The organism is Photobacterium sp. CCB-ST2H9, assembly GCF_023151555.2.
GTDB lineage: Bacteria > Pseudomonadota > Gammaproteobacteria > Enterobacterales > Vibrionaceae > Photobacterium.
In genome coordinates, this window is the sequence record NZ_CP100425.1 from 2,131,314 (window position 1) to 2,188,984 (window position 57,671).

The 57,671-nt window shown below is 50.9% G+C and carries 49 protein-coding genes (2 of these 49 cut by a window edge); 16 read left to right on the forward strand and 33 right to left on the reverse strand.

Features of this window, described 5'->3' with window-relative positions; all coding sequences use genetic code 11:
* Together L4174_RS09995 and L4174_RS10000 are read right to left on the reverse strand one after the other, a co-directional pair.
* Positions 1-922, reverse strand: partial view of a hypothetical protein gene (locus L4174_RS09995; RefSeq protein ID WP_248140620.1) — the 5' portion only. Its footprint begins 131 nt before the window's first position; the window shows 922 of its 1,053 coding nt (coding positions 1-922); it begins with the start codon at positions 920-922; the stop codon falls past the left edge of the window.
* A gap of 299 nt (positions 923-1,221) precedes the next feature.
* Complete coding sequence (locus tag L4174_RS10000) at positions 1,222-2,562, reverse strand: PLP-dependent aminotransferase family protein (RefSeq protein WP_248140621.1); 1,341 nt, start codon at positions 2,560-2,562, stop codon at positions 1,222-1,224.
* 265 nt (positions 2,563-2,827) lie between these two features.
* Between L4174_RS10000 and L4174_RS10005 the strand changes: the two genes are divergently transcribed.
* On the forward strand, positions 2,828-3,727 hold the full coding sequence (locus L4174_RS10005; protein WP_248140622.1) for an NAD(P)-dependent oxidoreductase: 900 nt from the start codon (positions 2,828-2,830) through the stop codon (positions 3,725-3,727).
* Positions 3,728-3,730: 3 nt separating this feature from the next.
* A complete protein-coding gene (locus L4174_RS10010) occupies positions 3,731-4,513 on the forward strand; it encodes a TSUP family transporter (protein WP_248140623.1) in 783 nt (260 codons plus the stop codon).
* Positions 4,514-4,624: 111 nt separating this feature from the next.
* Here L4174_RS10010 and mukB read toward each other — a convergent pair whose 3' ends face one another.
* From mukB to cmoM, 4 genes are read right to left on the reverse strand one after another with little or no spacing between them, the layout of a single operon-like run.
* On the reverse strand, positions 4,625-9,088 hold the full coding sequence (gene mukB, locus L4174_RS10015) for a chromosome partition protein MukB (RefSeq protein ID WP_248140624.1): 4,464 nt from the start codon (positions 9,086-9,088) through the stop codon (positions 4,625-4,627).
* Positions 9,088-9,816, reverse strand: a complete 729-nt coding sequence (gene mukE, locus L4174_RS10020) for a chromosome partition protein MukE (protein ID WP_248140625.1) — start codon at positions 9,814-9,816, stop codon at positions 9,088-9,090. Before mukE ends, mukB begins: the two co-directional genes overlap by 1 nt.
* Positions 9,797-11,125: a chromosome partition protein MukF gene (gene mukF, locus L4174_RS10025; protein WP_248140626.1), complete on the reverse strand. Its 1,329-nt coding sequence runs from the start codon at positions 11,123-11,125 to the stop codon at positions 9,797-9,799. Before mukF ends, mukE begins: the two co-directional genes overlap by 20 nt.
* Positions 11,126-11,180: 55 nt before the next feature.
* A complete protein-coding gene (gene cmoM, locus L4174_RS10030) occupies positions 11,181-11,975 on the reverse strand; it encodes a tRNA uridine 5-oxyacetic acid(34) methyltransferase CmoM (protein ID WP_248140627.1) in 795 nt (264 codons plus the stop codon).
* Between the two features lie 117 nt (positions 11,976-12,092).
* Between cmoM and elyC the strand changes: the two genes are divergently transcribed.
* Both elyC and L4174_RS10040 read left to right on the forward strand, forming a co-directional pair.
* The gene (elyC, locus tag L4174_RS10035; protein WP_248140628.1) at positions 12,093-12,905 is read left to right on the forward strand and encodes an envelope biogenesis factor ElyC; all 813 of its coding nucleotides are present in this window, start codon (positions 12,093-12,095) and stop codon (positions 12,903-12,905) included.
* Positions 12,906-13,166: 261 nt separating this feature from the next.
* Positions 13,167-14,555, forward strand: coding sequence for an L-cystine transporter (locus tag L4174_RS10040; protein ID WP_248140629.1), 1,389 nt, complete (start codon positions 13,167-13,169; stop codon positions 14,553-14,555).
* 96 nt (positions 14,556-14,651) lie between these two features.
* Here L4174_RS10040 and L4174_RS10045 read toward each other — a convergent pair whose 3' ends face one another.
* On the reverse strand, positions 14,652-16,439 hold the full coding sequence (locus L4174_RS10045) for a sigma-54-dependent Fis family transcriptional regulator (protein WP_248140630.1): 1,788 nt from the start codon (positions 16,437-16,439) through the stop codon (positions 14,652-14,654).
* A 268-nt stretch (positions 16,440-16,707) separates the two neighbouring features.
* Here L4174_RS10045 and L4174_RS10050 point away from each other — a divergent pair, with 268 nt between their 5' ends.
* Positions 16,708-18,228, forward strand: coding sequence for an aldehyde dehydrogenase family protein (locus tag L4174_RS10050; RefSeq protein WP_248140631.1), 1,521 nt, complete (start codon positions 16,708-16,710; stop codon positions 18,226-18,228).
* Positions 18,229-18,309: 81 nt separating this feature from the next.
* Here L4174_RS10050 and L4174_RS10055 read toward each other — a convergent pair whose 3' ends face one another.
* From L4174_RS10055 to L4174_RS10080, 6 genes are all read right to left on the reverse strand, one after another.
* The gene (locus tag L4174_RS10055; RefSeq protein WP_248140632.1) at positions 18,310-19,617 is read right to left on the reverse strand and encodes a serine hydrolase; all 1,308 of its coding nucleotides are present in this window, start codon (positions 19,615-19,617) and stop codon (positions 18,310-18,312) included.
* Between the two features lie 226 nt (positions 19,618-19,843).
* Positions 19,844-20,590: a 3-deoxy-manno-octulosonate cytidylyltransferase gene (kdsB, locus tag L4174_RS10060; protein ID WP_248140633.1), complete on the reverse strand. Its 747-nt coding sequence runs from the start codon at positions 20,588-20,590 to the stop codon at positions 19,844-19,846.
* On the reverse strand, positions 20,590-20,769 hold the full coding sequence (locus L4174_RS10065; protein WP_248140634.1) for a Trm112 family protein: 180 nt from the start codon (positions 20,767-20,769) through the stop codon (positions 20,590-20,592). Before L4174_RS10065 ends, kdsB begins: the two co-directional genes overlap by 1 nt.
* Complete coding sequence (gene lpxK, locus L4174_RS10070) at positions 20,750-21,763, reverse strand: tetraacyldisaccharide 4'-kinase (protein WP_248140635.1); 1,014 nt, start codon at positions 21,761-21,763, stop codon at positions 20,750-20,752. Before lpxK ends, L4174_RS10065 begins: the two co-directional genes overlap by 20 nt.
* 11 nt (positions 21,764-21,774) lie before the next feature.
* Positions 21,775-23,532: a lipid A ABC transporter ATP-binding protein/permease MsbA gene (msbA, locus tag L4174_RS10075; protein WP_248140636.1), complete on the reverse strand. Its 1,758-nt coding sequence runs from the start codon at positions 23,530-23,532 to the stop codon at positions 21,775-21,777.
* Positions 23,533-23,662: 130 nt separating this feature from the next.
* Entirely contained in the window at positions 23,663-25,969 is a 2,307-nt protein-coding gene (locus tag L4174_RS10080) for a DNA internalization-related competence protein ComEC/Rec2 (RefSeq protein WP_371929405.1), read from the reverse strand.
* 41 nt (positions 25,970-26,010) lie between these two features.
* Between L4174_RS10080 and L4174_RS10085 the strand changes: the two genes are divergently transcribed.
* Positions 26,011-26,520 (forward strand): DUF2062 domain-containing protein, encoded by a 510-nt coding sequence (locus tag L4174_RS10085; RefSeq protein WP_248140637.1) that lies wholly within the window; start codon positions 26,011-26,013, stop codon positions 26,518-26,520.
* A gap of 153 nt (positions 26,521-26,673) precedes the next feature.
* Here the strand turns inward: L4174_RS10085 and lolE are convergent, their stop codons facing one another.
* From lolE to lolC, 3 genes are read right to left on the reverse strand one after another with little or no spacing between them, the layout of a single operon-like run.
* Complete coding sequence (lolE, locus tag L4174_RS10090; RefSeq protein ID WP_248141675.1) at positions 26,674-27,918, reverse strand: lipoprotein-releasing ABC transporter permease subunit LolE; 1,245 nt, start codon at positions 27,916-27,918, stop codon at positions 26,674-26,676.
* Positions 27,915-28,604: a lipoprotein-releasing ABC transporter ATP-binding protein LolD gene (lolD, locus tag L4174_RS10095; protein ID WP_248140638.1), complete on the reverse strand. Its 690-nt coding sequence runs from the start codon at positions 28,602-28,604 to the stop codon at positions 27,915-27,917. The genes lolE and lolD overlap by 4 nt, the downstream gene beginning before the upstream one ends.
* On the reverse strand, positions 28,597-29,805 hold the full coding sequence (lolC, locus tag L4174_RS10100; protein ID WP_248141676.1) for a lipoprotein-releasing ABC transporter permease subunit LolC: 1,209 nt from the start codon (positions 29,803-29,805) through the stop codon (positions 28,597-28,599). The genes lolD and lolC overlap by 8 nt, the downstream gene beginning before the upstream one ends.
* 188 nt (positions 29,806-29,993) lie before the next feature.
* On the opposite strand from lolC, the gene L4174_RS10105 reads away from it, so the two are divergent.
* The 5 genes from L4174_RS10105 to L4174_RS10125 are packed head-to-tail and all read left to right on the forward strand — an operon-like array spanning position 29,994 to position 36,001.
* Positions 29,994-30,569, forward strand: a complete 576-nt coding sequence (locus L4174_RS10105) for a PilZ domain-containing protein (protein ID WP_248140639.1) — start codon at positions 29,994-29,996, stop codon at positions 30,567-30,569.
* A 6-nt stretch (positions 30,570-30,575) separates the two neighbouring features.
* Complete coding sequence (gene mfd, locus L4174_RS10110; protein ID WP_248140640.1) at positions 30,576-34,031, forward strand: transcription-repair coupling factor; 3,456 nt, start codon at positions 30,576-30,578, stop codon at positions 34,029-34,031.
* 28 nt (positions 34,032-34,059) lie between these two features.
* Positions 34,060-34,869, forward strand: coding sequence for a peptidoglycan binding protein CsiV (locus tag L4174_RS10115; RefSeq protein ID WP_248140641.1), 810 nt, complete (start codon positions 34,060-34,062; stop codon positions 34,867-34,869).
* A gap of 55 nt (positions 34,870-34,924) precedes the next feature.
* Positions 34,925-35,488, forward strand: a complete 564-nt coding sequence (locus L4174_RS10120; protein ID WP_248140642.1) for a GNAT family N-acetyltransferase — start codon at positions 34,925-34,927, stop codon at positions 35,486-35,488.
* 39 nt (positions 35,489-35,527) lie between these two features.
* The gene (locus L4174_RS10125; RefSeq protein WP_248140643.1) at positions 35,528-36,001 is read left to right on the forward strand and encodes an FKBP-type peptidyl-prolyl cis-trans isomerase; all 474 of its coding nucleotides are present in this window, start codon (positions 35,528-35,530) and stop codon (positions 35,999-36,001) included.
* 97 nt (positions 36,002-36,098) lie between these two features.
* On the opposite strand, the gene L4174_RS10130 is transcribed toward L4174_RS10125, so the two are convergent.
* The 8 genes from L4174_RS10130 to hinT form a co-directional block, all read right to left on the reverse strand.
* On the reverse strand, positions 36,099-37,388 hold the full coding sequence (locus L4174_RS10130; RefSeq protein WP_248140644.1) for an NAD(P)/FAD-dependent oxidoreductase: 1,290 nt from the start codon (positions 37,386-37,388) through the stop codon (positions 36,099-36,101).
* Positions 37,389-37,521: 133 nt separating this feature from the next.
* Complete coding sequence (gene ycfP / locus L4174_RS10135; RefSeq protein WP_248140645.1) at positions 37,522-38,064, reverse strand: alpha/beta hydrolase YcfP; 543 nt, start codon at positions 38,062-38,064, stop codon at positions 37,522-37,524.
* Between the two features lie 108 nt (positions 38,065-38,172).
* Complete coding sequence (locus tag L4174_RS10140; protein ID WP_248140646.1) at positions 38,173-39,027, reverse strand: DUF6279 family lipoprotein; 855 nt, start codon at positions 39,025-39,027, stop codon at positions 38,173-38,175.
* Between the two features lie 53 nt (positions 39,028-39,080).
* Entirely contained in the window at positions 39,081-39,932 is an 852-nt protein-coding gene (locus L4174_RS10145) for a phosphotransferase (RefSeq protein ID WP_248140647.1), read from the reverse strand.
* A complete protein-coding gene (gene lpoB, locus L4174_RS10150) occupies positions 39,933-40,523 on the reverse strand; it encodes a penicillin-binding protein activator LpoB (RefSeq protein ID WP_248140648.1) in 591 nt (196 codons plus the stop codon).
* Positions 40,524-40,597: 74 nt separating this feature from the next.
* On the reverse strand, positions 40,598-40,993 hold the full coding sequence (locus L4174_RS10155; protein ID WP_248140649.1) for a YcfL family protein: 396 nt from the start codon (positions 40,991-40,993) through the stop codon (positions 40,598-40,600).
* On the reverse strand, positions 40,993-42,390 hold the full coding sequence (locus L4174_RS10160) for a COG3014 family protein (protein ID WP_248140650.1): 1,398 nt from the start codon (positions 42,388-42,390) through the stop codon (positions 40,993-40,995). The genes L4174_RS10155 and L4174_RS10160 overlap by 1 nt, the downstream gene beginning before the upstream one ends.
* 71 nt (positions 42,391-42,461) lie before the next feature.
* The gene (hinT, locus tag L4174_RS10165) at positions 42,462-42,812 is read right to left on the reverse strand and encodes a purine nucleoside phosphoramidase (protein ID WP_248140651.1); all 351 of its coding nucleotides are present in this window, start codon (positions 42,810-42,812) and stop codon (positions 42,462-42,464) included.
* A gap of 417 nt (positions 42,813-43,229) precedes the next feature.
* Between hinT and L4174_RS10170 the strand changes: the two genes are divergently transcribed.
* Positions 43,230-45,227 (forward strand): methyl-accepting chemotaxis protein, encoded by a 1,998-nt coding sequence (locus L4174_RS10170; protein ID WP_248140652.1) that lies wholly within the window; start codon positions 43,230-43,232, stop codon positions 45,225-45,227.
* Positions 45,228-45,343: 116 nt separating this feature from the next.
* On the opposite strand, the gene L4174_RS10175 is transcribed toward L4174_RS10170, so the two are convergent.
* The 7 genes from L4174_RS10175 to L4174_RS10205 all read right to left on the reverse strand — a co-directional run bounded on the left by L4174_RS10175 (position 45,344) and on the right by L4174_RS10205 (position 51,089).
* On the reverse strand, positions 45,344-45,766 hold the full coding sequence (locus tag L4174_RS10175) for a hypothetical protein (protein WP_248140653.1): 423 nt from the start codon (positions 45,764-45,766) through the stop codon (positions 45,344-45,346).
* 116 nt (positions 45,767-45,882) lie between these two features.
* Positions 45,883-46,479, reverse strand: a complete 597-nt coding sequence (locus tag L4174_RS10180; RefSeq protein WP_248140654.1) for an NADAR family protein — start codon at positions 46,477-46,479, stop codon at positions 45,883-45,885.
* Positions 46,480-46,541: 62 nt separating this feature from the next.
* Complete coding sequence (locus L4174_RS10185) at positions 46,542-47,153, reverse strand: CHAP domain-containing protein (protein ID WP_248140655.1); 612 nt, start codon at positions 47,151-47,153, stop codon at positions 46,542-46,544.
* 603 nt (positions 47,154-47,756) lie between these two features.
* Positions 47,757-48,452: an alpha/beta fold hydrolase gene (locus L4174_RS10190; protein WP_248140656.1), complete on the reverse strand. Its 696-nt coding sequence runs from the start codon at positions 48,450-48,452 to the stop codon at positions 47,757-47,759.
* A gap of 81 nt (positions 48,453-48,533) precedes the next feature.
* Positions 48,534-49,019, reverse strand: coding sequence for a GNAT family N-acetyltransferase (locus L4174_RS10195; RefSeq protein WP_248140657.1), 486 nt, complete (start codon positions 49,017-49,019; stop codon positions 48,534-48,536).
* Positions 49,020-49,089: 70 nt separating this feature from the next.
* Positions 49,090-49,536 (reverse strand): N-acetyltransferase, encoded by a 447-nt coding sequence (locus L4174_RS10200; protein WP_248140658.1) that lies wholly within the window; start codon positions 49,534-49,536, stop codon positions 49,090-49,092.
* A gap of 356 nt (positions 49,537-49,892) precedes the next feature.
* A complete protein-coding gene (locus tag L4174_RS10205; RefSeq protein WP_248140659.1) occupies positions 49,893-51,089 on the reverse strand; it encodes an MFS transporter in 1,197 nt (398 codons plus the stop codon).
* A gap of 95 nt (positions 51,090-51,184) precedes the next feature.
* On the opposite strand from L4174_RS10205, the gene L4174_RS10210 reads away from it, so the two are divergent.
* A complete protein-coding gene (locus L4174_RS10210) occupies positions 51,185-52,111 on the forward strand; it encodes a LysR family transcriptional regulator (RefSeq protein ID WP_248140660.1) in 927 nt (308 codons plus the stop codon).
* Here L4174_RS10210 and L4174_RS10215 read toward each other — a convergent pair.
* Complete coding sequence (locus L4174_RS10215) at positions 52,075-53,058, reverse strand: RimK family alpha-L-glutamate ligase (RefSeq protein WP_248140661.1); 984 nt, start codon at positions 53,056-53,058, stop codon at positions 52,075-52,077. The genes L4174_RS10210 and L4174_RS10215 overlap by 37 nt on opposite strands.
* A 444-nt stretch (positions 53,059-53,502) precedes the next feature.
* The gene (locus tag L4174_RS10220; protein WP_248140662.1) at positions 53,503-54,255 is read right to left on the reverse strand and encodes an AAA family ATPase; all 753 of its coding nucleotides are present in this window, start codon (positions 54,253-54,255) and stop codon (positions 53,503-53,505) included.
* A gap of 147 nt (positions 54,256-54,402) precedes the next feature.
* On the opposite strand from L4174_RS10220, the gene L4174_RS10225 reads away from it, so the two are divergent.
* From L4174_RS10225 to creD, 3 genes are all read left to right on the forward strand, one after another.
* Complete coding sequence (locus tag L4174_RS10225; protein WP_248140663.1) at positions 54,403-55,119, forward strand: response regulator; 717 nt, start codon at positions 54,403-54,405, stop codon at positions 55,117-55,119.
* A complete protein-coding gene (gene creC, locus L4174_RS10230) occupies positions 55,116-56,558 on the forward strand; it encodes a two-component system sensor histidine kinase CreC (protein ID WP_248140664.1) in 1,443 nt (480 codons plus the stop codon). The genes L4174_RS10225 and creC overlap by 4 nt, the downstream gene beginning before the upstream one ends.
* Before the next feature lie 71 nt (positions 56,559-56,629).
* On the forward strand, positions 56,630-57,671 hold the 5' portion of the coding sequence (gene creD, locus L4174_RS10235; protein WP_248141677.1) for a cell envelope integrity protein CreD. The gene runs 314 nt beyond the window's last position; 1,042 of the gene's 1,356 nt are visible here — the first part of the coding sequence; the start codon lies at positions 56,630-56,632; its stop codon lies off the right edge, out of view.

Below are 57,671 nucleotides of genomic sequence, written 5' to 3' on the forward strand. Positions count from 1 at the left end.
CTTTCGGAATACTAGACATGCCGTAAGAGTATGTACCGTCGCCGTCATCATTGGCCATGGTAATGTAGTCTGGATCACCACCTGAACTTGGTCCTTCAGAATCTGACTTGAACAGATAAATCAGCTTCATTGCATCTTCGACACAAGCCGAGTCCAGCACGTCCCCCACAATATCGACCGCATCGAGCTTATTGACCAGCCACATCCCCTTGCCGGTCAGGCCATACGCGCCGTTGTCTTTCATTTCCAGTGCGCTGTACGGGTCAATCATCATGGAATAGGTTTGCGGATAACCATATTTGTCTTTCAGGTTAAAGCCGGCAAATTCCAGCTTACCGCCCAAATCGACCGCTTTGTAATCGCCGTCATATTCCTGCACATAGGAATAAGGACTGCCTGAGCTGATGTCCACATCACCGTCAAAGTCGATGTCGAAACCACCATAGGTGCCCTGATCATTAATTTTCAGCGTCACGCTGACATAATCATCGACCGGTAAACCGACGCCTTTCAGCAAGTACACCAGATCATTACTCATGTGCAGCAGATCGACCAGTACCATGCCCTCGGGCAATGCATCTTTCACAATATCGGATGGCGGCACGCAATCCGGATCAGATTCCAGAGCCTGCTGAATGACCTCATTGGTGTATTCAATAATATTGCCGCTGCTTCCTTTCAGCTCCAGACCCGTAATCGCCAGACAGACTTTACGGGGGCCATCATAACCGTTGCCCGGATTGCTCGGGTCAGAAGGATCGCCTGGATCCGTATCCGGGTTCTCCGGAACCTCGATGGTGACAGGTACTTCCTGCTGACCATCAGAGTCCAATGGTGTATTCGCAGCATTGTCCGCACTGCCTGAATCACTACAGCCCGCCACTGCCATCATAGCGAGCATTAAAAGAATTATATTTTTCATGTCATTACCCCTACGACAAAACTGAATGAATCGTTTTTCTACACTCAATCACGGCCGCCAGGCTTCGCTTTAGTATTGAGTGATTAGTCAGATGGCCGACTCCAACACTAAAATTCTAGGCACTCAGTCACAGCGAAAAGCGCTATCGTCAGCGACACTAACGATTGAGAAAGGGGTCTTAGGAACAAGACAAAATTGGGAACAAAAAAAGTCAACGGCTGTGGATAAACAATGAGAATTCAGATGAAGTGAGCAACGGCCCTCAATACTGAGGGCCGGTACAGGATGGAGAATAAACGCTAGAAATGAAACAGGGTATTGATTTCAGACTGCAGTAACTGGTCGAGTTTACTTAAACCCTCTTCCAGCTTCTGATCAGAAGAAACTGACATCAGAGATAACCGGATGTGATCAGATTCTTTTGAGTCCGGACAAAAATAACTGCCGCTGCTGACAATCAGATCCCGGCTTTTCGCTTCCATCACAAAGCGCTCGGCCCGCCAGCCATCCGGTAAAGGCAGCCAGATATGATATCCGTGAGATGTTGTATAAGGCACACTCAGGACCGACTGCGCAATCTGCTGCCGCTGTCTGGCAATTTGCTGCTGCAGCCCGGCCACATGGAAGGCGCTGCCATTTGTGATCATCTCCGCAGCAGCAATATAGTTGATAGGTGAAGACAACCAGATATTGGCCCGGATATGAGCATTCATGGCGGCCACCTGACTGTCCGGAACTTTGATAAATCCGCAGCGTAATGCAGGACTGATCGCTTTCGACAAACTGGTGATATGGAAAGATTGCTCGGGGATCCAGTTACAAATCGCCGGTATCGTCTCACTGTTCAAGAAAGCATAAACGTCATCTTCCACCAGCCACACATCTGATGCTGTAATGACGTCTGCTATCTGCTTCCGGCGTGCTTCAGGCATCGTCACTCCTGTCGGATTCTGATGTGAAGGGATCGTGACCACCAGCTTCGGTTTATCATGCCTGATGACAGCTTTGAGATGTTCCGGCAGCATGCCTTCATCATCCATGTCGACGCCGACGACCCGCCGTCCCAGCAAACTGGCAATCGCCAGAATCCCGGGGTAAGTCAGCCTTTCAACCGCAATCGTGTCGCCGGGCTTTGTCAGCGCAATAATCAGCAGTGACAGCGCATTCTGCGCCCCATCCACCAGCAGCGTATTTTCTGGGGTTCCTTTTTCCAGCCCGTAGCGGGCCGCCCACTGGACACCTGCAGCACGGTGCGCCTGATGGCCGGAAAATTCTGTATAACCGATCAAATCGGTACTCAGTTTGTTTGAAGCCTGTGTGAACGCCGCCTGTAGCCAGGGCAGACTCTGTGCCAGACAGGGCTGAAGAATGGAAAAGTTATAGACGGTTTCAAGGTCTGGTGCCTGAATCACCTGATCCAATTCAGTGTTCCCTTTTACAAAGGTGCCCCGCCCTACGAAAGATTCCACGTAGTTTTTTTCGACCAGCAGTTTATAGGCTTTCGCCACTGTTGCGGGGGTTGTTTCCAGTTCTTCAGCCAAATCACGATGCGTTGGCAGTCTTGAATTCGGCGGGTACTGACCACTGTCAATTCTCGACTCTATTGCACTGGCAATCTGCCTGAACTTGTTTTCACTCACGCCCAAACTCCATGAGGTGACCATCTGATTTCAAAGCTCCTTAGTTTAATCACGATTAAAATAATTTGATACCCACATATTGACATATGTCAATTGAATTCATTAAAGTCACCCCGTTGCGCAAATTACATCATGTCATGATCCAACAACGCCACATGCCGCTTTCATACAGTCGGGAACAGCTGAGGCTGTTGTCAGTGCGCTTGGGTTTGACATATATCATTTAAACCATATTGACCCAGAATCTGGGGGACGGGAGAGAATCATGGAAGGAAACAAAGTCGCATTTATCGGTTTAGGCGTGATGGGCTACCCAATGGCCGGGCATTTGTCCCGCGCCGGTCATCAGGTCACTGTGTATAACCGCACAGGCGAAAAAGCTGAGCACTGGACCCGGACATACGCCGGACAATCGGCTCAGACACCGAAGGAAGCAGCTCACAACAGCGATATGGTGTTTGTCTGTGTGGGGAATGATGACGATGTCCGGAGCGTTATCTATGGCGAGACCGGTGTACTCTCTTCAATGAAACCGGGCAGTATTTTAGTCGACCACACCACAACATCGGCTCATTTAGCCACTGAACTCGCCCGGGCCAGTAAAGAAAAAGGCGTCCATTTCATCGATGCACCGGTTTCCGGAGGTCAGGCGGGGGCTGAAAACGGCGCGCTCACGGTGATGTGCGGCGGTGAAGCCACGGTTTATGACCGGGTCGCTGAAGTGATCCGTGCCTACGCAAAACATGCTGTGCTGCTGGGCGGTCACGGACAGGGTCAGCGGTGCAAGATGGTGAACCAAATCTGTATTGCCGGTGTGCTGCAAGGTCTGAGCGAAGCCCTGCTGCTGGCAGAAAAGTCCGATCTGGATATCACGCAGGTCACCAGTGCACTGACGCAGGGGGCTGCAGGCTCCTGGCAAATGGCAAACCGTGCCGTCACCATGGCAGCGGATTCCTTCGACTTTGGCTTTGCCATTGACTGGATGCGCAAAGATCTGCTGATTTGTCTGGAAGAAGCTGAGCGCAACGGCCTGGCGCTGCCGATGACACAGGATGTGAATCAACGCTACCAGCAGCTGATCCAGCAGGGTCTGGGCCGCATGGATACCTCCGTCCTGATTCAGTCGTACAAAACCTCATCCGCCTCGGTTCATGAAGAAGGGTAACCAATGGATCTATTCCTGAACGACTTCTCTTTGTGGATCATTGGTGCTTTAATGCTCGCCGCACTGGCCGCCGGATTTATCGACAGTGTTGCTGGCGGCGGCGGGTTGCTCCTTGTGCCTTCATTCATTCTTGCGGGTTTACCCCCGCAAGTCGCACTGGGCCAGGAGAAAATTGTCAGCACCTTAGGCACCATTGCAGCCATTCGTAACTTTGTGCAGAACCGGAAAGTCATCTGGACTGCAGTGGCAACCGGTATCCCAGCCGGACTCATCGGCGCTTATGTCGGCGCACAGGCCATTTTGTACTTTGACCCGGATACCATCGGCAAAATTATTCTCGCCATGTTGCCGGTTGGGGTTCTGCTGTCCTTTCTCCCAAAAAAAGAGACCGTCGATGCTTCACAGCCGGTTAACGCAACCGTATTGCTGCTCGGTGTTCCGATCGTCGTCTTTATCATTGGTTTTTATGATGGTTTCTTCGGACCCGGAACAGGCAGTTTTTTGATTCTGGCGCTGCATTACATGCTCAGATTTGATTTGGTCTCTGCCTCAGCGACCTCGAAGCTGTTTAACTTTTCATCCAATATCGGCGCACTAATCGCCTTCATGATTTCAGGCAATGTGCTGTACCTGCTGGCTGTCCCCTTAGTGCTGATGAACCTGCTGGGTAATCATTTAGGCAGTGCATCCGCCATGAAATATGGTCCCGGGATGGTTCGCAAAACCTTGTCCCTGTCGCTCACGCTTTTGATGTGTTCTCTGGGATATAAGTTTCTGATGGCCTGATCCGCTGTCGGCACTGTCCCTCAAAATCATCTGTTCTGACCCCTGCTCTTTCAGGCATAAAAAAACCAGCATGTTTCCATGCTGGTTTTCTCACTTGCCGATGAAACCTGATCAGGCCGGATCCAGTTCCAGTTGCCGTCCGGTTTCCGCCTCAATGGTTTTCGGTTCCTGACCAAAACCACGCAGGCCGACGACATGGACGTGTTCACGATCTTTAAAGATCTTCCGCACCAGCTTGTAGGTCGTCCCCTTCTCCGGACTGATGTTTTCCGGTGCTGCAATTAGCAACTGCATGTCCAGACGTTCACACAGCTCGAACAGGGTGGCAATTGACTTGGCATCCAGACGCGCTGCCTCATCCAGGAACAGCAGACGGCACGGGATGATATCTTTCCCGCGCAGACGGCGGGCTTCTTCTTCCCAGCTCTGCACAACCATCAGCAGAATCGCCTGGCCTGTACCAATCGCTTCACCGGTCGACAGTGCACCCGACTCGGCCTGCAGCCAGCCATCCGTACCCCGGTTAACCTCGATGCTCAGCTCAAGATAATTCCGGTAATCCAGCAGCTCTTCACCCAAGGTCTGCGGCGAACGCTGACCCATATCAATATGCGGGTTCAGACGCTGGAACAGCTTGGCAATTGCTTCAGAGAACGTGAGTCGGTTATTTCCGAACAGATCCTGATGCTGCTCCTGCTGCTCAGACAAACCCGCCAGCAATGCTTCGTGAGTTTCGCGGACATTGACGTTCAGACGCACGCCTTTCACCTGACCAAAGCTGATATTCTGCAGGCCCTGGTTCAGCATCTTGATCCGGTTCTGCTCACGCATGATGGTCTTGCGGATAATGTTCGCCACGCTGTCTGAACTGATCGCCAGACGTTTTTCACGGGCAGTCAGCTCTTCCGTCAGACGCGCCAGTTCCACTTCCATCTCTTCGATGGCTTCCACCGGATCATCGGTACGGATAATGTCGTGACGGATCCGCTCACGCAGGTGCTGATACACGGCAATATAGAAGAGGACCTTACGCTCCGGACGGGAAACATCTTCCGACTGACGCAGCGCATCGCGCAGGGTCTCATTATCCGAAACGGCCAGACGCAGTGCACCCAATGCTTTATCCGACAGCGAACGCAGCTCATCAGCACTCATGTACGCCATTTCACGGCGGTGCAGACGACGTTCGACATCGCTTTCACGTGCCAGACGCAGGACCGCACACCAGCCTGCTTTAGTGTTCACCACCAGCGTACGCAGGTCGGCATAGTCTTTCTCAACCTTCCGCAGACGCTTCACCAGCCCGCGCATTTCCAGTTCCAGCGAAGTGGTCGCTTTTTCCAGTTCACTGCGACGGTTGCGTGAACTGTGCAGGCGCTCATGCAGTTCGTCACGGCGCAGACGGGCGCGTTCTTCCGCTTCCACATCCGCACGGACACCCAGTTCCTGCAGTTCTCGTTCAAATTCCTGAACCGTCTCCAGCTTCGCCTGATGCGAACTCTTCAGCGAGGCCAGCAACTGGTTGTACTGGTTATTCTGCGTCTGCGACTGCTTCAGGTTTTCACGCTGACGCGTCCGTTCACGTTCTGCCGCTTCAAGTTTCGATTTGAGCTGTTCGTTCAGCTCAGAGCTCTTGCTCAGCAGCTCAACCGCGTCGGCATAGCCAAAGTGGTGACGGCGCTCGACCAGATCCGACAGGGCAAAGATCTGACTCTTCAGCGTTTGCAGCGCCTGATCGGCTTCCTGGTATTCGCTCTGCATCGCATCGAAACGCTCCGGGTCAGCATCCAGTGCAGACACCAGACCTTCCAGTTCATCCAACGCTTTACCGTGACGCTCCAGATAATGACGTGCTTCGTCGATTTGAGACAGTTGCTGCTCAACCTCTTCCAGTCGTGCTGCCAGTGTGTCATCTTCCAGCATGCCCACGACAGGCTGCAATTTCGCCAGCAGAGACAGACCTTCACGCGCTGCCGTCAGTTGACTGCGCTGCTGTTGTTCGGTCGCTTCGGTATCACCCAGCTGACGCTGAATCTGATTCCGTTGCTCGCGGGCCACGCGAATAGCTTCTTCCGGATCCGCATCAAAAGCGACGGCCAGATGACTGGCAACAAAGGCATTAAAGCTCTGATACAAACGCTGCAGTTTCTGTGCATCAAAGGATGCCTTGGCGTGATCTTCAACAACCTGATCCCGTTCTTCACGCAGTATTTCCAGACGCTGTTCACGTGCCGCGCGGCCAAACAACGGGACTTTCGGGAAACGTGAATAACGTAACTGTTGTTCGTTCAGCTGAACACAAACGGCGCCTTCCAGCTCATCAACCACAAAGCTGCTGTCGTCAAACGAATCGGCATCCCCTTCGATGATATAAAGATCATCCGGGCAGTCATCCAGCTCCGCCAGTTTTTCACGCACCGCCTGCAGATCCTGAACAACGATCGCATGACGGGCCGGACCATACATGGCACTGAAATACGGCGCATCATCAATGGTAATGTCATCATAAATTTCAGACAGCAGAGTGCCGCCAAGCACTTCCGCAATCACACGCAGACGTGAGTCATCACTCCCGCCCGGCAGCGCCAGACGCTCAATTTCATGCTCAACGTCCTGCTTGCGGATCGCCAGTTTGTCACGGGTATGAATCGCTTCACGCTCGGCTTCCAGCGTCTGATGCATGGCTGTCATCACCGCCTGACTGTCATACAGATCCTGACCGGACTGCTCCGCCAGTTTTTCCAGCGCATCACTGGCTGCAATCCAGGCTGGCGCCTTGCCTTCCAGCTCTGTCATTTGCTGGGACAGCTGCTGCTCCTGACGGCGCAGTTCACTGCGTTTTTCCACCAGTTCAGACTGGTTTTGTTCCAGACTTTCCAGCGTGGCTTCGTGGCGGGCCTGTTCTTCTGCCAGTGCAAGTTCACTATCCAGTTCAACCGCAAAGCGTTTGGTATAGGTATCAGCCAGCTCCTGCGCCTGACGCTGGTGTCGCATATTGCGTTCCAGATCGCGGTATTGCGCACTCAGCTGCTCGCTGCGCTGGGCAATCATGCGCATCTCACGGCCGGTAGCCAGCAATTCACGGGCTTTCTGACCGGCTGAAGCGCGATCCACGGCACCGGCAATGGTGATCACCAGTTGCAGACCTTTCTCAAACTGCTGTGCCGCAGCCGCTGACATATCCAGTTTGTGTTTCAGCGCCAGCAGAGCGGTCGTTTTCCCCTCTTGCTGCTGCTTTAAATGGCTCAGCAGTTCATTGGCATTGTCTTTATCCAGCTCAGTATCGCCGGTAATCGCGCGGGCTTTCTCCAGTGCCTGAACCGCCTGCTGATATTGAAGTGCACGGGTTTGCTGCGTGTCCAGCGCCTGCTGGTAATCGGCCAGCTGAGACTTCAGGCTGTCCACTTCTTCTTCACTCAGCATGGCCTGTTCTTCGACCATCGCCAGCTGCTCTGCCGCTTCCTCGACAATCATCACCTGCTCTTCCAGGCGTTCTGTCAGCTCGAGCAGATCGTCACGATAGCGCTCAATTTTTTCCTGCTGACGAACCGCCGTCTGAACCAGTTGCAGGTGGTCAGAAGCGGCCTGATGATCCTGCTCTAGTGCACTTTCGTTGTCTTTCAGCTCGTCCAGTTCCTGCGACATATTGCTGAACACCTGCTGCTGATCAATCAGCGTATTGCGAGAACCCAGCAGTTCGCCACGCAGGTTCAGCGTCTGCTCCAGTTTGGAGCGGCGCTCATTGGCATGACGCATATAGTCCGCAGCAACATAGTTGGTTGCTTCGGTGATTAGGTGCTTGAACAGATCGCGGTCATTCTGAGTGACTTTGATCGCTTCCAGTGTCATGCGGTTTTCACGCAGCGCCGCTTCCATATCCTGGAATGCTTTTTTCACGCCGGAGTTATGCGGCAGCAGGTAGTCGCGCAGAGAACGGGTAATTGCACTGGAAATACCGCCGTACAGAGAGGCTTCAATCAGACGGTAGAATTTTGAGCGATCCGTGCTGTTGCGCAGTTTCTTCGGCAGCACACCAAACTCAAACATCTGAGTGTGATAGTCCGTAACTGAGCTGAAGGTTTTAAACTGCACGCCTTCATACTGAGAAACCGCGTCTTTCACTTCATTGAGCTGACGGATCCGCGCCTGATTCTCAGACAGGGTTTCCATCAGCACATCCGTTGGTTTCACCGCTGCCGGCAGCCCCTGAATCAGGAAAGGTTTGATATCGACTTTCTTATCCCGGCCCGCGACCTGTTGCAGCTTCACTGCAAAAATCACGCGCTGGTTTTTCGAGTTCACCACATCCAGTGCTGAATAACAGGCGCCCGGCTTCAGCTTACCGTGCAGACCTTTGTCACGGGAGGCAGACGAACTGCCCGCTTCTGTGGTATTCCGGAAATGCAGCAGGCTCTGATCCGGGATCAGAGACGTGATAAAAGCGGCCATGGTGGTGGACTTACCCGCACCGTTACCGCCGGAAAGTGTGGTCACCAGTTGGTCAATATCAAAGGTACGGGCAAAGAAGCCGTTCCAGTTGACCATGGTCAGAGACTGATACTTACCGCGCTCCATCAGGCTTGCTCCTCCTGCTCCGTTTGTTCTTCGCTTTCTGAATCCTCGCCCTGCATTTCATCAATCAGGCTGGATTGTGTTGGTGGCTGCTGATGCACCACGGCTTCACCGTCGCGGATCAGGCGCAGCTGGGCTTCACGAATGTCTTCGCTGGTCCGCACATCCGCACCAAAGCGGAATACGGCTTCGCTAATCCGGAATTTACCGGAATCACCCAGCATAATGACCATCCCCAGACGACGCATACGGCGCAGAGAGGTTTTGACTTTGTCGAACAGCTTTTCGCGATCCAGGTCTGAACCCGTAGCACGGTTGGTCACCAGCTTCATCAGCTTCTTTTCGTCTGCCAGTGACAGAAGTTCATCAAAGAGTTCCTGATTGGTGAAGATGCCTTCATGCGCCAGTCGTTCCGGGCTCAGGTACAGGAAACACAGGACTTTGCCCACCAGCATATCCAGTTCAGACAAAACCGATCGGCTGATCAGAGATGTTGAGCGCGGACGCAGGTAAAAGAAACCTTCCGGTGCGCGCACCAGTTCCGCGTTATAGCGCTTGTAGAACAGCATCAGGTCCTGCTCGAATTCCAGCAGGAACGCATGGTTATCCAGATCTTCGCTGGAAACATGACGACCAGAGCGCAGGGCGTTATCCAGTGCCGGAAACAATGGGTTGGCGATGGCCTTTGCCAGATTCTCTGGCATAAATTCTTCAATATTTGTCAATGACATTGGCTTGTACCTTGGCTCCGTAGTCGTTGATCAGTTCCCAGTCAGGCTGGATGGCGGTGAAGTCAGACTCTGAATAGCCTAATCTCACGGCCTGATCGACAATAATACGAGCTAAATCAAAATGTTGAGCATGCGGATGCTGGGCCAGATACTCCCGGATCACAGAACCCAGATTGATCGCAGTTCCCTGTGATTTATGGATATCCAGCATGGCGGCAATTTTTTCGGAGAGCTGATCATTGACCTGACTCAGTTCTTCAAATTCCACCGAATCAGGGACGATCCCGGTCACTTCGTCATCACGCAGGACCAGTTCCTCATCACGCATATCCAGCAGACGCTCGGCGTCCGCATAAGTCAGCTGCCAGGGCGCATCAAAAAATTCTGCGACAGACTGGCGCAGGCGCTGACTGAAGGCCCTGTTTTTATCCATATCGATAGCGGTACGGATGAACTTATGCACATGACGGTCATATCCGATCCACAGGTCTATCGCCTGCTGCCCCCAATTAATAATGCGGTCCAGCTTGGCTTGCAGGGAATACACCATGCCGTCGATATACGCCAGATCCAGCTCAGGTTCGGAAACGACCGCATCCTGAATGGCCAGAAGCTGAGTTTGCAGTTGGTCTCCCGCCGCCTGAAGGGTATCCTGAAGTTCACGCAGGGTGCTGGAGGTTTCATTCAGCAGGCTTTCACAGTTCGTAATCGCCGCGCGCCAGTCCTGGTTCAGCAGCTCAGCAATGTCTTGTTTGACCTGCTGCTGTTGCTCGTCCATGGTGCGCTGGTTGAGATCAATCCGATCGAAAATCTCAGCGACTGAATATTTCAGCACCGCATAAACGTTCAATTTCCAGTGCTTGTCATCGCCGCCTTCATGGGCCGCGACCGCTGCCTTGTTCAATTCATCGGCCACCATGGCAAGCTGAATCGACAGCTTCATCGATGAAAACTCACGATGGCGTGAGTAATAATCGGCAATCCCCAGCGCCAGCGGACTGAGCCGGTAAATATTTGCACCTTCGGTCATTTCGCTGGTAAAACGGGAAATCAAACGCTGACGTACCAGCTCATTGATTGCATTGTTGGCACGAAACACCAGGGTGTCTTTCGACTGGTCAAACAGATCGCTCACAATTTTGAACGCATCAACCAGTTCACCTTCCCCCAGCTCTTCATCCAGGCGCTCGCCGCTCAATACAGCAACCGCCAGTAAAAATGCCAGCCTTTCCGTGGACAGGTTCAGGGCGAATTCATGCTGTTTCACCCACGTCACCAGCTCAGGAACGGTCTGGGATTGGTCACTCATCCGTTGTCCTTATTTGTTAGATTTATTGCATGCAACAGACAAAGAAGTCATTTGCTTACTGCAACGGCTTTTGGGCGTAAACGTGAATATAGCGCCCCAACGATAAATACGGTTCCTGACGGCAGATTTTCTGCTCCATCGCCAGCAATTGTTCCAGACTGAATTCACCGACACGGCTGGTCCGCATATAGTCGTGAAAAGTCCGCACACCGGTTTTGCCTAAAATGTTAAAACCGCCTTCCGTGAGCCAGGCATACACCTCTTCAGGCTTCTGTGCCGATTGCGGCTGAAGCTTAAATCGTTTTCGGTGAGGCATGCCCTGTTCAACATGGGTCAGGTTGCCGCAAATCAGGTTCTTAAACATCAGGCCGTTATAGTTGTAAAACATCACGGAGATGATCCCGCCCGGTTTGACCTGATTCATCAGCGTTTCCAGCGCTGCGCGCGGGTCTGTCAGCCATTCCATCACGGCATGGAACAGAATCAAATCAACAGGCTCATCCAGATATTCATCGATCTGCTGTACCGGACAGTGAACCAGTCGATATTGCTCAAGCAAGCCATTTTTAGCAATTTCCTCGCGGGCCAGTTTCAGCATTTCTCCAGAAAGATCACATAAAGTAATCCGGTGACCCAGTTTCGCAATCAACTGCGAGAGCTGCCCCATGCCACCACCGGCATCCAGGACGTGCAATGATGCGCCCTGACTGGCCGAAGCCACGTCAAGGGTATGTAAAATCTGCTCCAAATCTTGCCATACGACAGTCTGACGGATCAGCCCTTTTGCTGTACCGTAGATGTTTTCTGAGAACTTTTGGGCTAAATCATCAAAATTTCGGTCTCTGATCACGTCAGTTTTCGTTATGATAGCGTTCTTGTCAGACGCTTATTGTGTCACAAGCTTTAGAGGAATAAAGGCTTGGAGCACGTTTTCAAGCTCAATTGCTGAAATTTCGGACGACCTGATATGTTTGAACTGAAAAAAATCTTGTCGGCTTTTCTGATGCCTCTGCCACTGCTGCTGATTATCGGTGTTACCGGTCTGATGGTACTTTGGTTTACACGCCGACAGAAACTGGCCTCCTGGCTGCTGAGCATCTCCCTGCTAGGTATTTTCCTGGTGGCATTCCAGCCTATCTCGACCCATCTGCTCAGACCGCTGGAGCGAGAATACAAAGGCTATATTCCATCCGGACAACCGGTTGATTACATCATGGTGCTGGGCAACAGTCATGTGGTCGACAAAGAGTTACCAATGACCTCGGAACTGTCCCGCGCTTCTCTGATGCGTCTGGCAGAAGCAATCCGCATTCACAACCTCTCTCCGGGCTCTAAAATTATCCTCTCCGGGTATGACGGCGGAACGGAGATCAGCCAGGCACGGATGATGGCGAAAGTCGCAACGGCCCTGGGCGTGAACAAACTGGACGTCCTGCTGCTTGAAACGGCCAAAGATACCTGGGAAGAAGCCTTCCAGGCCGCTTCGGTGGTCGGGAAACGAAGCCTGGTTCTGGTGACCTCTGCCAGTCACATGCCGCGCGCTATCACAGAATTTAAACTGGCAGGCCTGGACCCGATTCCGGCCCCGACCAATTTTCTGGCCAGCAATAAAATTCACCAGCCATGGCTGAAGTACGCGCCGAAAGCACAGTACCTCGAGCAGACCGAACGCTTCTGGCATGAAACCCTCGGCCAGTGGTGGCAAAAACTGCGTGACATGGCCGACAGCGCCGGTCCCGTGAATGTGGTTCAGCCTGTCTCTGAAGACACGACCGCCTGATCCCTTCAGCCCGACCAACTCACAGCCAGGTACTTCCTGGCTGCTCCTCCCCAAAAAAGCGCTTTTTTACTTCAACTTGAACATGAATGCATCCATATTCTGTTTGGTTTTAACATGTTCCATTTTTGAATAGTCAAAGTAATGAGCAGCCATTTCTTCTGCGTCGCTTAATCCCTATGATGCAGGAAAATTTTATACAGTTCTGCGCACTGCCCTGTGCGACTTTCCATACAGACTGAACCCCTTTAAGTAGAGAGAAATATGTATCTGGTCATCAATCTGGCGATTTTTGCACTGCTGATCGCCTTGCTGGTTCAACAGCAGAAACGTGAGCAAACACTGTCCAAACGTGTGTTCACTGGCCTTGGGCTGGGTGTTGTGTTTGGTGCTGCACTGCAGTTTTTCTATGGTGAAGGGAATGACACCATCGCCACAACGCTGAAATATGTCGGCATTGTTGGTTCTGGTTATGTCAGCCTGCTGAAAATGATTGTGATGCCGCTGATCATGGTTTCCATTATTGCAGCCATTGTGAAAGTGAAAAACGCAGGCTCACTGGGCAAAATTGCCGGTCTGAGCATTGGTATCCTGCTGGCAACGACAGCGGCCTCTGCGCTGATTGGTATTCTGGTCAGCAACCTGTTTGGCCTGAGTGCCGAAGGCATTGTTCAGGGTGCCCGTGAAATTGCGCGTGGCGAAGCATTGCAAACGCGCCTGACCTCGGTTGAAACGCTGTCCCTGGCGGACATGATTATTTCTTTCTTCCCGGCCAATCCGTTTGCTGATCTGGCGGGCAGCCGCCCGACGTCTACCATCGCAGTCGTAATTTTCTCGGCTTTTGTTGGTGTTGCCAGCCTGACGGTTATCCGCACGCAGCCGGAACTGGGCAAGAGCCTGGAAACATTCGTCAATGTGGCACAGGAAGTGGTCCGGACGCTGGTACGTATGGTACTGGCGCTCACCCCGTATGGCGTGCTGGCCCTGATGACCAAAGTGGTTGCCGGTTCTAACTACAGCGACATCCTGAACCTGCTGAACTTTGTCGTTGCCTCCTACGTTGGTCTGGGACTGATCCTGGTGATGCACCTGCTGCTGGTGTCCGGCATTGGTGTCAACCCGATCCGCTTCCTGAAAAAGATTCTGCCAGTCCTGACATTCGCGTTCACTTCCCGTTCCAGTGCAGGCACCCTGCCCCTGAACATTGAAACGCAGGTCAAAAAACTGGGGAATGGCGAAGCTGTTTCAAACTTCTCGGCTTCATTCGGTGCCACCATGGGCCAGAACGGCTGTGCCGGTCTCTATCCTGCCATGCTGGCTGTGATGATTGCGCCAACCATCGGCATCAACCCAATGGATCCTGGCTTCATGCTGACGCTGATCGCAATTGTCACCATCAGCTCATTCGGTATTGCCGGTGTAGGCGGCGGCGCGACTTTTGCTGCACTGATTGTTCTGTCTGCGCTGGATATGCCGGTTGCACTGGCTGGCCTGCTGATTTCAATCGAACCCCTGATTGATATGGGCCGTACCGCCGTAAACGTGAGCGGTTCGATGACTGCCGGAACCATCACCTCCCGGGTACTGGGTCAGGCTGACCACAGCGTTTTCGAGCAGGATGAAGAAATCAGCGGTGAGCGCGTCAACGCTTAACGCTCAGAGCATGCTCTGAAACCTCTCCTAGAGAACAAAACAGCCCGGTCTTTTGGCCGGGCTATTTCTTGTCTGGCGTTTCTTTTTTGTCACTGACTACACCTGAATACCCAGCTTACGCAGACGGCGATACAGGGTATTGCGGCTGATACCCAATATCTTTGCAGTCCGGGAAATATTACCGTGATTGGCCTGATAGGTTTCCAGCAGCGTCCCGGAAATGGTCGCTTCCAGTTTTTTCACACCTTTGCTGATCTGACCCGCACTAGTTGCAGCCGGTAACTGAGCCGCGAAATGCTGCGGCAAATGTGCCAGCGTCAGTATAGAGTCGCCTTCTGCCAGTGCTGCGGCCACTTTCAGCATATTGTCCAGTTCTCGAATATTCCCGGGCCAGTGATATCCGGCCAGCCGGTCTGATAACTCAGAGCAAATCTGCAAGGTCGCATCACTGTATTGCAGCAAAATCGCCTCGATCAGTTCGGCTTTGTCCTGCCGCTCCCGCAATGGCGGTAAACAGAGAATCAAGCCATTGAGCCGGTAATACAAATCTTCCCGAAACTGCCCTTCTGAAACCGCTTGGGCCAGGTCTTTATGGGTCGCGGCAATAATCCGGATGTCCACTTTCACAGACTGGGTTGCCCCCACTGGCATCACTTCTTTTTCCTGCAAAACATGCAGCAGGCGGGTTTGGGCGGATAATGGCAATTCAGCAATTTCATCCAGAAACAAAATCCCCTGATCCGCCTGTCGGATCCGTCCTTGCTGCCCCTGTCGGCTGGCACCGGTAAAAGCGCCTGGCACATACCCAAACAACTCAGACTCAATCAGATTTTGCGGCAGCGCGCCACAGTTCACGGAAACTAGAGGGGCATGCCGTCTGGCACTGTGCTGATGGAGCTGTTTGACGAACTCCCCTTTCCCGACACCGGTTTCACCCAGCACCAACAAGTTAACGTCTTTATCAATCAGTTTACAGGCTTGCTGCCAGGCCAGTTCAACCCGGTCATCACCATGATGCAACGGGCAGGCCGGTGACCATAACTGACGAGATGAGATGCTGTTTTTTTTCTGTGCCGGTTTCATCATTTTCCGCTGAAAAACCAGTGGCAGGGCATGCCGGGTACTCCGCCGGGACGCCACCAGCGCATCAATATCACGGCCCAGCACAGGACGTTGACCCAGCAAGCGCTCGGCAACACTGTTATAAGCCAGAATCTTCCCTTGTTCATTGGCCACCAGAATGCCCTGCCAGCCGGTGTGCAACAAAGTCTGATCGCACGCCAGATCAATGCGTATGCTGGCTTCCGGCAACTGACACAACAACATATTTTCCACTTGTTGCACCATATGCTGAACAAACAGCCGGGTCTGGTCGGAGTGCACCTGCTGTTCGCTGGTAATATCCAGCACCCCAATCAGCTCACCAGACGGACTGAAAACCGGCCCTGCCGAGCAACTGATAAAACGGTGCTGGCGAATGAAATGCTGATCACCGACCACAGTAATGAACTGTTTTTCGGTGAGTGCATTGCCGATGGCATTCGTCCCTTTCAACCGCTCTTGCCAGCACACACCGGACTCAAGCGCAATGCCGGTTAATCGCTGCTCGAATCGGGACTGTCCCCAGGACTTGATAATCACCCCTTCGGTGTCGCCCAGCAGCAACCGGCTGTTGGTTCCGGCAAAAACCTGATTGAACAATGGCACCGCCTTATGTTCGACGGCTGCAATCAAATCAGCAGCATCTGAGCGACGCTCATCCAGCTGGGTGTGTTCCAGACGGATATTTTCAGGCAGCTGGCTCTCTCTCAGCCCGGCAATCTGGCATCGGTGCCATGATTCGGACAGCCAGTCGGCGGGATCCCGGCTTGCAAGTGTCGGCATGATCAAGTGTTCCATTTTGGGACAGTGTTCCATCCCTCTCTGAGAAAGAATGGAACACTGGCAGCGGACAACAGTTCAGCGCCCGAAGCGGCACCGTTTTTAATAATATTTGATTCATCATAGCTTTACATTTATTTAACAACAAGCCCGCCGCGTTGGCCCGCAACTTGCGTTGTGAATCGGGAAAGTAAACATCACCCTTTTGTCTATCGCATTGAAAAGACGGGTGATTCGTCAAGGTTTGAAACCACAGGAAAAGGATATTGCTATGATCTACGCTCAACCGGGTTCCGCTGACGCGCTCATCCAATTCAAATCCCATTACGACAATTACATTGGCGGTGCATGGGTCAAACCTGTCTCCGGCCAATACTTCGACAATGTGTCACCGGTCAATGGCAAGGCCTATTGTCAGGTTGCCCGTTCCGGTGCGGCCGATGTTGAACTGGCACTGGATGCGGCCCATGAAGCGCGAGCCAAATGGGCCACAACCAGTGTGACCGAGCGTTCCAATATTCTGCTGAAAATTGCCGACCGAATTGAAGCCAACCTCGAAATGCTGGCCATTGCAGAGTGCTGGGAAAACGGCAAACCCGTTCGGGAAACACTGGCTGCAGACCTGCCACTGGTGGTCGATCATTTCAGATACTTTGCCGGGTGTATCCGGGCGCAGGAAGGCACCGCCGCTGAATTAGATGCCAACACCGCCAGCTATCATTTCCCTGAGCCGGTCGGCGTGGTGGGTCAGATCATTCCTTGGAACTTCCCGATGCTGATGGCCGCGTGGAAACTGGCACCAGCCATTGCCGCCGGGTGCTGTGTGGTTCTAAAGCCCGCCGAACAGACCCCAACCTCCATTCTGGTGTTGCTGGAAACCATCGGTGATTTGATTCCGGCGGGTGTCGTGAACGTCATCAACGGCTTCGGCAGCGAAGCCGGTCAGGCACTGGCAACCAGCAAACGCATTGCCAAACTGGCCTTTACCGGTTCGACGGATGTGGGTCATCACATTCTGAAATGCGCTGCAGAAAACCTGATCCCGTCTACCGTTGAGCTGGGCGGGAAATCACCGAATGTTTACTTTGAAGACATTTTCGATCACGAAGATGCCTATCTGGATAAATGTGTCGAAGGTTTGCTGCTGGCCTTCTTCAATCAGGGTGAAGTCTGCACCTGTCCGAGCCGGGTTCTGGTGCAGGAATCAGTCTACGACAAGTTCATCGCCAAAGTTGTTGAACGAGCCAGTACCATCAAACAAGGCAATCCGCTGGATACCGACACTCAGGTCGGCGCGCAGGCATCTCAGGAGCAGTTCGACAAAATCCTGAGCTATCTCGAAATCGGCCGTCAGGAAGGTGCTGAAGTCTTACTGGGCGGTGATGTGGCAGTGCAGTCCGGCGAGATTGCTTCCGGCTATTACATCGCACCGACCATGCTCAAAGGTCACAACAAAATGCGGGTGTTTCAGGAAGAAATTTTCGGCCCTGTGATTGCGATTACCACCTTCAAGGACGAAGCCGAAGCACTGGCAATTGCCAATGACACCGAATACGGCTTAGGGGCCGGGGTGTGGACACGGGACGCCAACCGCGTTTATCGCATGGGCCGGCAAATCGAAGCTGGCCGGATCTGGGTCAACTGCTACCACGCCTACCCCGCTCATGCAGCCTTTGGCGGCTATAAGAAATCCGGGATTGGCCGTGAAACCCACAAGATGATGCTGGATCACTATCAGAACACCAAAAACCTGCTGGTGAGCTACGATGTGAATCCGCTGGGTTTCTTCTGATACCGGAAGATTCATATCAACCCAAACGCGACCGGAGGCAATACGCCTCCGGGATTGAATGAAATTCAGGACAATTTCCGGCTAGAACTTCTTCAGCATTTTCACCAGCTGATCGAGCAACGCGGCACGCTTTCTGAAATCTATAAAGAAGTTATTCAGCAACAAAACCAGCCCATCACCAGAATAAGGATCAATCATGACCCGGGATAAAATTCCCGGTCCGCCGCCGTCATGTCCCCAAAAAACTTCATTCCTGCCCCATGGGAATCGAAACCATCCCAGGCCAATAGCACTCCCGGTGAGTGGATCCAGACGCTGCATTTGCCATAATTGCTGCATGGTCTCCACTTTGAGTAAAGGCTGTGCCGCATGATTAGAAGGCAGAAAAGCACACAGAAAAGAGACCAGTGATACTGTTGAACTCCCGAGCAAGCCCGCAGCATTAAATGGCGAATCATATTCACATTGGGTAAAGGCATAATAGGCTTCGTCACGATTCATCTGTACTTCGACAGAACTCAGGTAACCTTTCTCTCTCATGGTATTGGTATAGACCGCCATGACAGGTGGCCGCGGGCTACGCTTCGCTTCGTAAGGTGTTATCAGCCGTTGTTGATCCAAGGTACTCGTAGTCCACGCCATGTCTGTGGCCGAGATGGGTTCAAAAATAAAACGACGAGTATAGAATTCAAAAGACATCTGGCTGACCTGCTCAATGAGGTATGCCGCCACCATCGCATTCAGATTTGAGTAGCCGGAAATCACACCCAGTGGATCTGCAGTCAACTGTGGGAAATCACCGGGCCGATAGGGATCAAACACTTTTTTCAGATCGGTTTTCAAACCGTCCGGGGCAATGTTTGTGTCGACCCAATCCTTTAATGTCCCTCCTTCTGCCGAGCAGAAAAAATCGGCCATACTGTCCGGCGCTGACGTCATCCTTCGAGTCGACAAAGAAGAACTGTGCGTGAGCAGATGATAAGGCGTAATCGGTGTTTCCGGATAATCAGGATTTCTCAACGGAAAGCCCAAATAACCACTGACATCACCATGCAGATCAACCTTGCCGTTTTCCACCAGTTGCATCAAGGCTGTCCAGGTGATCAATTTAGAGACTGAACCCAGTGACGGCCAGATACTATCCAGCGTTGCAGGCACGCCGCTATCCAAGTTTTGATAACCAAAACCTTTTCCCCAAACCATCTGGCCATTTTTGATCAAAGCGGCGCTAATTGATGCGGCAGGCAGATCCGTTAAAGCATCATTGAACATGTTGTCCAAAGCCTCCTTCGGCGTTTGCCCGGCATTGAGCCACCACGCGCCTGTGGCACCCGCAACACCGGCAATCACAGCACCTTTCAGTAAACCTCTCCGAGAAATCTTTTCCATCGTTAACCTGCATTTGTCGCCATATGAAGCGTCAGATTTGGGTAAAGCATCGGAGCAATCACAAGTCCAACACCGCCACCTGATAAGCAACTTATTTTATAACGAATAAAAAGGAGAAATCTGCACCATGAGTCACTGATGTGAAATCAGTTGCTAAGAATGGTTGTATATGAATGGTCAAGACGTGCAAAAAGCCGGTCTGATGACCGGCTGTTGAATGTCGTGTTTACTGAATCAGCAAACGGACTTTTTCCAGATCTTCCGGTGTGTCTACACCAGCTGGCGGCGGCTCAATCGCGACATCGACATGGATTTTCTCACCATGCCAGAGCACACGCAGTTGCTCCAGCGACTCGATCTTCTCGAGTGTGCTGGGCTCCCAATGGATGTAAGTGTTGATGAAACCCGCCCGGTAGGCATAAATCCCAATGTGACGCAGCAGGTTCTGATGAATCTCCTGCGGGCGTTTTGCGAAGTTATCGCGATCCCATGGAATCGATGCACGGCTGAAATAAAGCGCGTAACCATTTTTGTCCGTGACAACTTTCACCGCATTCGGGTTAAAGACTTCATCAGCATGGTCAATTTCAACGGCCAGTGTCGCCATCGGCGCGATACTGTGTGCAAGGTTATCCGCTACCTGACGAATAATGCTCGGCGGAATTAAAGGCTCATCCCCCTGCACATTCACGACAATTTCATCTGCAGCGAGCTGATACTTTTCGACCACCTCGGCCAGACGCTCAGTCCCTGAATCATGATCAGCCCGCGTCATGCAGACCTCGCCACCAAAGCCTTTCACAGTATCCGCAATACGCTGATCATCTGTTGCAACAATCACCTGTTTTGCGCCTGCTTTGCTGGCCTGCTCGTAGACCCATTGGATCATCGGCTTTCCGGCAATATCAGCCAACGGTTTACCCGGCAGACGTGACGATTGATAGCGAGCCGGAATAATGACCGTAAATGACATTACATCACCTCTTCCGCACTCAGAGTCCGTGCTTCTGGCTCCAGAAGAACCGGGATGCCGTCTTTGATCGGATAAGCCAGACGATCAAATTTGCAGATCAGCTCATGATTGTCTTTATCAAAGTGCAGTTTGCCTTTACATACCGGGCAAGCAACGATTTCAAGCAGACGATGATCCATATTCTTCCTTCACTTTTTTAATTTGATTCAACAATTCTGTCGACTCCGGTTCAGACAACCGGGCTCTGACAGGCAGATACCACCAGTTTGGCTGAGCGAAATCCTGACATTTCACCGCATCTTTTTCCGTCATAACCAGATGCTGGCCCAACTTCTCCAGCTCGCTCAATGCTTCAACTGTATACGGTTGATGATCCGGAAAAGACTGGCAATGGACAGGGGTCAGTCCTAATGCGTTCAGTGTAGCGAAAAAACGGGGCGGATGACCGATACCCGCCATTGCAACAACATCCTGCAAACGTTCTGCGGGGCGATGTTCCCCTGTCACGAGATTCACCATCATTTCGGGCTCCAGCTGCATACTGATTTCACCCGGCTTGGCATCTCCGCCGTTACAGATCAGGAAATCAACGTCCTTCAGTCTGTCACACGTTTCACGGAGCGGCCCCATTGGAATAAGCATGGCATTGCCAAAGCGGCGCTTGCCGTCAATTACGACAATTTCGATGTCCCTGCTGAGAGCATAATGCTGAAGACCGTCATCCGTGATAATCACATCGACCTCATTTTCCAGCATTTTGACTGCTTCAGATCGTTGAGGCGCCACCACGACCGGAGCGCCGGTACGACGCGCGATCAGCACAGGCTCATCACCGGCTTCAGCCGTGGTTGTCTGTGCGGTCAGCCGCAACGGATAATGTGCAGATTTACCGCCATAGCCACGGGAGACCACGCCGACTTTCATGCCCTGAGCCTGAAGCTGCTCGACCAGCCAAATCACCACCGGAGTCTTGCCATTACCTCCGGCGGTAATATTACCCACAACCACCACAGGTACACAGGCGCGGTAAGCCTGCTTCTTTCCGTTCTGATAAGCCTGCCGGCGGGACCGGCTCAGCCAGCCAAAGAGCTTGCTCAATGGCCAGAACACGGGTGCAAGCGCCCACCCGGCCGGGTGGCGCTCAAACCAGATTTTTTCGATCAGGTTCGCCATGAGGTGCCTGCTCAGTCGCCAAACTGAATGCGATGCAGCTGTGCATAGGCGCCGTCTTTTTCCAGCAACTGCGCATGCACACCGCGCTCAATAATTTCACCTTCATCCACCACCAGAATTTCATCAGCATTCTCGATCGTCGACAGACGGTGTGCAATCACCAGAACCGTTTTGTCTTTCTGCAGCTCATCCAGTGCCGCCTGAATCGCACGCTCAGATTCGGTATCCAGTGCCGAAGTTGCCTCATCCAGAATCAGAATAGGCGCATCACGCAGCAGTGCACGGGCAATGGCGATACGCTGACGCTGACCACCGGACAAGCTGACACCGTTTTCACCGATAACCGTATCCAGCCCCTGTTCCATGCCTTGAATGAAGTCCATGGCATAAGCCAGTTCAGCCGCTTTTTCAATATCTGCGCGGCTGTAACGATCGCCGCTGGCATATGCGATATTGTTGGCAATCGAGTCGTTAAACAGGTGGACATTCTGGGAGACAATCGCGACCTGATCACGCAGATTGGCCAGCTTGTATTCGTGAATATCACGGCCATCGATGGTAATAACACCGGAATCGATGTCATAGAAACGTGTCAGCAGGTTCGCAATAGTACTTTTTCCTGAACCGGAGCGGCCGACCAGTGCCAGCGTTTTACCGGCAGGGAGATCAAAGCTGACCTGACGAAGTGCGGGGGTGTCTTTAGTCGGATAAGTGAAGGTCACGTCTTTGAAAGTGACATCCCCTTTTACACGTTCAGCAACGTATGTACCGTGATCTTTTTCAGTTTCCATTTCAATCAGGCCAAACAGGGTCTGACAGGCGGCCATACCACGCTGGAACTGAGACGTTACATTGGTCAGCGCTTTTAACGGACGCATCATGCCGAACATCGCACCAAATACCAGCGCAAAAGTTCCCGGTGTCAGTTCGCTGCGCAGGCTTTCTGTATTAGCCAGCAGCAGCACAGCAACCAGAGCCATCGACGCAATAATCTGAATAACCGGGTTGGCGATCGCCTGCGCAGAAACCAGCTTCATGGTTTGCTGACGCATACTGTTACTGACTTTCTCAAAGCGGGATTGCTCAACATGCTGACCACCGTAGCTCAGCACAACTTTGTGTCCTTTCAGCATCTGTTCGGCAGATGAAGTGACCGACCCCATGGTGTCCTGCATGTTTTTGGAAATGCGGCGAAAACGCTTGGAGACGATCCGGATACTGACGGCGACCACAGGCGCAATCACCAGTAAGATGGCGGAGAGTTGCCAGCTGTTCCAGAACATCATGGTCATTAAGGCAATGATGGTTGCCCCTTCTCGGACCAGGCTGACCAGCGCGCCACTGGTTGCTGAAGCAACCTGCTCGCTGTCATAGGTAATGCGGGAAAGCAGCGCACCGGACGATTCCTTATCAAAAAAGCTGACCGGCATTTTCATGAAATGGTTAAACACCTGGCGACGCATATTCATCACCACGTTGCCCGACACCCAGGACAGACAGTAAGTTGAAACAAAGCCGCTCAATCCGCGAACCAACATCAACCCAAGAAGATAAAAAGGCATCATTGCCAGGAAATTGGATTCCACGCTGTTCAGACCGCCAAAACTTTCGTCCATCAACGGTTTGATCATCGACAGCATCAGTGCGTCACTGGCAGCATTGACAACCAGAGCGATAACGGCGGCAATCAGCCCCGTCTTATATAAACTGATAGAAGGCCAGAGTCGTTTAAACGTATCCCAAGTGGATTGATCGTTAACTTGTGTCATGTAAAACCGATTGTTATCTGTTAGTGGCGGCTATTCTACTCGTTAACTTGAAATGCACCAAGTCAGTTGCCAACGCCTGCAGGCGCCTCACGCCTGTTTTTACAGCAAATTGCAGATCATTCAGTCAATATCACGGTCTGAACAATGCCTGATACCAGTCCGTTCTGTGATCCTGCCGGTAACGTGTCACCGTGATCTCTCCCTTATGGATACGAAGACTGATTTGCCCGCTTTCCGACGTGTCCAGCCAGGTGATGCCATGCGAGCGATAACGCTCCCGGATCCGCACTGATGGTAAGGGCCAGGGGCTGTATTTCCCCGTTGAAACCAACGCGTAACGGGCTTGCAGCGATTGCAGCCAGGTCTGTGTAGACGAGGTATTACTGCCATGGTGTGGCACCAGTAAAATGTCTGCTTTCAGTTCAGGTTCGAGCCGGGCCAGCAAGAGTTCAGAAATGGCATCAATATCACCGGTTAACAGCAGGCTTGTCTGAGATTCAGGATTCAGCCGGGCATCACTGACCTGGATCACGCAGGAATGCGGGTTTGCTGCTCGCCCGACCCGCTTTGGCGGCCACAACACCTGAAAACTCAAATCCAGCCAGCGCCAGGCTTGCCCGCGGACACAGGGGGCAAAACCTTCACGCCTGTCGCTGCTTCGTTGCCAGTCAGGAGAAAGTCTTTCCAGCACATCTGCCGTGCCACCCGCATGGTCAGCATCCGCGTGACTGAGCATGAAACCATCGAGCCCGGTAATGCCCCACCGGTGCAATACTGGCTCTACCACGGAAAGCACCATGCTGCCTCCCGGCCAGTGGTTTCCGGTGTCATAAAGAACAGCCCGGCCATGTCGCTGAATGATGACGGCAAGACCATGTCCGACATCCAGCATATCGATTTGCCAGTCTTGTGGCGGGACGCGATAACTTTTATATCCGGTATAACTTCCCCACAGCACAATCGCCACACTCAGATGTAAGCCTGCGAACTGACGCCAGGGCAGAAACCATCCCATCGTCAGCAGGACGATCAGAATCAGCAAGCACCAGAACAATCCATCAGAAAGCGGCAGCCAGGTCCCCGAAGTCAGAGTCGCGACGGTCATCACCGGGTGAAGTGACCCGTCTGCCATTTGCCAGAACATCCCTGAGATTGACGGAAAAGCCAGCGTGACAACAGCCAGCAGGACCAAAGGCACAGTGATCAGGCTGACCCAGGGTACAGCCATCAGATTGACGAGCGGCGCGACCGGCGAAATCCCACCAAACCATACCCATTGTAATGGCAGCATCAGCCCCAGTAACACCAGTTGCAGCAACATGTATACCCGGCAGTTTTCTCGCCAGGCAGCGACTCCAGAAACCGAGATCCCTTTTCTGCGCCGGATCCCCCCGACATTCGCCAGATAAAGCACCAGCACTGCGCCGAAAGACAGCCACAGACCAGCCGAATATGTTGCGAGCGGATTGAGGAAGAGACAAACCGTGAACACCAGCAGCCACACTCGCATGCCACTCCAGACCACTTCCAGCCGGATGAGCAATAAGCAGAGGGCGGACATCAGCAGCGCTCTTTGGGTCGGTATACTGAATCCGGCCAGCCAGGCATACCCCAAGGCGAGTAAGAGCGCCAGCCATAACGGCAACCAGTATGTCCCCTGACGTTCCGGCAATGCGCCACGCACGCGGTTCCCGGCCCACCAGCCCCAGGCGACGACCAGTCCGATATGCAGCCCGGAAATTGCCATCAGATGTGCCAGCCCGCTGTCACGGAGAATTGTCCAGTCCTGTTGATCCAGCCCTTGCCGTTCTCCAAAACTCAGTGCCAGTAAATAGGCCTGATAAGGCAATGTTTCTGTCTGCTTTATCGCCTGTTCGAACCAGGTCTGGCGAAGACTGGTCTCAGATACCCCGGACAACAGCTGACCGGACAACACGGTACCAATTCCGTGAATTCCGGTTCCGACGGCGTATCGTTCGGCATTAAATCCCGCCGCATTGACACGTCCGTTCGGACGGCGCACACGAATATTGAACTTCCAGCGCTGCCCTTGTCTGAATACAGGTGCGTTGGGCCATTCGAGTTGTAACTGTATCTTTTCTTTGCGCTGAAGATCGCGGTCAGACACAGTTTCAGTTAAGAAAATGAATTTCTTATCAAGAATATTATGATTTATTAGGCTACGAACTTCGCCAGTTATGATAATATTTCCGCGCTCCAGCGGAAGACGGTTCACGGTCTGACTATAATCAGCTGCAATCAACCAAGCCCAGAGCCCACCCATCGCGAACGTCAAAATTATGACGGATCGCAAACACAGGTATATCGCTCCACCGATAATCATGGCTGTAATAAAGCAGATGTAATCTGGCAAGGATGGCCAGAAGTGAAGTGACAAAATCCCGAGAGATAAACCGGCAGTCATCTGGTACATCATGACAACCCGATGAATACAGCCAAAAGAAAAAACGACATACGATGCCAAAACAACTCATAAAACGCTTCATGCCCAGCCCGGAAATGATTAAAAGCCATAAAGCTTTGAAAGTGTTTGGTACTGTGCTGCATAACCCTAACCTGTGGTGTCTGAACCGCCGCTCTGCCTCAGGCGCATTTGCGGTTGGTCTGTTTATGGCTTATGTGCCTTTACCGAGCCAGATGATCATGGCTGCCGGTCTGGCCATACTATTTGGTGTCAACCTGCCGCTTTCCGTCTCCCTCGTTTGGATCACGAACCCCATTACCATGCCCGTCATGTTTTATGCGGCCTATAAACTCGGGGCGTGGTTAATGAATGTGCCTTATCAGTCGTTCCACTTCGAACTGTCCTGGGCCTTCCTGCAGGAGCAGATGAGTCAGATTGGCCCGCCATTTCTGCTAGGCTGTTTTGTTTGTGGCACGATCTGTGCGCTGGTTGGCTACTTTGGTATCCGGGGATTCTGGCGCTATTCTGTCGTACGCAGCTGGAACAAACGCCGTTTCCGTTAACCGCATTCTGCACCGATACAAAAAAACCTCGCAATGCGAGGTTTTTTATTGGAAATCGAACTGGAAGACACAGCACCATGCTTCCGGAGACATCAGACAATCTGTCTGCATCCGCTCCGGGGCATGTCACACATTTTGCACGTAACCCTACGGTTATTTCGCACTCAATACCTGTGCCGGTTGTAATGCACTGGCACGTCTGGCCGGATACCAGGTCGCCAGCAGGCTCAGCAAAGTGGCCGTCGCCATGACCAGCACAACATCCTGCCATTCCAGCTGGGTCGGCAGAAAATTCACAAAGTAAATATCCCCGGACAGGAACTTGTGTCCGATCAGTCGTTCGACAAACTGTGCGATTGACGTCAGATTCAGCGCCACGGAAGCACCGAGCGCAGCGCCCAGCAGACTCCCCAGCAGGCCTGCTAGCAATCCGTGCCAGACAAAAATCATCCGCACCAGCCGATCGCCCGCGCCCATCGTGCGCAGAATCGCAATATCTGCCGCCCGGTCTTTCACGGCCATCATCAGAGTCGAGATGATATTGAAACAAGCGACACCGATCACCAGAACCATCACCAGATACATAATGGTACGGACCAGTTGAATATCCCGGTACAAATAACCGTATTTCTGGGTCCAGCTCTTCAGGTAGACATAAACAGGCAGGGTCATGCCGACCTCTTTGACAATGGCCGTAGCATCCAGCACCTGGTCGACATTAATCGCAATCCCCGAGATTCCCTCACCCATGGTCAGATAGTCCTGCGCATCTTTCAGCGGAACCAAAGCAAAGTTATGATCGATTTGCCCCCCCAGCGCCAGAACACCGGCCACCTGAAGCCGAATCCGCTTAGGCGCTTTAAGCTGCTGACCACCATCCCGGTTCGGCAACATGGCTGAAATCCAGTCTCCGACACCAATGCCCAGTAAATCTGCAACGCCCTGTCCCAGAATAATCTGCTTCTGACCTGCTTTCAGATTCTGCCAGGCATTGTCCTTCACATAATTTGGCAGCGCACTGACCCGGGTTTCCAGCAGCGGATCAACGCCCCGGACTTCGACCGCTTTCAGCTGAGTCCCTTTCTCCAGCAACGCAGTAAACTGGACATAAGGCGCAGCCGCCTTCACCCGCTGATTCTGCTCAACCGTTTCCAGTACCGGTTTCCATTCGGTGAAAGGCGGGCGAACAGCTTCCAGTTCTCCGTGCGGAATCACAGCCAGCACCCGGTTTTGCAATTCCCGCTCAAAGCCATTCATGGCTGACAGGCCGATAATAATGACCGCCACGCCCACCGCGATCCCCAAAATGGAGGAAATGGAGATAAATGACACCATCCGGTTGCGTTTTCTGGCCCGGCTGAAGCGACTGCCGATAAATAATGACAATGGACGCATCAGGCCACCTCAACCGCCGCCAGCTGACCATCCTGCATGTGGAGACAGCGATCCAGCTTTGATGCCAGTTCATTATCATGGGTCACCACCAGAAAAGCCGTTCCGGACTCCCGGTTCAACTTGCGCATCAGGTCATAAATCTCCAGTGCTGTTTTATGATCCAGATTTCCGGTCGGTTCATCGGCCAGTACCAGCGCGGGTTTATTCACCAGAGCACGGGCTATCGCCACACGCTGACGTTCACCGCCACTCAGTTCAGAAGGACGATGACTGTATCTGTGACTCAGGCCGACCTGACCCAGGATGCTTCTGGCCTGCTCGATTGCCTTCACAGCCGAAACACCGCCAATCATCAATGGCATCGCGACGTTCTCTTCTGCCGTAAAGTCCGCAAGCAGATGATGGAACTGGTAAACAAAGCCAATATCCTGATTGCGGATTTTCGCCTGTTTATTCGCACTCATACTGTTGAGTTTCTGGCCTTTGAAAAACACATCCCCTTTCGTTGGCGCATCCAGCGCACCCAGCACATGCAACAAGGTACTTTTACCGGAACCGGACGAACCGACAATCGCCACCAGTTCCCCGGCATTGATTTCCAGGCTGATATCATTCAGTACCTGGGTTTCCAGTTGGGCTTCCCGGTACACCTTGAAGAGGTTTCGGCATACCAACAATGAATTACTCATAACGCAAGGCCTCTGCAGGACGGACGGAAGCCGCCCGGTAAGAAGGAAATAAGGTTGCTAATAAACTCAGGCTGATTGCGCCAAAAATGACTGTTGCGACCTGTAACGGCTTCACCTCAACCGGCAAAGCGCCGCCCAGATTGACCAGGTTGATCCCCAGCAGCGACATCAGGGGGTTAATATTCAAAGCGAGGATGGTCCCGAGAATGCCGCCGGCTAATGCCCCAATCACCCCACTGCTGGCGCCCTGAACCATAAAAGTCAGCAGAATCTGACGGCTGGTCATGCCCTGAGTTTTCAGAATTGCCACTTCAGCCTGTTTTTCCATCACAACCATGATCAGGGCGGAAATGATATTAAACGCGGCCACACCAACCACCAGTCCCAGCATCAGGCCCATCATGTTCTTTTCCATTTTGACCGCCTGAAACAGCTCGCCTCGCTGCTCCCGCCAGTCAGACCACTGCCAGTTGTCCGGCAACGGCATTTGAGAAAGCTGCGTGACACTGAATGGATCCTCAAGGAACAGACGCCAGCCTGAAAACTCGCCGGGTTTATAACGCAGCAACCGGCCGGCATCTTCAATATTGGTCAGCACCAGTGACTTATCAACATCCGATCCGGTGAAGTAAATCCCGGCAACGATGAAATTACGCTGGCTGGGAATGCGGCCGAGCGGCGTGTAAACACTGACACTCGTGACCATCAGACGAACTTTGTCGCCAACTCTGACGCCCAGTTGCTGTGCCATTCCATTCCCCAGAATCACCCGGTAGCTGCCTGGCGTCAGGTCACTGACAGCGCCCTGCACCATATGCGCAGCCAGTGGCTCAAAACCACCCGGCGTGACACCCAGCATAGAGCCCGCCGCAAGGGCATTCGGGCTTTGCAGCACCGCTTCCGCACGGGTCAATGGTGCAACCTGATTCACCTGAGGGATTGCAGAAAGTGCTGCCGGTGGCTGCTCGGGTTGTGTAAAGCGGCCATCGGGATGTGAGATCAGCGCCTGAGGCAACACACCTAAGATCCGATCTTTGAGCTGCTGCTCAAATCCGTTCATGACAGAGATCACAATCACCAGCGCCAGCACACCAATGGTAATGCCTGCGGTAGACATGCCGGAAACAAAGCGGCTGAACCGATCGCCGGAACGGCCTTTCAGATATCGAAGCCCAATAAATACGGGCAATGGATGAAACATCATTCGGTCTGGAACCATCCTGTTAACAGTGTTCAAAAGGATACCTTCTGACAGACGGGATTACCACGAAGTGGTGTAAAAGAAATGAAAAAAGAGTGGCTAAAAATCAAGCTCTTGATGCCTCCGGCTTGCCCGCCAGCCTGTGCTAAGTGATAATCGAAGCATCTGCATGAAAACACGAGTAACACATGAATCAGGACGAGTACTTTTCAGTCCATGCCGGGCTTACCATTAATGTTGAACCTTTGCCGGAACAATTTGAGCTGCCCGACGATCTGACGTTTATCCGCGAAATCCCGCCGCTATTTCGTGTTGCGAGTGAATGCAGCGAACTGGAGCACAATGCTGAAAAGGTTCTGCAGCAGGAAAGTAAAAACATGAACCGTACCCTGCTGGATTATCTGGCAGCCCAGAATCATAAAATCAACCTGCTCCTGTCGTTTGTGCTTGCTCAGCAGGATGATCCGGCATTTCGCCAGATCACACAAACTTTTGGCGCCAGTCAGCTGACCTATATTTCCGGGCAGCCACTGAACGCCGGCAGCCCGGTCCGTTTGAAACTCTTTCTTGAAAATCCGCCTGCTGCCGTGTATTGCTATGCCAGTGTACAAAACTGCCAGCCAGTCGGGGATGATCACTTTGAAGTTACCCTGCATTACACCCGACTGCAGGAAGAAGACAGGGATCTGCTTATCCGTGCGGCGTTACACATTCAGCAGAAACTGCTGAGGCAACGCGCGATGCAACGAAACGATAACCAATAATTTGTCATGACAATACAGACTTTATTTTCGCTTCCGGTACCAACCAAAGCCGGCGATAAACGATTCGTCGGTCAGGTTTCCGGAGCTGCGCTGGCGATTGCCATTGCCGAGCTGGCCAAGAGTCATCAGGGGCCGGTTCTGGCGGTCGTGCCGGACACTCAGACCGCGCTTCGCCTGCAGCCGGAAGTGAGCCAATTTACCCAAGTCGAGGTCAATGTGTTTCCGGACTGGGAAACCCTGCCCTACGACAGTTTTTCACCGCATCAGGACATCATCTCCGACCGGCTGGCGCGCCTGTATCAGTTGCCTACCCTGAATGAAGGTATCCTGCTGGTTCCCGTCAGTACCCTGCTGCAACGGCTCACACCGCGCACTTTTCTGCATCAGCATGCCCTGCTGGTCAGCAAGGGCGATCGCCTGTCACTGGAGAAACTGCGCCTTCAGCTGGAAGCCGCCGGTTATCGCCATGTCGATCAGGTGATGGAACATGGTGAATATGCCAGCCGTGGTTCACTGCTCGATTTATTCCCGATGGGGAATAACGAGCCGTACCGGATTGATTTCTTTGATGATGAAGTGGATTCCATCCGCCAGTTCGATCCGGAGTCCCAGCGTTCGACCGGCGAAATCGACAACATTCATCTGCTGCCTGCCCATGAATTTCCAACCGATGAAGTGGCGGTAGAAAACTTCCGGATGCGCTGGCGCGAGCGCTTTGAAGCACGCCGGGAACCGGAGTCAATTTATCAGCAGGTCAGTAAACGGACCTGGCCTGCCGGGATCGAATACTGGCAACCTCTGTTTTTTGAGCAAACAGACACCCTGTTTGACTACCTGCCGGCAGACACCCTGCTGCTCACCATTGGCGAACTGGAACAGGCCGCCGAACATTTTCTGAGTGATGCAGATTACCGCTATCAGGAACGCCGCGTCGATCCGTTGCGCCCGTTACTTGAACCGAAAGAGCTCTGGCTGTCGGCAAGCGACATGTTCTCTGGTTTCAAAACGCTCCCGCAGGTCAGACTGAGCAAAGCGCCGGAAGAAGAAAAAGCCGGTCGATTCAACCCGGCAATCACACCCGTGCCGCCTCTGACGATCAACCATCAGCTCAAAGAACCGATGTCTGCCCTGCGCAAGTTTCAGGAAAGCTTCACCGGCAAAATCATATTCTCGGTTGCCAGTGAAGGGCGCCGCGAAGCCCTGCTGGATCTGCTGGCACGGATCAAATTACGGCCAATGGTTTGCCAGAGTCTGGAAGAAGCGATGGCTGCTGCCAGTCCCTGCACCCTGGTGATCGGAGCTGCGGAACAAGGATTCATTCTTGAAGATCCGCAACTGGCCTTTATCTGTGAAAGCGATTTGCTGGGTGAACGGGTCATTCAGCGTCGCCGACGTGAAGAAAAACGGACCGTCAGTTCCGATACCATTATTCGCAATCTGGCGGAACTGAAAATCGGCCAGCCTGTCGTCCATCTGGATCACGGCATTGGCCGCTATCAGGGACTGCAGACCCTGGAAGCCGGCGGCCTGACGACTGAATACGTCACGCTTGAATATCAGGGAGGCGCCAAACTCTATGTACCGGTTGCCTCACTGCACCTGATCAGCCGCTATTCAGGCGGCGCCGAAGAAGCTGCCCCGATTCATAAACTGGGCGGGGAAGCCTGGCAGAAAGCCCGAAAGAGAGCCGCTGAAAAAGTCCGGGATGTGGCCGCCGAGCTGCTGGATGTCTACGCGAAACGTGAGCTTAAACCGGGTTTCAAATTCAAACTCGATCGAGAAGCTTACGCAGATTTCTGCACCGGTTTCCCGTTTGAGGAGACCCATGATCAGGCACTGGCGATTAACGCCGTGCTGTCTGATATGTGCCAGGCGAAAGCGATGGATCGGCTGGTGTGCGGTGACGTGGGCTTTGGTAAAACCGAAGTCGCCATGCGTGCCGCTTTTGCTGCCGTCGATAACAGCAAGCAGGTGACTGTGCTGGTCCCGACAACTCTGCTCGCTCAGCAGCACTTCGAGAACTTCCGTGATCGTTTTGCCAACACTCCGGTCCGGGTTGAAGTCCTGTCCCGTTTCAAAACGGCCAAAGAGCAAAAGGCCATTCTGGAAGACGTCAAAGAAGGCAAGGTCGATATTCTGATTGGCACCCACAAGCTGCTCAATGCCGAGGTCAAATATCATGATCTTGGCCTGCTGATTGTCGATGAAGAACACCGATTTGGGGTTCGCCAGAAAGAGAAACTGAAATCACTGCGCGCAGATGTCGATATCCTGACTCTGACCGCAACCCCGATTCCGCGAACCCTGAATATGGCGATGAGCGGGATGCGGGATCTGTCGATCATTGCCACTCCGCCGGCACGCCGACTGGCGATCAAGACCTTCGTCCGTGAGCGGGAAGATCTGATTATCCGGGAAGCGGTGCTGCGTGAAATCATGCGCGGCGGTCAGGTGTATTTCCTGCACAATGACGTCGAAAGCATCGAAAAAGCGGCCCAGGAACTGGCAACGCTGATCCCGGAAGCCCGGATTACCACAGCCCACGGTCAGATGCGTGAGCGCGATCTGGAAAGGATCATGAGCGACTTTTACCACCAGCGTTTCAATCTGCTGGTGTGTACAACCATCATTGAAACCGGTATCGACGTTCCGACAGCCAATACCATCGTCATCAACAGAGCTGATCATCTGGGACTGGCGCAGTTACACCAGTTACGCGGACGGGTCGGTCGTTCCCATCACCAGGCTTACGCCTATCTGCTGACGCCACATCCGAAACGCATGACCAAAGATGCCGTCAAACGTCTGGAAGCGATTGCGTCACTGGAAGATCTGGGAGCGGGCTTTACGCTGGCAACACACGACCTCGAAATTCGGGGAGCAGGTGAACTGCTGGGTGACGAACAATCCGGCCAGATCCAATCTGTCGGTTTTACCCTGTTTATGGAAATGCTGGAACAGGCCGTTGAGTCACTCAAAGCAGGAAAAGAACCATCGCTGGATGATCTGCTGCGTGAACAGACCGAGGTCGAGCTGCGTTTGCCAGCCTTGCTCCCGGAAGACTACATTCCGGATATCAACACCCGGCTGTCGCTTTACAAACGCATCGCCAGTGCCTGCAATGAAGAGTCGCTGGATGAACTGAAAGTGGAGCTGATTGATCGCTTTGGTCTGCTGCCGGATGCCACAACGAATCTGCTCACCCTGAATAAGCTGAAGCTGAAAGCGGCCAGCCTGGGCCTGCGCCGGATTGAAGCCGGCGAAAAAGGCGGTTATTTCGAATTTACCGAAAATGCCGCCATAGACCCCGGTTTTCTTGTGAGTCTGTTACAATCAAACCCACAACAATTCCGGATGGATGGCCCGACCAAACTGAAGGTCACAGCGCCGCTGACGGATCGCCGGGAACGCATCAAGTATGTTGACGGCTTCCTAACACAATTAGCTGAAAACACCCTATAATGGCTGCATACCAGTGCGGAGTATTATCTTGAAAAATCTGATTTATTTACTGCTGCTTGTCATCAGTTTGCCAAGTTTCGCAGAGCGCCAGTTTGACATTGAGATCATCATTTTCAAACGCAATGTGAATCCGGATCAAACCGGTGAATCCTGGCCAGACCAACCCGCACCCCTGGATTATTCCGGAACGGTGCAACTGAGCGGCTCACCACAGCTGTCGAACCGCGGCATTACCATGATGCCTGCCAGCCAGTTTCAGCTGAACAGCCAATTCCAGCGTCTGAAAGACCATGCCGGTTTTACGCCGCTCGCTCATTTTGGCTGGCGCCAGGGTGATCTGAGTAAAGCACAGGCACCAACCTTCCATTTGGTTGCAGGCCGTGACTTTTCTGACCAGTATCTGGCAGATGGCTCATCCAAAGCGGAAACAGCTGCACAAGGTGCACCAGCAATGACTGCACCGCCGAGCTTTGAACTTTCAGAAGACGCAGCTCAGGCAGCCCCTGCTGTGCAGCCAAACACTCCGCTTTATGAGTTGGAAGGTAAAATTCAGGTCTATGTGAACCATTACCTGTTCACCAATGCACAGCTGGACTTGCGTGAATCTGGCCGCCGTGAAGTGGTTGTAGGCACCGAACCCCTGGATGACCTTTCCACCGCGCGGAGTGACAATGTTCAGTTTGGTCAGTTACAGGAAGTGAAGAAGAAAATTGAGGTGGAAGAGTTCCTCAAAACTTTCCGATTTGATCAACAGCGTCAGATGCGCAGTGGTGAAACTCACTATCTGGATCACCCGCTCATGGGGATGGTCGTACAAATCCGACGTCTTGATTCATAACGCATTAACGGGGCCGTCACTGGCCCCGTTTTTGATCGACTGGGCAGATACTCAGATGAAACTGGATTATGTTTTAACCACTCCCCGCCTCTACCTCCGCCCATACAAAATGGTCGATCTGGCTGACAATCTGGCTGCAGTCCTGGAATCGCAATCTGATCTGGCCCCCTGGGTTGAGTGGTGTCATCCCCACTATAGCCAGCAGGATGCTCACGCCTGGATATCAGCCTCCCAAATGAACTGGAAACTGGAAAACGGTTACGAACTGGCTATTTTCACACGCCGTGATGACCAATTTCTGGGTACCGTTTGTCTCAATAACCTGTCCAGGCTGACCAACTCAGCCGAATTAGGCTATTGGATTCGCAGCAGTTGCCACCGGCAGGGATATGCCTGCGAGGCTATTTTGTCTCTGGCACGTTTCGCCTTTGAAACGTTAGCGCTCACCCGGCTGGAAATTGTCGTCCATCTCGGGAATCATGCCAGTCAGAAAACCGCTGAACGGTGTGGCGCACGGTTTGAGTCTTTAAGCCGGAATCGCATATTCACGCACGATCAACCGAAGGACGGCATGGTTTATTCGCTCATTCCGCAAGATATCACCAGGTTTTTAGGCTAAACTTCCCCTCAGCAGACTTAACAAAAGGTAGGAAAATCAGTGTCTAAAATTATCATTGCTGTCATTCTCATTGGCTTACTCGTTTTCTTCTTCCAACGCAGCCAAAGTAACAAGCAACAGGCACAACAAAATATTGAGGAAGGCAAAGCCTTTCTAGATGCCAACAAAAATCAGGAAGGGATCAAAACAACCAGTTCCGGACTGCAGTACATGGTGCTGAAAACAGGTACAGGCACAGTGCATCCGAAAGCTTCAGATCAAGTCACCGTACACTACCACGGTACTTTAATCGACGGCACAGTATTTGACAGTTCAGTTGAGCGTGGCGAACCCATTGCATTCAGTCTGAATCAAGTCATCCGGGGCTGGACAGAAGGATTACAACTGATGGTTGAAGGGGAAAAGGTAAGACTCTTTATTCCTGCCGATCTTGCCTACGGGAACCGCAGTATGGGAAAAATCGGCCCGGGCTCGGTGCTGATCTTTGATGTTGAACTTCTGAAAATCAACTAAATAGGTTGGGAATCCCCAAAAAGAAAACCGCCTGAACTCAGGCGGTTTTTTTCGGCCATCAGCCAGGGAGTACCCCCAACCATGACCAGGCATGACATTAATGCAATTTCAGGTTCGGGCGCAGTACGCGGTTGATTCGTCCGACCAGCATCATCAGACTGGTCTTAAAAAAGCCGTGCAATGCAATATGGTGCATCCTATACAGTGAAATATACATGACACGTGCAATCCGCCCTTCAATCATCATCGAGCCTTTCGTCAGATTCCCCATCAGGCTCCCGACAGTAGAAAAACGACTCAGTGAAACCAGTGAGCCGTGATCCACAAACACGTAAGGCTTCTGTTGACGGTCTGTCAGCTTCGCCACGATGTTTGAGAAACAGCGGCTGGCCATCTGATGGGCCGACTGGGCGCGCGGCGGAACCAGCGTGCCGTCTTTCTGAGTACATGCAGCCAGATCACCAATGACATAAATATCATCATCACGTGTGGTTTGCAGTGTGTCTTTCACCACCAACTGGTTGATCCGGTTCGTCTCCAGTCCGGCAATATCTTTCATGAAATCAGGCGCTTTGATACCAGCCGCCCAGACCATCAATTGAGCCGGAATATGCTCACCGTCTTTGGTGGTCAAACCGGTTTCATCAGCCTTGGTCACCATGGTTGCGGTGTGAACATTAACCCCGAGTTTGGTCAGTTCACTGTGCGCAGCTGAAGAGATCCGTGGCGGCAATGCCGGAAGAATTCGCTCCCCCGCTTCAACCAGGTTGACGTTCAGGCGTGAACTGTCCAGATCACCAAAGCCGTACAGACGTAATTCTTTGACCGCATTGTGTAATTCAGCCGACAGCTCTACACCGGTCGCACCAGCGCCAACAATGGCAATATCAACCGTTTTCTGTTCTTTATTAGCATGCAGTTTCAGGAACTGGTTGTTCATTTCCGTTCTGAACTTACTCGCCTGCTCCGGGCTGTCGAGGAAGATACAGTGTTCACGAACTCCAGGCGTGTTGAAGTCATTGCACTTTGATCCAATCGCCAGCACCAGAATATCGTATTCCAGTTCACGTTCCGGGATCAGCAGATCGCCATGCTCGTCATTCAGTGCATGTAACTGAATGACTTTCCGAACCCGGTCGATATCTTTGAGCGCACCCAGCTGAAAATCAAAATGATGATTTTTGGCATGCGCCCGGTAACTCAGCGCATCCACCCCTTCATCAAGCGAGCCTGTTGCGACCTCGTGCAGCAGGGGTTTCCACAGATGACTGCTGTTTTTATCGACAAGGGTAACGTTTGCCTTGCCCTTACGGCCAAGTGTCCGCCCAAGTTTTGTGACCAACTCAAGGCCACCAGCACCGCCTCCAACTACGATGATTCTAGTCACAGTCTTTTCCTCTAGTTTTTATAAATCTTGCACAAACCGACAGGGCAAAAGCCCTGCCAGGTATAAATTCTGACTGACGTAGAGTTTGACCAGGTGATGACTGTCATTCACCTGCAGAGGGAGAGGCATATACTCAATTTTTTGCTTTAAACTGCTTTATTGTTTGTAAGTGCTGGGAGATTTTTTTGAATTTATGCGTTTGGGTCTCATCCCAGATGACTCGGTAATATGCGTCCAATGTTCTGCTTGTTGATAGATTATCTAACACTTCATCTTCAGTTGAAAGTATGCAGAGACACTTCCCGGCATTTTTTTCCCGAAAATCAGCCACACATTTTGTTGCGATATCCGAGTACTCTTCAGGACGATCAATTTTACCTTGCATAATTGTTTCAGGATGTAAATTCGGGTTAAAGATCACTTGCTTAATACCGTAAAGAAATCCAATACGCTCGGCCCAGTAGCCGCCCAGGCCCACCCCACAGATTAAAGGGGAAGGATCATCGCTGGCAGAAATCTGCTTATCTACTTCTTTCAGCAAGTGCTGCATATCATGTTTGGGGTGAAACGTACTGTAAGTCACAGCTCTGACGTCGGGATCAATAAACTGCAGCTGAAGTACTTTTTCATGATTGCCGGGGCTGGTTGAATCAAATCCATGCAGATAAATAATCACTGATGCCTCCAAAGTATATCCAGATTAATTTTGTGGATATTTACTATACGCAACATCCCTTCATCACCACAATCTTAAAATGGTTAACAGTTGAGCCAAATCATCAGATCACTGCTGAATCAGCACGGCAATGTCCTTGCGGATGACGGTCAGCTTATCAATGAAGTGCTGACGTTGTTTCTGAGAAAGGCTTTGATTCAGCCGGGTCATGACAGCAAACCGGCGTTGCAGATATTGATCCAGCTGAGGCTGAACCGGCGCATAACGAAAGGCAACAATATCTTTGAGCAGCCGCTCAAGTTGCGCTTCAAACTCAGGACGATGACGCTTCTCCATCAATGCCAGCCACTGCTGATACAACCCCTCGCGGGTCGAGAAAAAAACCGGTTCAATCTCCAGCTGATACTGAGCCAGCTCCGAAATCATGGTCTTTTGCTCTTCAGTTAAAGAGCCTATCCATTCCCGGCTGATTTTCTCAAACCGGGCTTGATATCGCTTGAGCTTCTCTTGCTTGCTCAGTTTGTCCCGGTCTTGACGCAACTGGTCCAGATCTTTGTTGACCCTGGTATTTATCTGTTCAACCTGAATATTGCTGAGATAACGAAGCAGATTGGTCACCGGTGGGGTAAAAACCGCAATCGTCTGCTCACCAAGCGCGGTAAAACTATGGTGATACCCCTGAATTTGAGCTGTCGTCATCGGTCGCTGCAAATCCTGCTGCAACTTCAGAATATGCTGATGCAACCGAGGCAGTTCCTGCGCCCGATGGATGGCCTGAGCCTGCCGGAGTTCACCGATAAAACGCGCTTCTTGAGCAGAAGTCAGACTGACATAATCATCCAGATACCAGGGAACCCAGTAATCCATCGTGTTATAGGCAAGCCGGGCAGTACAACCCGTGAAGAGAATCAGTGTCAGAAAAAGGAAAAGCAGCCTTTGCCGGCAGTTTCGGATCACAGCCACTTTCCCTCCTTGAGCAGATTACACTGCCCGGTTAACTGGCTGGCCATGGCTCATCAGTGCGTCAGCTTTGCAAACAAAGCTTCTGCTTCAAGACGATAGGATGGATCCTGCCACAGATTTGCGCCAGCATAATACCAAAGCATAGCCAAGAAATCGCACCACGGAAGCCATTGCAAAACAGCTTCTGAGACAACCTCAGCGTCATACCCCATTTCCCGGGCATAGGTATTTACAGCCTGCTGAACGTTCAGAGAATTTGCCTGAATTGTCAGCGAGAGATCCAGCATCGGATCACCGGCAGCCGCATATTCCCAGTCAATTACCCGGATTCGGCCATCGGACTGCCTGATCAGATTGTAGTAACCCAAATCATGGTGACAGCAAGTATCAGCAAACCGACTTCGAGGGATCTGCCGGAAAAATTTGGCGCAAACACGCTCTAATCCGTCGTGCCTATCGTCAGGATGCACAGATTTCAGATAATGTTCTGCCCGCTGCCTGACCTCAAGCCGCCATTCCGGAACGGGTAAGCGATGCACCTGCGTCTGAACCGTGATCAGCTCATTCAGTGAAGGGGGTTGTTCGAAAGTTTCGCCTTCAAGCCAGGCGACCAGAATCCCCTCTCCTGTTCTGGCGACAGGCGCAGGAGACAAACCGATATGCTGAATTGCCGTAAGAATTTGATATTCGTGGTCACGGTTCACCCCAAAAGCAAGGCTTGCCGGACTGACGGGGCGCCAGACGGCTGAGGTGGTACTTATACCGTCAGAAAGAGATGAGACAGGTTTTAATGTCAGTTGCCAGCAACGATTACTCAGCCCGCCCCCTAAGGGACGGGCCTGGATCACATCAAACCCTGCAATACGGGAGAACGGAAGTGCTCCCTTTGCGGAAAGTGATGGCACTTACCAACCCAGCATGCGCTTTGCTTCCTGCTTACGGATTTCAGTTTCGTCTGCCCACTCGATGAGTCCTGTTTCCAGATCCATCAGTCGCATGGTCATCTTGTAGTACACATCTTTATCGCTGCCCGCCTGTTTGACGATACTGGACAGGTTGCCGTACATCATGTACTGAGCACCCACCATTTTTCCGAACTGAATGGCTGTGCTCTGGTTCACCAGCTCATCGTTGTTCTGGAAATTCAGCTGCTTACGAACTGACTCAACACGCGTCATATCGACAAAACGGAAACGACCTGAGTTCAGCAGCTTCGTACTGATAGAGTCCGTCACAGACTCAGTATCAATGTGCTCACTGGTTTTATTCTTGATGCTTTCGACAAAGATAATCGGACGCTTGCCAGCCGTAATGGCCGCCACAGAGCCAGACGACAGCATGCTGTCTGTCATATCTTCTGCAATTTTTTGTAAATCGCTTGAGCCGAAATCAACGGTTGTGGTTTCAACTGCCTGAGCATCCCCGTAAGAAACCTGCTTCGCACAGCCGCCCATCAGTGCAGCAACACCCATTAAAGCAATGACGCGTTTTTTCATTTCTAACCCTTTATCGGTTTAATCTTGTTTTTTGAATGCTGTGCCGGCTAAAAAGCCGACCCAATCCAGAACGCTTACCAAGTAGTCGTGGCTTCACGAATGTAAATACGGTAGTTTTCCGCTTCAGGTTTTTTCGCCATGGCTTTAATCGTCATGGTGTCCTTACCGTGCAGAACAAACTGACGCCACGGACTGTCGCTACCGCCGATTTCCAGTCCTTTTGCATCATACCAGTAGAAACGGTATTGCAGCTTAATGTCACCATCAACTTTACTGACTACCGGCACGCCAGCCTGTAATAAACCGTTTTGCCGCGTCACATCAGCTTTTTCGATGCCTACTTTGTTCGCCAGCTGAGGGTTCGCAATGACAACACTCTGATTACTGCTGTCGATGCTGATCCCTGATGTTGTCGTCCGGGCACATGCCGTCATCATCAGCGCCAAGCAAATCGCTATCACATATTTCATCAGTTTCCTCCTAATAGCACGGACCAACCGTCCATTGTCTCTCCCTGACGGGATACCCAAACCAAGGTTGTTCGGCCTTGTTTCACCTCTGCATCAACCGAATGCCCCTGCCAGTGAATCTGGTGAGTCCCCGGACGCAAATCGTCCTGATAGAGGGTCACCTTTGCAGGCAGAGTCTGCCAGCTTCTGGTATCAGGTTGTTCAGTCAATGTGTTGAATATATTGGCCAGCAAATTACCGACATCATTGCCATTTTGAGCCGCAGCCTGCCGCAGTTGCTCTTTTGCAATCACTCTCAAAACCTGCCGTAATACTCTCGCCGGCATGCTTTCGCTCAGGCTTTGCTTTGCCATTTGCGTCACATCAGTCAACGACGATGCATTGACGGCCTGCTCACCAATGCTGAGCTGTCCCGGCAAAATCACAGGCCGCGGCGGATAATAAGGCAGCGCCAGATTATGCAGCACGTTCTGACCGTTGTCGTTATACACCCAGTACGGTGTACGTCGGCCTTCCGGCGCTTGCACGACCCCTTGCTCATCTAAAATAATCAGGCGACCAGTTCCGGATTCCGGTGATTTCAGGGCGCCGTATTTTTTAGCCAGCAACTGCTGATCATTTTTCATGCCCAGCCTTACAGCCAGCCGCTGAACGGTTCGGGCCACATACAGGTTATCCGGTGCAACAGCCAAAGCGCGTTTGTAATCGATATAGGCGTCATTCAGATTCGCATCAGCTTCAAACAACACACCGGAGAGATAGAACAGATAGCCATTCTGTACCGCTGCCAATTTGTTCCCTGCACCAGGGTAGTTTGATAAAACGGCACCAATATTGTCGGAAAGCCCTTCATCTTTCATCTGGGTTTCTGCGGCATGCAGCTCAGATTCACGCAGTTTCTTTGCGGTCTCCTGAACCATGTTTGCACGTCGCATTTCGACCAGCGCACCTTCCAGGTCATGTTTCTGAATGTAGTTCAGAGCCAGATATAAATGCAAAAAACCCAGTTCATAATCAGAGGCTTGGTAGGTGATCATATTGTCATTCGTGAACAATGACCCAGCCTGATTCAACCCTTCCGAGATCTGAATCTGTGCAGCGTCCTGCTGGAGCTTCACAGCATGATCTGCATACTGAAAAGCCGATAAACTGTCCGGGTAGTCCCTTGTGAGAAAGTTCAGTCGCCCGCGTTCCATTCCATCCAAGATAGGACCAGCAGGTTCTTCAGGCAGCGCCTCCAGCGCCGTCTGGTATTGCCCACTAACCAACGCATGCCTGCTGGCAGTTGTGCTGGCACTGTAATGGCTGAACAGACTGTGTCCCGATAAATTGGTACAGCCGGCAAGAACAGAAGCGCAAAAATAGATAATCGGTGTACGCAGGAAATTCTTTTTCATTCGATCCTGTCTGTCATCTGGCAGTCGTCATACTTTATATGTGACGACTGCCAAGGAGATTTCTTTAACGATTAACCAACCAGCATCGGTCCGAGCGGGCGACCACCTAAAAGGTGCATATGAACGTGATAGACTTCCTGCCCGCCAAATGGATTGCAGTTCACGATCAGCCGGTAACCGTCTTCGGCAATCCCTTCCGCCTCAGCCAGCTTGCGCGCTACCGTAAACAGACGTCCCATGGTTGCTTCATCATCGGCTTCAACATGGTTCACAGTCGGAATCAATTTGTTTGGAATGATCAGAATATGACTGGGTGCACGTGGATTAATATCGCGGAATGCAGTGACCAGATCATCCTGATACACAACATCAGCCGGAATTTCCTTACGAATAATTTTGCTGAAGATAGTTTCTTCTGCCATGGCTAGCTCCATTTTCTCATTTCTTACCATCCCCGAGTATGCTCGACTCCTGTCGATGGCGCAATATTGAACACCGTTTTAAACACTTTTTCCAGCATTTATTTTCAGTCGATTCAAGTTTTTGCTACCCCTGGCAAAGTATGTGTAGATAACATTTGTTTATCTTTAAAACACTCATTAGCGCAAGCAAGGAGACCGAACCCATGAACGTCAGAAATCTGACTGTCCATAACAAAACCGGATGATATTTTGATGACATGGTCACGGCTTTCACATGACTTATTTTACGTCGTGAAGCAAACGTTGTATGACATCACATGACAATAACAAATTGATAAAAAAGAAAGGCTAAGCCACCAAAGTTTAAATGGACAGATTTTGCCGATTTCGGCACATGCTGTTTAGGGACGATAAGCAATGAAGAAACAAACCTCTGTTATCAGGCGCATGTATGCGGGTTTTGCCGTCATGATTGCTCTGTTCGCAATGACCAGTACGCTCACCCTGATGGAAACCAAAAACATTTATGGTCATCTTGAGACCGTCAATACAGAATCCTTGCCTCTGGTCACGGTGTCGAGCCAGGCCAATGTTGAGCTCCTGACTGCGGATAAAGTCTTTAAAGACTTCCTGACCAGCAATAATCAGACACAGATGAAGCACGACGAAGCCCAGTTTACCGAAGCCTATGAACAGTTTCGTCGAACGCTGGAACAATTGGTCGAAACAGCGCAGGATGACCCCGCACTGAGCAACCAGCTTGATGCGCTGAATGCCCTCGAAGATCGTTATTTTGCACAGGCTCAGGCTGCCATGAGCAACTACCGGGAGCAACTGGCTGCAAATGAAGCGCGACAGCAATCCATCCGCCGATTTCAGCAATTGCACCGCGATCTGAATGTTCGCATGAAAGATGTGATTGCGGATCGCAGCCGGGTGTCCGAGCTGATGCTGGCCAAAAGTTACTTTGACAAGCTCAGTCAGACAGAAGCCATTACTTCAGACGCTCTGGCTTCTTCTGATGTCGATAAAATCAACGAAGCAATCAAAAACAACAAACGACTGGTGAGTCACCTCAAGAATTCTTACCGGACGTTGAGCAGTATGATCCCGGATCTGAAGCGTACTTTTGATTCGCCCATCGAAGAATATAATCAGGATATCGGCCAGCCGGGCGGTGTGCTGGACGTTCATTTCAACTACATTCAGGCCCAGGAACGTCTTTATGCCAACATCAGTCAGCTGACTGCTGAAATCAACAACGCAAATTCGCTGCTGGCCAGCTTCCGGACTCAGGCTCGCGCAGATATGGATCGTGCTATCGAACAAGCAGGCGAATCTTATCAGTCCGGTGTGACACATACGATTCTGCTGGGTTGTCTGACTGCCCTGCTCGCTGTGATCATCGGCTGGTTCCTGGCACGAAATGTCCGCCAGCCACTGGCTTCAACACTACAAACGCTGGAAGCTCTGACTGCAGGTGACATGACTCAGCGCATCACGAACAACAAATTTGCGGAATTCAGCCAGCTCAGTCACCACATCAACACCCTGGCCGATCACTTACAGCAGTTGCTGCGCCAGCTTAGTGATGCATCTGGGGAGCTGACCAAGGTTGCAGCACAAAACCAGTCGACAACCACAGATGCCAAAAACCGCCTGCACGAACAGCGTCAGCAAACAGCATCTGTTGCCACAGCAATGACAGAGATGGAACACTCCGTGTCTCATGTCACCCAAAGCGCTCAGCATACACTGGATAAGGTTAAAAATGTTGAATCGGCTGCAGCCACGGGTCGCGATGTCATGGGCCGCAATATTTCGACAACGCATCAACTGTCGGAACAACTCGACGAGTCCGTACAAGCCGTTACCCAGCTGCAGCAAATGAGCAGTAATATCGGCAGTATTCTGGACGTCATTCGCAATATTGCGGATCAGACCAACTTGCTGGCATTAAACGCCGCCATTGAAGCTGCTCGCGCCGGAGATCAGGGACGCGGGTTTGCCGTGGTTGCTGATGAAGTCAGAATTCTGGCCCAGCGCACCACAGACTCAACCGGTGAAATTGAGTCGATGATCCAGGAACTGCAATCCAGTGCCAGTCAGGGTGTCCGGGTGATTGAAAGCTGCGTGCAGGAAATGGAAAACAGTGTCAGTCAGACCTCGGAAGCCAGCAGCGCCATGGAAGAGATTGAGGCCATTATCATTGAGATCAGTGATATGAGCAGCCAGATTGTACAGGCAACGGAAGAACAGCGTAGTACTACCGCCAGCATCGCCCGCAGCCTGGAAGACATCAATGAAATTGCTGATGCCAATCTGGCATCCATGGAAAGCGTCACCAGTGCCAGCCTGAAGCTGGATCAGCAAGCCAAAGAACAGAACGAACTGGTGCGACGATTTAAATTATAGTGTTACCAACTGTCCAATGGCCGGATGATTATCCGGCCTGTTTATCATTTAAGATCAGTATGTTGAATGCAGAGATTTGAGTTCACTGTATAACCTCAAACACGCGTTACTTAAAATCAGCCTTTTTCCGAGCTCCAGCCTAATAACTGCACTATCTTCCAACCTGCATAAGCAATCGATACATAAACGTAACCAAAGATCAATCCTAAAAAGCAAAGAAACAAAACAGTGGATCCAGCGCTAGAAAAACTGTTCGGTGGACTAGCGAGCAAAGAGGCGATTGAAAGAAAAGGCAAAAAAATCAGTGGGGTCAACCACATGACCTTTTTCACTTCATGATCGCTTCGGTCCCTCATCCAATAGAGGGTACAAGCCACAAAAAGCGCGTAAGGAAAACCAGCAATCAGAACGGAGAGTACGATAAGTAATACAAGAAAACTGTCGGCAGCCAATCCAAAAGAAAAGTCCAGCAGCATGGCTATCAAGCCGCAGATAAAAGGAATAAAGAGGGCATATCTAAAATAGACCTTGAACGTCATCAACTGAACCACTTCCACTCAAATTTTATAAATTCCATTCACTCAACAGCGACATCGTTCTTTGTCAAAAACTGTGCGCTCATGTTTGAAATACTGACTGTTCTCAAAGCCACAGACTAGGATTTCAACATGAACGCTTTGCGGACGAGCATCAACGCATAACCGAGCAGATTTTCTCCGCGCCATTGCGCCGGATCTTTCGCACGCTCATCATCGGCTGCCAGACCTATTCCCCAAACTTTATCCACCGGACTTGCTTCAACAAGTATGCTGTCTCCAGTAGAAATCAGGAACGCGAGTAAATCCGGATTTTGACTGAATTTAAGCCGATTCGCCTGAACCACAATACTCAATCGATTTTGATTCCATAGCGTCTCATCAAAGCCTGAAACTTCACGACCCAGCTTTTTCACTTCATTCGGAAGATCACACTGGATGATTTTTTCGGCCACAGCAAAGTCGCCAAACAAAACTGCTTTTTGATACATCATGTAGTGCTCAGCCGTGCGAAACTGAATGCCATTTTCCTCAAAAGAAGCGCCATACCATTGGCTGAAACACGATTTCGACACACCCGACTTTGGCTTCTGATGACCCCAAAAGAAAACATATTCAGGTTTTCCGCCTCGCAAAATAAACTCTAACAGATCTTCATTTTTCTGAATCATAACCATTTGCAAATATTCCTCGTATTCACTATCCCGTCCGGTCAATCAATTCAGCTTTGGCCGGAGATGACAATACTAAGCCTTTCGTCATTCCTCAGGATGCATTTTCACAATTTGATTGACGGGCTGTTCTGACTCAGCCAACCCAGAATTTTTGAGTTCTGAATTGTCCAGCCGTCATGGCTCTCTTCCATGGTGTAAGTTTCCCTGGAGCCCTGAAATGGGCCTGGATTTTGCTGAATAATCTCAACCATTTTAGATATGGGGTTCACTTGAGAAACAATCGCAACATGTCCGTATGGATTCAACAGACTCGCGTCATAGACAACAATATCACTCACTTTCGGCAACTGTCCTGCACCATTCGTAAACTGAATCAAATCTCTTTGTGTATTCAACGCGCCTGATTGAAGCTTTTTATCAAAAAAATCTTTGGCATGCCCATAAGTATCTGGCATACGGTGGTTCAGGTATTCAAAATAATAGCGCTTGATAAATTCAACACACTGATACTTCAGCCCGATGTTGTAACCATCGGCCGATAAATTCCTTTCTGAAACGTGGTTCACGCCGCCATTGTAGTAAACGACAATGCCGTTCAAAGAATCAATTTCCTCACCAACCTGGAAGTGAGGATTCAGATTGACCTTGGTGACAATTTGATACGCCCCCAGACTTAGAAAAATGAGCACGGACAATATCAAAATGACTTTTTTCATTGCGGTTAAACCCTTCTCTCTGCCGTTCAGGTTGATTCTATCTAATGCGTCACATCCACTTCAAAAATGAAATGAATTCACCCGTCATATTTCTGTTGGGATGAAAGAGATACGTGCAATCATCGAAGGTATTATTCTCCATCCATGAATCCTAAGATTCAGAAAAAGAGATTGTAGCCAGACAGAGCGCTACCTTGACCAATCAACAACAGACTCTGATGAGGTGAACCATGAAAACAAAAATAGACCCGATTATATTCGTCATTCTCAGTATTTTATTAAGCTGGGGCTGGACAAAAATAACGAATGAACCTGCGTGCAAACAGAAAATCATCAAACAGGGAGTGGAGTACATCATTCCGATTGATTGCGACAATGTACCAATGTCTTAGAGAATGCCTACACCCCCGAGTAGTAGAAAGATTCATCTTCAGTTCACACCTGAGAACATGGAAAAGGATTTATCTGTCAGATTAGGTTCGAGTAATAAAAGTATCTATTAGCTTTATGATGAAACTTATTATTTTAGCCAAATGAACAACATCGGCTACTTAGAAATCAGCAGGTAAATATTACTGCTTCAGTATACAGCTTTCACGATGCTTACTCGTGAAAGTAAGCAATCATTGCATTCGCCAATTCCCGAGGTTTCTCCAGCGGCAACATGTGACCAGAGCCCGGCGTACTTGTCGCGGTTAGATTTGGATTAAGATGACAGAGACGATTCAACCATTGTGTGTCCACCAGCGCGTCATTTTCACTATGAAAGAAGTGAGCATGACCAGGAAACTCTGTCAGCGCTTTCGCCAAATCTTGTCGTTCGGATGTATATTGGCACTGGCTCAGAAACACTTCGGCACCTAACGCCTTATCCATTTCCAGAATGATATCAATCAACTCATCCGATTGATGTTCACTATCCAGCATTGACGCCGCTTTTCTTCGCGTCATGCCCTTGTATCCATAGGCACTGACCAGCTTGAATACATTGTATCGTTGTTGCAACTCTTCAGGCGGGAGGCTCTTAGGACTATTCGAAATAACAAAGAGTTTATCGACACGTTCCGGATACTTCGTCGAAAAATACGTGGCAATATACCCTCCCAATGAAAATCCGATGAAATTGAGCTTTTCGTCCTGGAGGCGATGGTTGAACTCATCACAAATTTCATCAAAGTTCATGTTGTCGGGAATATCCAGATAAACCACTTCAAATAATGGATTCAAATAAAAAACCAGTTTTTCCCACAGCCTATCATTACACTGAGTGCCCGGTATCAGGTATAACTTCTGCCGCATGAATTTCTCTTTCATCTCATTATGTTTTTTGTTCATATGAACCTTTCGCCACAATCGAAACCAGTCATCATGAATCACCTGCTAAAAATAATCAGGGATAGGTCCGGCATACTGTTTTGATAATTTTGTACGATACATACAGTGACTTTGCAGGAGCCGGTGAAACCCGAGATTTTCATAAAATCGAAAGTCTATATCACAATGCAACAAAACAGTATCGATGTGTTCTTTCATCAGCAGCATCCTGACCACTTTGTCCACTAACAAGGATGCAAAACCCTGGCCTCTTTCTTCCGGAAATGTTGCCACTGAACCAATGCCACGGCAATTCATCTCTAAGCCAAAATGATCTGCATGCACAAGCAGAGAAGCCACCAACCGGTCTTCAACGACCAATACATACCAGCAACCCGATTGATATTTTGAACTCTTTCGGCACTGACAAAGATACGAACGCCATGATTCACGATTCCCCCAAGTGTCATACCCCATGCGGTAAATCATATCCAAGTCCTTTTCCGTGGCTTTTCTTACCCGCACTTTTCCCTTACTTTCGACATCAGACATCTGCACTCACGGTATCCTCTGAACGGTCACATTTGTCGAAATCATGATGGACTCTGGTCTTCAACGCCATTTATTTCACCCGTTGCGTGTAATGCTCAAAAGCAGTCACTTTGGCATAACCTTCAGACTCATAGAGCGACTTCGCTTTCTCATTCGATACCGCAGTTGCCAGTTTGACAGTCAGTGCATTCGTTTCTTTGGCAAATGTTTCCACATACTTTAACAGTGCTCGTGCAACACCTTGATGACGGGCATTTTCTGAAACATAAAGGTCGTTGAGATACCACATTCTTTTCATGGCAACAGATGAAAATGAAGGATAGAGCTGAACAAACCCCAAAGGCTCATCTGTTTCAGTTCTCGCGAGAAAAATAACGGAATCTTGTTCTTCTAAACGCTTTGCAATAAATGCTCTGGCAGCACCCAGATCTGATTCTTGCGCGTAGAACTGACGATAAGCATCGAACAAAACCGATACTTGTTCTAACGCTGCAAGCGTCACTTGTGAGATGTACATCTGAATATCCTTATTTCAAACTGACGTGATGCTATCTGACTTTCATCCTGAAAGCCCTACTCTATGCCAGAGACTCAAACGAACCACAATAAAGTCAGCATGACAAATGACAATCCTGAATTGCTCTGTACCGTTCATCTCATGAGGAGCGGTCGCTAAGGTCAGACTCTACGCTTTTTCAAAGTCACTGTCCTTTAACACCGTATCATTTTCAATATTCCGATGCCGTCAAATATAACCATTGATAAAACAAGCCCTCAAAAATACGATTCAAAACGGTCAAGAAAGGGCTTTACGCCCTTTTAGTACTTGAGAACGACGATGTTTGTACACTTTGCTTTGCAAAACATACCGTTTTAATGGATTTGAGTTTGAGGTAGCTGCGATAGGGCCTGATTTGACCGGGAAGATAGTTTTGGTGACAGCCCAAGCAGGATCAGCCCGACAACAGCAATGGCAGCCCCCATCCAGATTGTGCTGCGGAGACTGAAACCAAAGTCCAGCATCAGACCGGCGGCAAAACTGCTCGACATGATTCCTACATTCACAACAGACGCATGCAACGTATTAATCAATGACCGTTGCCCCTGCGGCAGTTCCATCAACCGGCTGACCAGAGCCGGGTTGAGGCTCACACCGCAAAAACCCATTGCCACAAGGCACACTACGGATACCCAGGCAACGTCGGCATACAGAGCGAACACCACAAAAATCATGATCAATCCCCCTAAACCACCTGCGAGTGTGGCTTTCGCGTGTTTCACCGCAAGCTGAGCAACGAAGTGGTTCCCGAGCAGCATGCATAATCCGTAGACAAACAGCAGCCAGGTGACGACCCCGTCCGGCAATACCGCAAGGTCGGTCAATATCGGCACGATGAAACTGAACGGCGCATAGACTGCGCTGAGAACACAAAAACTGGTTGCAAATACCCACCATAACCGCGCGTCCAGTACCCCTTTCAATTCTTGCTTCACAGGTTGCGGCGCTTCAGCGGGCAGAGACGGAATGACTTTCAGGGTCACCCCTGAACTGAACACGGCCAGTACGGCCACAACATAAAAACTACCGCGCCATCCCCAATGTTCAGCAATTAATTTCGCCAGCGGCAAACCAATAATAGTGCCCAACATGATGCCAGCCAGCACCATGGCGATGGCCCTTAAGGTATCTTGCGGCGCCGTAATCCTTGTGCAAAGCCCGATGGATACCCCAAAGAATGCACCCGACACCATTCCGGTCACCGCACGAGCAAACACCAGCTGGAGATAGCTTTGTGCAAGCGCGCCGAACAATTCACCCAGAATGAAAACGGCATAAAGGCTGACCAGAATCGTTCGGGGCGGGAATCGGGACAACACAAGCATGAGGAGCGGGCCGCCAATCGCCATACTGGCCGCAAAAGTGGAAACCAGATAACCAATCTCAGCAAGAGAAACGCCCAGATCAGCCGCCAGTGCAGGCATAAACCCCAACACCTGCAACTCGCAGGAAATCATCATAAAAATACCAAGGCTCAGCAGGTAAACCCCTGAAGGTAAAGAAGATCGCATAAATTGATTCCAGATAAAGGATAAGGTTCACCCAGTATCATTTATGAATTATCATCAATAAATATCTTCAAATCATTTCACTAATGACTTAAATCATGGATGCTGACCTCAATGCCATCCGGCAATTCATCAAAGTTGCCGACAATCGAAGTTTCACTCTTGCAGCAGCACAATTAGGCATCACGCAATCCGGTATTTCACGGGCCGTCAGCCGACTGGAAACACAGCTGGGCGTAAAGTTGTTACACCGTAATACCCGCAGCCTGAGTCTGACCGCAGACGGTGAACTCTTTCTGACCCGCGTCCGCCCTTTGATCACCGGATTATCTGACGCCCAGCATGAAATGCAGCACCATGGCACGGCCCCCAAAGGGACGCTGAAAATCAGTGCCCCTTCCGCATTCGGACGCCTGATCCTGATCCCTATCGTCAGCGATTTGCTGACAACGCATCCGCAGCTAAATATCGAGTTAGTGCTGACCGACCGAACGGTCGATATTATCGAAGAGGGATTTGACGCAGTGATTCGGAGCGGCCCCGTTGCGGATGCCAGGGTGATCGCAAAAAAGCTGGCACCGGCCAGTTGGGTCACTGTCGCCTCTGCCAAATACCTCGCCCGACGGGGGGTGCCTCAGTCCATTGAGGCATTATCACAGCATAATTGCCTGAGAGTCAGGCTGTCTTCCACCGGGCAGATGAATCCCTGGCAGTTTACGGAAAACGGCAAACGCATCAGCCTTGAGGTCGGCGGAAACCTAGTCCTCGATCATGGTGATCCTTTGGTCGACGCAGCCAATGCCGGAACTGGCATTGCACAACTGCTGACATTTTTCGTCCGCCCTTACCTCGCCGACGGACGATTGCAGGAAGTGCTCTGCCAATACGCACCACCGCCACAACCTATAACCTTACTCTACCCGCCCTCGCGCCAGTACTCAGCGAAACTGACTGTATTGCGTGAGGCACTGGTATCGCACTGGGGTGATCACACGACAGGGACACCATTCACGGCCTCTCTATGAATTGAAAGGTGAAAGTGTTCAGAAAGAAGCACCTGCCAGACCCCAATGGCAACATCGCTGTAACCATTCTGGTAAATCGTCTTCAGAAATGGATTCGAGTTAATCTCCAGCACCTTAAAAAGCCCGACATCAGAATCCATATCGCAAGGTGAAAACAAATCGACACCGATGACTTCAAGTTTGGTGGCAGCATAGATCTTCGCTGACCAGTCAACGATTTCTTTTGAAAATGAAGTCCGGAAATCTTCAATGACTCCACCGTTATTCGGGTTCGCATTTGGCGCCAAAGGAATCGTCTGAAATCTTTCCGGAATGCCTGAGAGTGCCCCCACAACACTGGATAAATACCCTTGATAGCGTTCATATTCATAAGGTGATTTATCCAAAAGCGTCTCATATGAATCCATGCCATTCGCGATCAGCATTGGAATATATTTTTTATAGGAAAAGTAAGGCTTCCCTTTCAGAATGACCAATCGATGCTCACATCCGGAGACAACTTCCTGAAGAACAAATCCATTGTATTCTCCCGGAAGCAGCACAAGTTGGCGATAAAGCTCAGCATCTGAATAGATGACTCTCGCAAAACGCCCATGAGATCCATTGATCGGCTTAAAAAAAACTGGATAACCAAGTGCATTGGCGTATTGAAATGCTTCTTCAACCCCTTTCGCCGTAAGGTTTTCACCTTCAACTTTAAAAAAGTAATCCCCTTGAGGCGTTGCGATTCCCGCGCGTTTTAAGATGATATCTGTATACGCTTTGTCTTGGGCAAGGGATGCGGCGGTTTGTGAGTTACAAAAGTATTGCGGTGACTGAACAAGAATGGACTGATCCAAGCAAGAGATCTCTGCGACTCTCTTTGAGTACTTGTCCAATATTTCAAAGTTCAGCCCAAGACTTTCAACCGCTTTTTTCACAATTTCCAGGTGGACAGACAATTCCATTTGTTCAATTCCTATTGATAATTACAGCTCATAATATGGACATTTTCTCACCAGAATTAAGAAAATTGGCAAGCCTGATAACAACGAAAAAACATAGAATAACCACTGAATTTTCTCCGTCCCGCTTTTTCAAATTTTCAGGTTCTGCAGAGTTCAGGATGTGAAACGGCATTCTATCATCCATATCATCGGGTTATTCTATTGCATTCATGCAACTGCCGTTTACACAAATGCATACTTATCGGACCACTTTCACTTGCTATCCGAGAGAATTTTTCTTTACTTTGATGATCCTGCGAGTCTTACATCAAATTTTAGCGATGGGTTCCCTTGTCGCGTATCGAAGCGAATATCCAAAATAAAAGGATCATCTTTTGCCAACTCTAGTCCACCTTCCCTAAATCACGATCCAAAATTCCACAAAAAACAAAACAAACCGCCCCATCAGTTATCTACAAATAACTCATCCAACATCGGTCTGGGGTGATTCAGAAAAGCCTTGGTAATCGTGTAATGCTCCGTGTCTTCGTATTTGATCGGGTGTATGCCAGACGGACCGATTTGATAGATCCGGGCGCCGGGATAGGCCATAAGCATCGGGGAGTGGGTGGCGATGATAAATTGCGATTGGTCCTGCACCAGCTGATGCATGCGGCTGAGCACCGACAGCTGACGCATCGGCGATAACGCGGCTTCGGGTTCGTCGAGGATATACAGCCCTTTTCCACCGAATCGTTCAACCATCAAGCTCAGGAAAGATTCGCCATGAGACTGATGATGCAATGACACGCCACCATACGAATCAATAATTGGCGGGCCGAAGCTCGGGGCTTCATCCAGTTCATCAATATGGGTAGAGACGTTATAAAAGCTTTCGGCTCTGAGAAAGAATCCGTCTTTGTAACGTCTGAACGATTTACTGAAGCGCAGATATTTGTACAGTTCCGAATGGGTGCTTCGGGTTGAAAAATGAAAGTTTTTCGAGCCTCCTTCCGCGTTGAATCCCATGCCAACCGCAATGGCTTCCAGTAACGTTGATTTGCCACTGCCGTTCTCACCAACCAGAATGGTCACTTCTGCGCTGAAATCAATTTTATCCAGCCCTTTCACGGCGGGAATAGAAAACGGATAGGCCTTGAAAGAATCAATCTGATCGCGTTTGAGCTGAATTTCTCTTAAATAAGGTAAAGGTTCCATGGCTCGGATAACTTCTGGAAATAAGCTGAATTGAGCCGGAGAAATTCTTTTAATTCAAGGAAAATCACATGTTTTGACGGGATTGGCTCGAAAGGACAGAAACAGCACAGGTATAATCCCGGGATCAACAATAAGAAGAGTCGCGCTTTGAATATCCTGATCATTGAAGATGAACCCGCCATTGCGGACACCCTGATTCACGTGCTGGAACTGGATGGCTATCAGGTCAGCTGGTTTCCGACCGCAGGCGAAGGGCTGGCTTACCTGAAAGACCACCAGCCTGAGCTGCTGGTGCTGGATGTCGGCCTGCCGGACGGCAATGGTTTTGAGCTGTGTAAATCCATCCGTGAATTCTCCGATATTCCGATTATCTTCTTAACGGCAAGAAATGATGAAATCGATCGCGTGGTCGGCTTAGAAATCGGCGCGGATGATTATGTCACCAAGCCGTTCAGCCCGCGTGAGATGCTTGCACGCATCAAACTCAGAATCAAAAACCGTCCAGCGGCTGAGTTCGAGGCTGCACAAACATCTGCACAGGCGTCCGTACAGGAAACTGTGCCAGAAGTCGTGACAAATAACCTGTTTGCCGACAACTTTGACTTTTGCTACCAGAGCCAGCCGCTGGGGCTGACTGCGGCCGAGTTCAAAATCCTCGACAAACTGGTGCTGGGCAGTCCCCGGGTTTTCAGCCGAGAACAACTGATGGTGGCGGCTGATATGGCCCCGGAGGCCGTGTATGAACGCAATATCGATTCCCATATCAAAGCGATCCGCCAGAAGCTGAAAGCTGTCGGCCTTGCGGAACGGATTCAGACCAAACGCGGCTTTGGTTACTTCTATTCAGACAAGGAACACGCATGAGCCGCTGGCCCCGGATCCCGCTGGGTATCCGCCTGTTTATTCTGTTTTTTGTCCTGGTTGCCATGACAGCCTACGGGGTCAGCACCACGGTGATTCAGGAACTCAAGCCGACAGTGCGGCAGGCGACAGAAGAAACGCTGGTAGATATGGCAAATTTACTGGCTGTGCTTGCTGAGGATGATTTAGCCAATGGCGATATCACTGAAGGCCGTCTGTCTGAATTGATTTCAGCTTACGGGAAGCGTAATCCGAATGCCCGGATCTGGGAAATCGGAAAAAACGCCATCAATCACCGGATCTATATTACGGACAAAAACGGTATTGTCGTGGCCGATTCCTGGCGGCAGGACATCGGACAAGACTATTCACAATGGAATGATGTTTACCTGACCCTACGGGGCAAATATGGTGCCCGAAGTACGCCGCTGGATCCGGAAGATCCCACCTCCAGCGTCATGCATATTGCCGCGCCGGTGTATCACAATGGTGAAATCATCGGCAGTGTCACCGTTGCGAAAGCTAACCGTTCGATTCAGCCATTTATTGATCAGACCAAACGAAATGTAGCGTTCTGGATGCTCTTAATGACCGCTCTGATCTTACTGGTCGGCGGTCTGGTTGCCTGGCGGGTGCATTCTGCCCTGCACCGGCTGGAAGATTACGCTGAAAAAATGGGGGCCGGCAAAAAAGTCGCCCGGCCGACATTTCGGATCTTCTATGAGTTTGCGACCTTGAGTAACGCCCTGGAAAAACTGCGTAATCAGCTCGATGGCAAACAGTACGTCGAAGACTATGTGCAGACCCTCACCCATGAACTGAAAAGCCCGCTTTCAGCCATCAAAGGGGCAAGCGAGATTTTACAAATGCCGCTGCCGGAAGAAAAAGTGGCCCGTTTCGCCGGGAATATTGAGCGGGAAAGCAGCCGGATGCAGCACCTGATCGAACGACTGCTGGAACTGGCGCGACTGGAAAAAATGCCCCAACTGGAGCAGGTCTCCCGGATTCCGCTGTACCCGTTGCTCGACACTGTCGTGCAGTCTTCTGAAGCGAGGTTAAACATCAAAGCAGCGCGCTGCCGGATCAACGCAGATGAAACACTGGCCGTTGATGGTGATCCCTTCCTGCTGCAACAGGCGTTGTTTAATCTGATGGAAAATGCACTGGACTTCGTGACCCCGTCTGGCGACATTCAGTGGCATGCCGAACGGCAAGGCAATCACATCACGGTGACAATTTTCAATCAGGGGCCACAGATCCCTGACTACGCCCTGCCCCGTCTGACCGAACGCTTCTATTCACTCCCGCGGGCCAATGGCGCGAAAAGTACCGGTCTTGGGCTGAATTTTATCGAACAGGTCATGAAGCTGCATGGCGGCGAACTGACAATTGAAAACGTTGCTGAAGGGGTTTATGTCACGCTGATTTTACCAACTCCATAAAATCTCCACATTCTCACCATCATGACTCCAATTGAGGTAGATAAAGTTTCTGCCAACAAAGGAGACGAATGATGAAAAAACTCTTTCAAAGTGAGATTGGCATGAAGTTCGGGTTGGTGCTGTTCTTGCTGGTGATGCTACAAATCCCGACATCCATGATTCAGGACTTAATCAGCGAGCGTTCTGACTTGCAGCAATCCGTACGCCAGGACATCGCCCGGAGCAGCAGCGACAAGCAGTCCATTTTAGGGCCGCTGATGATTGTCAAATACAGACAAACCGTAAACGGCAAAGAAGGGCCCTATGAAATCAGAAAGGCCAAGTTCATTCTGCCGGAACAATTTCGCATCAACGCGGCACTAAAAAGTTTTGAAAAATACCGCGGCATTTACACCGCCCGGCTTTATCACGCCGATACCCAGCTGGCCGGACAGCTTGATCTATCGCCGATCACAGAGCTGCCGCAAAGTCAGATTGATACCGTCGAGCTGGTCGTCGCCGTTTCCGACAGCCGTGGTATCAACCACATTGGCAAAGCACAGCTCAACGGCACGGATTACCAGGTTGAGCCCGGTACCGATCTGAAGCACTGGTCCCAGGGATTCCACATTCCGCTGGATCTGGCAACGCTCGATCTTGCCCAACCACTCCGCTTTGATCTGGCCATGGTACTTCAGGGGATGGACTCACTCAGTGTTTCCCCGATTGGAAAACAAACTGAGGTCCGCCTGAGCTCCCCCTGGCCGCATCCAAGTTTTACCGGAGATTATCTGCCGATCGAATCTGACATTTCTGAACAGGGCTTCAAGGCGGTCTGGATGACGAACCACCTGTCCAGTAATATTGACGAGCTGCTGAACCGTTGCCAGTCTGATGATCAGTGTTCACAACTGAACAGCCGTCAAATGGGAGTCAGCCTAATTGAACCGGTTGATCATTATCTGAAGTCATACCGGGCCATTAATTACTCGCTGCTTGTCATCACATTGGTTTTCGCGGCCTTCTATTTGCTGGAAATCTTTCAGGCCAAACCGATTCACCCGGTTCAGTATGGTTTTGTCGGCCTGGCACTGGCGGTGTTTTACCTGCTGCTGATTTCTTTCAGTGAGCACA

Bases quoted from the DNA above. Each gene is read 5' to 3' on its own strand.
- L4174_RS10005 (WP_248140622.1), top strand. From the start codon at position 2,828: ATGGAAGGAAACAAAGTCGCATTTATCGGTTTAGGCGTGATGGGCTAC.
- L4174_RS10010 (WP_248140623.1), top strand. From the start codon at position 3,731: ATGGATCTATTCCTGAACGACTTCTCTTTGTGGATCATTGGTGCTTTA.
- mukB (WP_248140624.1), bottom strand. From the start codon at position 9,088: ATGGAGCGCGGTAAGTATCAGTCTCTGACCATGGTCAACTGGAACGGC.
- mukE (WP_248140625.1), bottom strand. From the start codon at position 9,816: ATGTCATTGACAAATATTGAAGAATTTATGCCAGAGAATCTGGCAAAG.
- mukF (WP_248140626.1), bottom strand. From the start codon at position 11,125: ATGAGTGACCAATCCCAGACCGTTCCTGAGCTGGTGACGTGGGTGAAA.
- elyC (WP_248140628.1), top strand. From the start codon at position 12,093: ATGTTTGAACTGAAAAAAATCTTGTCGGCTTTTCTGATGCCTCTGCCA.
- L4174_RS10040 (WP_248140629.1), top strand. From the start codon at position 13,167: ATGTATCTGGTCATCAATCTGGCGATTTTTGCACTGCTGATCGCCTTG.
- L4174_RS10045 (WP_248140630.1), bottom strand. From the start codon at position 16,439: ATGCCGACACTTGCAAGCCGGGATCCCGCCGACTGGCTGTCCGAATCA.
- L4174_RS10050 (WP_248140631.1), top strand. From the start codon at position 16,708: ATGATCTACGCTCAACCGGGTTCCGCTGACGCGCTCATCCAATTCAAA.
- L4174_RS10055 (WP_248140632.1), bottom strand. From the start codon at position 19,617: ATGGAAAAGATTTCTCGGAGAGGTTTACTGAAAGGTGCTGTGATTGCC.
- kdsB (WP_248140633.1), bottom strand. From the start codon at position 20,590: ATGTCATTTACGGTCATTATTCCGGCTCGCTATCAATCGTCACGTCTG.
- L4174_RS10065 (WP_248140634.1), bottom strand. From the start codon at position 20,769: ATGGATCATCGTCTGCTTGAAATCGTTGCTTGCCCGGTATGTAAAGGC.
- lpxK (WP_248140635.1), bottom strand. From the start codon at position 21,763: ATGGCGAACCTGATCGAAAAAATCTGGTTTGAGCGCCACCCGGCCGGG.
- msbA (WP_248140636.1), bottom strand. From the start codon at position 23,532: ATGACACAAGTTAACGATCAATCCACTTGGGATACGTTTAAACGACTC.
- L4174_RS10080 (WP_371929405.1), bottom strand. From the start codon at position 25,969: ATGATGTACCAGATGACTGCCGGTTTATCTCTCGGGATTTTGTCACTT.
- L4174_RS10085 (WP_248140637.1), top strand. From the start codon at position 26,011: ATGCCAAAACAACTCATAAAACGCTTCATGCCCAGCCCGGAAATGATT.
- lolD (WP_248140638.1), bottom strand. From the start codon at position 28,604: ATGAGTAATTCATTGTTGGTATGCCGAAACCTCTTCAAGGTGTACCGG.
- lolC (WP_248141676.1), bottom strand. From the start codon at position 29,805: ATGTTTCATCCATTGCCCGTATTTATTGGGCTTCGATATCTGAAAGGC.
- L4174_RS10105 (WP_248140639.1), top strand. From the start codon at position 29,994: ATGAATCAGGACGAGTACTTTTCAGTCCATGCCGGGCTTACCATTAAT.
- mfd (WP_248140640.1), top strand. From the start codon at position 30,576: ATGACAATACAGACTTTATTTTCGCTTCCGGTACCAACCAAAGCCGGC.
- L4174_RS10120 (WP_248140642.1), top strand. From the start codon at position 34,925: ATGAAACTGGATTATGTTTTAACCACTCCCCGCCTCTACCTCCGCCCA.
- lpoB (WP_248140648.1), bottom strand. From the start codon at position 40,523: ATGAAAAAACGCGTCATTGCTTTAATGGGTGTTGCTGCACTGATGGGC.
- L4174_RS10155 (WP_248140649.1), bottom strand. From the start codon at position 40,993: ATGAAATATGTGATAGCGATTTGCTTGGCGCTGATGATGACGGCATGT.
- L4174_RS10160 (WP_248140650.1), bottom strand. From the start codon at position 42,390: ATGAAAAAGAATTTCCTGCGTACACCGATTATCTATTTTTGCGCTTCT.
- hinT (WP_248140651.1), bottom strand. From the start codon at position 42,812: ATGGCAGAAGAAACTATCTTCAGCAAAATTATTCGTAAGGAAATTCCG.
- L4174_RS10170 (WP_248140652.1), top strand. From the start codon at position 43,230: ATGAAGAAACAAACCTCTGTTATCAGGCGCATGTATGCGGGTTTTGCC.
- L4174_RS10175 (WP_248140653.1), bottom strand. From the start codon at position 45,766: ATGACGTTCAAGGTCTATTTTAGATATGCCCTCTTTATTCCTTTTATC.
- L4174_RS10185 (WP_248140655.1), bottom strand. From the start codon at position 47,153: ATGAAAAAAGTCATTTTGATATTGTCCGTGCTCATTTTTCTAAGTCTG.
- L4174_RS10190 (WP_248140656.1), bottom strand. From the start codon at position 48,452: ATGCGGCAGAAGTTATACCTGATACCGGGCACTCAGTGTAATGATAGG.
- L4174_RS10195 (WP_248140657.1), bottom strand. From the start codon at position 49,019: ATGTCTGATGTCGAAAGTAAGGGAAAAGTGCGGGTAAGAAAAGCCACG.
- L4174_RS10200 (WP_248140658.1), bottom strand. From the start codon at position 49,536: ATGTACATCTCACAAGTGACGCTTGCAGCGTTAGAACAAGTATCGGTT.
- L4174_RS10205 (WP_248140659.1), bottom strand. From the start codon at position 51,089: ATGCGATCTTCTTTACCTTCAGGGGTTTACCTGCTGAGCCTTGGTATT.
- L4174_RS10210 (WP_248140660.1), top strand. From the start codon at position 51,185: ATGGATGCTGACCTCAATGCCATCCGGCAATTCATCAAAGTTGCCGAC.
- L4174_RS10215 (WP_248140661.1), bottom strand. From the start codon at position 53,058: ATGGAATTGTCTGTCCACCTGGAAATTGTGAAAAAAGCGGTTGAAAGT.
- L4174_RS10220 (WP_248140662.1), bottom strand. From the start codon at position 54,255: ATGGAACCTTTACCTTATTTAAGAGAAATTCAGCTCAAACGCGATCAG.
- creC (WP_248140664.1), top strand. From the start codon at position 55,116: ATGAGCCGCTGGCCCCGGATCCCGCTGGGTATCCGCCTGTTTATTCTG.